The 48,588-nt window shown below is 58.1% G+C and carries 46 protein-coding genes and 3 pseudogenes; 22 read left to right on the plus strand and 27 right to left on the minus strand.

The window, feature by feature from the left end; all coding sequences use genetic code 11:
• Positions 1–256: 256 nt before the first annotated feature.
• Positions 257–1,261, minus strand: coding sequence for an ABC transporter substrate-binding protein (locus FJ145_20810; protein MBM4263849.1), 1,005 nt, complete (start codon positions 1,259–1,261; stop codon positions 257–259).
• A gap of 152 nt (positions 1,262–1,413) precedes the next feature.
• On the opposite strand from FJ145_20810, the gene FJ145_20815 reads away from it, so the two are divergent.
• The 7 genes from FJ145_20815 (at position 1,414) to FJ145_20845 (ending at position 8,664) form a co-directional block, all read left to right on the plus strand.
• Positions 1,414–2,565 (plus strand): 3-hydroxyacyl-CoA dehydrogenase family protein, encoded by a 1,152-nt coding sequence (locus tag FJ145_20815; protein ID MBM4263850.1) that lies wholly within the window; start codon positions 1,414–1,416, stop codon positions 2,563–2,565.
• Positions 2,566–3,405, plus strand: coding sequence for an amidohydrolase (locus FJ145_20820; GenBank protein ID MBM4263851.1), 840 nt, complete (start codon positions 2,566–2,568; stop codon positions 3,403–3,405). It begins immediately after the preceding gene.
• A 238-nt stretch (positions 3,406–3,643) separates the two neighbouring features.
• Positions 3,644–5,326: a thiamine pyrophosphate-binding protein gene (locus tag FJ145_20825; GenBank protein ID MBM4263852.1), complete on the plus strand. Its 1,683-nt coding sequence runs from the start codon at positions 3,644–3,646 to the stop codon at positions 5,324–5,326.
• A 117-nt stretch (positions 5,327–5,443) separates the two neighbouring features.
• Positions 5,444–5,818 carry a carboxymuconolactone decarboxylase family protein gene (locus FJ145_20830; GenBank protein ID MBM4263853.1) on the plus strand — a complete coding sequence of 125 codons (375 nt, stop codon included), beginning with the start codon at positions 5,444–5,446 and terminating at the stop codon, positions 5,816–5,818.
• A 14-nt stretch (positions 5,819–5,832) separates the two neighbouring features.
• Positions 5,833–7,035, plus strand: a complete 1,203-nt coding sequence (locus FJ145_20835) for a CoA transferase (protein MBM4263854.1) — start codon at positions 5,833–5,835, stop codon at positions 7,033–7,035.
• Positions 7,036–7,141: 106 nt separating this feature from the next.
• Positions 7,142–7,600 carry an acyl dehydratase gene (locus tag FJ145_20840; GenBank protein MBM4263855.1) on the plus strand — a complete coding sequence of 153 codons (459 nt, stop codon included), beginning with the start codon at positions 7,142–7,144 and terminating at the stop codon, positions 7,598–7,600.
• A gap of 104 nt (positions 7,601–7,704) precedes the next feature.
• On the plus strand, positions 7,705–8,664 hold the full coding sequence (locus tag FJ145_20845; protein MBM4263856.1) for an LLM class flavin-dependent oxidoreductase: 960 nt from the start codon (positions 7,705–7,707) through the stop codon (positions 8,662–8,664).
• Positions 8,665–8,668: 4 nt separating this feature from the next.
• Here FJ145_20845 and FJ145_20850 read toward each other — a convergent pair whose 3' ends face one another.
• A complete protein-coding gene (locus tag FJ145_20850) occupies positions 8,669–9,706 on the minus strand; it encodes a zinc-binding dehydrogenase (protein MBM4263857.1) in 1,038 nt (345 codons plus the stop codon).
• Between FJ145_20850 and FJ145_20855 the strand changes: the two genes are divergently transcribed.
• The gene (locus FJ145_20855; GenBank protein ID MBM4263858.1) at positions 9,686–10,822 is read left to right on the plus strand and encodes an acyl-CoA desaturase; all 1,137 of its coding nucleotides are present in this window, start codon (positions 9,686–9,688) and stop codon (positions 10,820–10,822) included. The two genes, FJ145_20850 and FJ145_20855, sit on opposite strands and share 21 nt — an antisense overlap.
• Positions 10,823–10,858: 36 nt before the next feature.
• Here FJ145_20855 and FJ145_20860 read toward each other — a convergent pair whose 3' ends face one another.
• From FJ145_20860 to FJ145_20900, 9 genes are all read right to left on the minus strand, one after another.
• Positions 10,859–12,070: a phage tail sheath family protein gene (locus FJ145_20860; protein ID MBM4263859.1), complete on the minus strand. Its 1,212-nt coding sequence runs from the start codon at positions 12,068–12,070 to the stop codon at positions 10,859–10,861.
• Positions 12,071–12,130: 60 nt separating this feature from the next.
• Positions 12,131–12,739, minus strand: a complete 609-nt coding sequence (locus FJ145_20865; protein MBM4263860.1) for a tetratricopeptide repeat protein — start codon at positions 12,737–12,739, stop codon at positions 12,131–12,133.
• A gap of 86 nt (positions 12,740–12,825) precedes the next feature.
• Positions 12,826–13,800, minus strand: a complete 975-nt coding sequence (locus FJ145_20870; GenBank protein MBM4263861.1) for an ABC transporter substrate-binding protein — start codon at positions 13,798–13,800, stop codon at positions 12,826–12,828.
• Between the two features lie 120 nt (positions 13,801–13,920).
• Positions 13,921–14,151: a hypothetical protein gene (locus FJ145_20875; protein ID MBM4263862.1), complete on the minus strand. Its 231-nt coding sequence runs from the start codon at positions 14,149–14,151 to the stop codon at positions 13,921–13,923.
• A gap of 111 nt (positions 14,152–14,262) precedes the next feature.
• A complete protein-coding gene (locus tag FJ145_20880) occupies positions 14,263–15,393 on the minus strand; it encodes a hypothetical protein (protein MBM4263863.1) in 1,131 nt (376 codons plus the stop codon).
• Between the two features lie 5 nt (positions 15,394–15,398).
• Positions 15,399–16,082 carry a hypothetical protein gene (locus FJ145_20885; GenBank protein ID MBM4263864.1) on the minus strand — a complete coding sequence of 228 codons (684 nt, stop codon included), beginning with the start codon at positions 16,080–16,082 and terminating at the stop codon, positions 15,399–15,401.
• 291 nt (positions 16,083–16,373) lie between these two features.
• Complete coding sequence (locus FJ145_20890) at positions 16,374–17,852, minus strand: DegQ family serine endoprotease (GenBank protein MBM4263865.1); 1,479 nt, start codon at positions 17,850–17,852, stop codon at positions 16,374–16,376.
• 366 nt (positions 17,853–18,218) lie between these two features.
• Positions 18,219–20,762: a M1 family metallopeptidase gene (locus FJ145_20895; GenBank protein ID MBM4263866.1), complete on the minus strand. Its 2,544-nt coding sequence runs from the start codon at positions 20,760–20,762 to the stop codon at positions 18,219–18,221.
• A 64-nt stretch (positions 20,763–20,826) separates the two neighbouring features.
• Positions 20,827–22,134 carry an MFS transporter gene (locus tag FJ145_20900; GenBank protein MBM4263867.1) on the minus strand — a complete coding sequence of 436 codons (1,308 nt, stop codon included), beginning with the start codon at positions 22,132–22,134 and terminating at the stop codon, positions 20,827–20,829.
• Between the two features lie 184 nt (positions 22,135–22,318).
• On the opposite strand from FJ145_20900, the gene FJ145_20905 reads away from it, so the two are divergent.
• Both FJ145_20905 and FJ145_20910 read left to right on the plus strand, forming a co-directional pair.
• The gene (locus tag FJ145_20905) at positions 22,319–22,771 is read left to right on the plus strand and encodes a hypothetical protein (protein ID MBM4263868.1); all 453 of its coding nucleotides are present in this window, start codon (positions 22,319–22,321) and stop codon (positions 22,769–22,771) included.
• Positions 22,772–22,903: 132 nt separating this feature from the next.
• Positions 22,904–23,764, plus strand: a complete 861-nt coding sequence (locus tag FJ145_20910; GenBank protein ID MBM4263869.1) for an acyl-CoA dehydrogenase — start codon at positions 22,904–22,906, stop codon at positions 23,762–23,764.
• A gap of 217 nt (positions 23,765–23,981) precedes the next feature.
• On the opposite strand, the gene FJ145_20915 is transcribed toward FJ145_20910, so the two are convergent.
• On the minus strand, positions 23,982–25,427 hold the full coding sequence (locus tag FJ145_20915; GenBank protein ID MBM4263870.1) for a UbiD family decarboxylase: 1,446 nt from the start codon (positions 25,425–25,427) through the stop codon (positions 23,982–23,984).
• A 118-nt stretch (positions 25,428–25,545) separates the two neighbouring features.
• A complete protein-coding gene (locus FJ145_20920; GenBank protein MBM4263871.1) occupies positions 25,546–26,256 on the minus strand; it encodes a hypothetical protein in 711 nt (236 codons plus the stop codon).
• A gap of 163 nt (positions 26,257–26,419) precedes the next feature.
• On the opposite strand from FJ145_20920, the gene FJ145_20925 reads away from it, so the two are divergent.
• The 5 genes from FJ145_20925 (at position 26,420) to FJ145_20945 (ending at position 31,980) form a co-directional block, all read left to right on the plus strand.
• Positions 26,420–27,451, plus strand: coding sequence for a hypothetical protein (locus FJ145_20925; protein ID MBM4263872.1), 1,032 nt, complete (start codon positions 26,420–26,422; stop codon positions 27,449–27,451).
• Positions 27,452–27,497: 46 nt separating this feature from the next.
• Positions 27,498–28,517 (plus strand): hypothetical protein, encoded by a 1,020-nt coding sequence (locus FJ145_20930; GenBank protein ID MBM4263873.1) that lies wholly within the window; start codon positions 27,498–27,500, stop codon positions 28,515–28,517.
• A gap of 22 nt (positions 28,518–28,539) precedes the next feature.
• Positions 28,540–29,583 carry a hypothetical protein gene (locus FJ145_20935; GenBank protein MBM4263874.1) on the plus strand — a complete coding sequence of 348 codons (1,044 nt, stop codon included), beginning with the start codon at positions 28,540–28,542 and terminating at the stop codon, positions 29,581–29,583.
• A gap of 28 nt (positions 29,584–29,611) precedes the next feature.
• Positions 29,612–30,637: a hypothetical protein gene (locus tag FJ145_20940; protein MBM4263875.1), complete on the plus strand. Its 1,026-nt coding sequence runs from the start codon at positions 29,612–29,614 to the stop codon at positions 30,635–30,637.
• Positions 30,638–30,867: 230 nt separating this feature from the next.
• Positions 30,868–31,980: a hypothetical protein gene (locus tag FJ145_20945; GenBank protein MBM4263876.1), complete on the plus strand. Its 1,113-nt coding sequence runs from the start codon at positions 30,868–30,870 to the stop codon at positions 31,978–31,980.
• Between the two features lie 17 nt (positions 31,981–31,997).
• Here the strand turns inward: FJ145_20945 and FJ145_20950 are convergent, their stop codons facing one another.
• On the minus strand, positions 31,998–33,260 hold the full coding sequence (locus tag FJ145_20950) for an MFS transporter (GenBank protein MBM4263877.1): 1,263 nt from the start codon (positions 33,258–33,260) through the stop codon (positions 31,998–32,000).
• A 21-nt stretch (positions 33,261–33,281) separates the two neighbouring features.
• On the opposite strand from FJ145_20950, the gene FJ145_20955 reads away from it, so the two are divergent.
• Together FJ145_20955 and mgtE are read left to right on the plus strand one after the other, a co-directional pair.
• Positions 33,282–33,815, plus strand: a complete 534-nt coding sequence (locus tag FJ145_20955; protein MBM4263878.1) for a DUF488 domain-containing protein — start codon at positions 33,282–33,284, stop codon at positions 33,813–33,815.
• Between the two features lie 179 nt (positions 33,816–33,994).
• A complete protein-coding gene (gene mgtE / locus FJ145_20960) occupies positions 33,995–35,308 on the plus strand; it encodes a magnesium transporter (GenBank protein ID MBM4263879.1) in 1,314 nt (437 codons plus the stop codon).
• Positions 35,309–35,386: 78 nt separating this feature from the next.
• On the opposite strand, the gene FJ145_20965 is transcribed toward mgtE, so the two are convergent.
• The 12 genes and pseudogenes from FJ145_20965 to FJ145_21020 all read right to left on the minus strand — a co-directional run bounded on the left by FJ145_20965 (position 35,387) and on the right by FJ145_21020 (position 43,634).
• Positions 35,387–37,027, minus strand: coding sequence for an AMP-binding protein (locus FJ145_20965; protein MBM4263880.1), 1,641 nt, complete (start codon positions 37,025–37,027; stop codon positions 35,387–35,389).
• Between the two features lie 80 nt (positions 37,028–37,107).
• Complete coding sequence (gene pcaB / locus FJ145_20970; GenBank protein MBM4263881.1) at positions 37,108–38,454, minus strand: 3-carboxy-cis,cis-muconate cycloisomerase; 1,347 nt, start codon at positions 38,452–38,454, stop codon at positions 37,108–37,110.
• A 49-nt stretch (positions 38,455–38,503) separates the two neighbouring features.
• Entirely contained in the window at positions 38,504–39,076 is a 573-nt protein-coding gene (gene pcaG, locus FJ145_20975; protein ID MBM4263882.1) for a protocatechuate 3,4-dioxygenase subunit alpha, read from the minus strand.
• The gene (gene pcaH / locus FJ145_20980) at positions 39,073–39,789 is read right to left on the minus strand and encodes a protocatechuate 3,4-dioxygenase subunit beta (protein MBM4263883.1); all 717 of its coding nucleotides are present in this window, start codon (positions 39,787–39,789) and stop codon (positions 39,073–39,075) included. The genes pcaG and pcaH overlap by 4 nt, the downstream gene beginning before the upstream one ends.
• A 121-nt stretch (positions 39,790–39,910) precedes the next feature.
• Positions 39,911–40,378: a 4-carboxymuconolactone decarboxylase gene (gene pcaC, locus FJ145_20985; protein ID MBM4263884.1), complete on the minus strand. Its 468-nt coding sequence runs from the start codon at positions 40,376–40,378 to the stop codon at positions 39,911–39,913.
• Positions 40,293–41,087: a 3-oxoadipate enol-lactonase gene (gene pcaD / locus FJ145_20990; GenBank protein ID MBM4263885.1), complete on the minus strand. Its 795-nt coding sequence runs from the start codon at positions 41,085–41,087 to the stop codon at positions 40,293–40,295. Before pcaD ends, pcaC begins: the two co-directional genes overlap by 86 nt.
• 105 nt (positions 41,088–41,192) lie before the next feature.
• A pseudogene (locus FJ145_20995) lies at positions 41,193–41,453 on the minus strand (hypothetical protein).
• Complete coding sequence (locus FJ145_21000) at positions 41,449–41,661, minus strand: hypothetical protein (protein MBM4263886.1); 213 nt, start codon at positions 41,659–41,661, stop codon at positions 41,449–41,451. Before FJ145_21000 ends, FJ145_20995 begins: the two are co-directional and overlap by 5 nt.
• Positions 41,662–41,733: 72 nt before the next feature.
• Positions 41,734–42,030, minus strand: a complete 297-nt coding sequence (locus FJ145_21005; GenBank protein ID MBM4263887.1) for a hypothetical protein — start codon at positions 42,028–42,030, stop codon at positions 41,734–41,736.
• The gene (locus FJ145_21010) at positions 42,017–42,301 is read right to left on the minus strand and encodes a BrnT family toxin (protein MBM4263888.1); all 285 of its coding nucleotides are present in this window, start codon (positions 42,299–42,301) and stop codon (positions 42,017–42,019) included. The genes FJ145_21005 and FJ145_21010 overlap by 14 nt, the downstream gene beginning before the upstream one ends.
• Positions 42,302–42,349: 48 nt before the next feature.
• Positions 42,350–42,610, minus strand: a pseudogene (locus tag FJ145_21015) (site-specific DNA-methyltransferase).
• Between the two features lie 331 nt (positions 42,611–42,941).
• Positions 42,942–43,634 (minus strand): annotated as a pseudogene (locus tag FJ145_21020) (DEAD/DEAH box helicase).
• Positions 43,635–43,665: 31 nt separating this feature from the next.
• Between FJ145_21020 and FJ145_21025 the strand changes: the two are divergent.
• Both FJ145_21025 and FJ145_21030 read left to right on the plus strand, forming a co-directional pair.
• Positions 43,666–44,031, plus strand: a complete 366-nt coding sequence (locus FJ145_21025; GenBank protein MBM4263889.1) for a hypothetical protein — start codon at positions 43,666–43,668, stop codon at positions 44,029–44,031.
• A 329-nt stretch (positions 44,032–44,360) separates the two neighbouring features.
• Positions 44,361–44,771, plus strand: coding sequence for a hypothetical protein (locus FJ145_21030; GenBank protein ID MBM4263890.1), 411 nt, complete (start codon positions 44,361–44,363; stop codon positions 44,769–44,771).
• Positions 44,772–44,986: 215 nt separating this feature from the next.
• Here the strand turns inward: FJ145_21030 and FJ145_21035 are convergent, their stop codons facing one another.
• Positions 44,987–45,571 carry a Uma2 family endonuclease gene (locus FJ145_21035; GenBank protein MBM4263891.1) on the minus strand — a complete coding sequence of 195 codons (585 nt, stop codon included), beginning with the start codon at positions 45,569–45,571 and terminating at the stop codon, positions 44,987–44,989.
• Between the two features lie 138 nt (positions 45,572–45,709).
• Here FJ145_21035 and FJ145_21040 point away from each other — a divergent pair, with 138 nt between their 5' ends.
• The 3 genes from FJ145_21040 to FJ145_21050 all read left to right on the plus strand — a co-directional run.
• Entirely contained in the window at positions 45,710–46,837 is a 1,128-nt protein-coding gene (locus FJ145_21040; GenBank protein ID MBM4263892.1) for an amidohydrolase, read from the plus strand.
• Between the two features lie 207 nt (positions 46,838–47,044).
• The gene (locus FJ145_21045) at positions 47,045–48,121 is read left to right on the plus strand and encodes a hypothetical protein (GenBank protein ID MBM4263893.1); all 1,077 of its coding nucleotides are present in this window, start codon (positions 47,045–47,047) and stop codon (positions 48,119–48,121) included.
• 161 nt (positions 48,122–48,282) lie between these two features.
• Positions 48,283–48,588 (plus strand): hypothetical protein (locus FJ145_21050; protein MBM4263894.1); only part of this gene is annotated, 306 nt, incomplete at its 3' end.

Consider the following 48,588-nt stretch of genomic DNA (forward strand, 5'->3'; position numbering starts at 1 on the left):
ATCCGCTTCGACGCCGCCTTGTAGGGGCGACCGGCGGTCGCCCTGCTCTGCGAATCGCAGTGGAAAGGTCGAAGAAATGCCCAGCATCGGCGAATCAAACCGAACGATTTGCGCTGATGCCTTCGCTCCTCCAGAGTTCCACCTCGATCGACACAGTGTCATGGGTTTTCCCCGTCGCATGAATAATTCGGGCTAGCCGAGCCGCGTGGCCAAGCACGACTACGATCGCTATCGCACGCCTTACGGTCTCAACGTCTCACTTCGGGTACAATTCTTTCACGAATCCCTCTTTGATCAATTGCTCCAGCGGCGCCGGATCGTAGAACTTGCGCGCGTCGACTCCCTTGGCTTTGGGGTTGCGCTCCGCGATATCTTCCATCACAGCTTCCATTTCCGGCAGCGTCACTGTTGGAACGTTGCGAATGTAGCCGAGTACATAGCTCTTGAACGCGCTCATTAGCAATTTCGTATCGTTGTTGCGCGTGTACTTGCCGAGCACTTTGACCGTAAAGTCAGGATTGGCCTTGGCGTACTTGATTCCTTCCAGCGTTGCTTTGAGAAAACGATTGAGCGTCTGCGGCCGATTGCGAATGAACGTATCCGTCGTCACCAGCGCCGTGCCGGGGTAGCGAAACTTCACCTCGCTCAGGTTCATGAATTCCTTGTAGCCCAGCTCCTTCGCTCTCTCCAAAGTCGGCGACGAGATCAACCCGCCTTTGATCACGCCCTGCTGCATGAACAGCAAAATTTCCGGCACACCGCCGGTTTGGATCATCTTGATGTCCTTGTTGGGATCGAGACCGAGCTCAGCGACACCTTTGCGCAAGCCCAGGTCGGTGAGAGAACCGAAACGGCTCACGCCAAAAGTCTTGCCCTTCAAGTCCTGCGGCGACGCAATATCAGGCGTCGTCACCAAACTCATCGGGATCACATTGATCGTCGTCGCTATCGTCGTCGCGTCGGAACTGGACAAGCGCGACGAGGCCGCGGCAGCGCCGGAGCCTTGAACGATATGCGCGTCGCCCGAGAGCAAGGTCGTGATCGCCTGCGCGCCGGCGACGTAAATCACGTTTACGTCGAGGCCGTATTTCTTGAAAATACCTGCTTCGTACGGCACCCAGGTGGTCACCGACGTGGCGGCGATGGACGAGTAACAAACATTGAGTTTTTCCAGCTCGCCAACCTGGGCAGCATCGGCTCGTGCTGCCATGCCGAAGACGCCGAGAAGAACCCATATTAGAACGTTTCTGCCCAAAGCCATGCGCAAAATCTCCAGTCGATTCAACACGTCATCAATCCGAAATCACAAAAGCTGAGATCGACGTTAGAGAACCACCTAAGTTGTGTCAAGGCGCATTGTTAACCCCGAATCGCTGTGATATTCCCGTCCAGTCGAGAGTTATTCGTGGCAGCATGAGCGATCGAATCAAATCTTTGGGCGTCGTCGGCCTGGGCGTTATGGGCTTCGATATTGCCTTTCTGTACGCCAGTAGAGGCTACGAAACTCGTGCGTTCGACGCCTCAAAGGCGGCCATGGACACGATCGACGCACGGCGTGAGCAGACCGTCGAGCGCCTGCAAAAACGCCAGCGCCTTAGTGCTGCGGAAGCAGACAATGTCCGCAAGCTGCTCCTACCCGCCACGGAACTCGCTGCTTTAGCGCATACCGATTTGATCACCGAAGCGGTCTCAGAAAAGGCCAGCACAAAGTTGGCCGTCTATAAGAGCCTGCGCGATGCCGGCTTCAACGGTCTGCTGACCACCAACACCTCGTCGGTCACACGCGCGACGCTAACGAAAAATGGCGTGGTCAATCCAGCGAATTTCGCACTCACCCACTTCTTTAACCCGGTGCTCTACACGCAAATGGTCGAAGTCGTGACCGGCGACATGGGTGCTGACAATCGCGCAGCGATCCTGTCATTCCTGAAATCCCTCGATCGCGACCCTGTGGCGACTCAGGACATCTCAGGCTTTGTCTCCAACGGTATTCTGATGGTCTACGCTGTGATGGCGTGCCGCCTACTCGAATGCGGCGCCAAGATCGAACAAGTCGATCAAGCGGCCAAGGAACTAAAACTCTTGCCGCCTTTCGTCAGCTTCGACAGTTGGAAGCCGTCGATCGTCGAAGATGTGACGCGCATCATGCGCGAATTGCGCGGCGATGAATTTTTGCGCTCTTCAAAACTCTTGGCCCGCCTCGCTGAAAGCAATCCGCGCTTTTACTCCGGTCCCAACCCCAATCCCAAAATCTATGAGCTCACCGGAGCCGGGAATCGCTCCGTGACCGACGCGGAGGTAAAGTTAGCCTTGCAAACCTCCATGCTCGTCGCCGCCGCCCGCGTCGCCGAGCTGGGCGAAGCGCAGCCAGTCGTCGATCGAGTCGGCACAGAGGGCATTAAGATGCCCCAACCACCGCTCCGCGACATCGACTCGATGGGCATCGTCACGCTGCTCGACAATTTGGCCGAGGCCAATCGCCTGCTTGGCGTTGCGCCGTTGCCGGCGCCGGTTTCGCTAGTCGAGATGGCCCGAACAAGGGTGAAGTTCTATTCTCAAAGTTGAATGCCTATGCGCGCTTTCGACGTTCACGTTCATCCGAGCACCCGCGGCTTGGATCACCACGCCTGCGGCTATTTCCGCCGCGAGCTGAAAGACATCCCGCAAACCGCCGAAGCCTTTGCCCAGCTGTACGCGCAAAACGACGTGCAAGCGGTCTTGATCGGCTGGCACCCTTCGACGGTCCTCGAAGGCTCGCGCAACTCGAACGAGCATGTGCTCGACCTCGTTGCGCAGTTCCCGCAAACGTTTCGCGGTATTCTCGCCTCCCTCGATACTCACGCTGAGGATCTCACTGCCGTCGCCCGCTACGCCGAAGAGTTAGTGAAAAACCCAAACGTCAAAGGCTTCAAGTTCCATCCCCCTGACCAAGGTTTCTATCCCAGCGACAAACGTTTCTACGAAATCTGGGAAGTGATCGCCGCCGGCGGCAAGCCGGCGTTGTTCCACGTCGGCTTCACCGTCCTCGGCGCAAACACCGACGGTGGCAGCGGCATCGCGCTGGATTACGGCCGGCCGATCCATCTCGACACGCTGGCGCGCGATTTTCCCAAAATGAAAATCATCGCCGCCCACCCCGGCTGGCCGTGGGAGCAAGAGACCATCGGCGTCGTCACCCACAAAAAAAATCTCTACGTCGACACTTCCGGCTATCTGGCGGAACAACTGCCGGAAATTTTTCAGAAAGCCATCGGCGGCCGCTTGCAGGACAAAGCGTTGTTCGGCACTGACTTCCCGTACGTCGATTTGGAAAAAGCGCTGGCCAGCTTCGACAAGATGAACTTTAAGCAGCCGGTGAAAGACAAACTACTGTTTGGTAACGCGCTGGCGCTGTTTAACTTATAGCGCCTTGTCCATGATAATGCGCGCTGAAAAACTCGCAAGAATGCTTCGACAGGCTCAGCATGAACGGGATTCACTCAACAATTCAATTTCCAATCCGTTCACCCTGAGCTCCGTCGAAGGACTCCGTAGAATCTTTCAGGAGCATGCCGGTATACGAACTAAGCTAAGCGACGGGAAGAGGGCGACCAACCGGTCGCCCCTACAACCGGACCGCTCTGGGAAACCGAAGGAGCATTGAATGTCTGAAGCGAAAATCGCCTCGCAAGCCTACCTCGAAGTCGCTGCAGCCCATGGCGTCGAATATGTCTTCGGCCTTCCGGGCACCAGTGGCCAGGAGTTCATCGGCACCATCGCAGATCAGGAGAAAATCCGTTTCATCTTGGCGATGCACGAGACCTGCGTTGTTTCGATGGCCGACGGTCACGCGCGCGTGACCGGGCGCCCACAGCTCGCTCAAGTCAGCACGCTGCCCGGCTCGGCCAATTCCGTCGGTGCGCTCTACGATGCTTACCGCGACCGCTCGCCGGTCATCGTGACTTCGACCAACGTCGACACGCGCATCGACGGCCGCGACTCGCACACCGAAGGCAAGAGCCTGGTCGAGATGACCAAGCAGTTCACCAAGTGGAGCGCAGAAGTACACCGCGCCGATCGCATTCCCGAATATTTGAATCGCGCCTTCAAAGTCGCCTCGGCGGCACCCGCCGGCCCAGTTTATCTGGCGTTACCTAGTAACCTGCTAGGAGAACCAGTTAGCATCGCCAATCCCGACGCTGATCGCTCGCGCGTTTCGCCGCGCATCGGCGGCGATCCTGAAGCACTCAGCCAAGCAGCCCAACTTCTCGCCAATGCAAAGCGTCCGCTCATCGTTGCCGGTGGCAGTATCAGCAAAGCTGGTGCTGTCGACGAACTGATAAAATTCGCCGAGCTGGTCGCCGCGCCGGTTGTCATGGAACCGCGCTATTCCTTCTTGTCATTTCCGACCACGCACCCGCAGAGTTTCCAGATCGCCGAGCGCCAACCCTCCTTCGATCTGCCCGTATGGGGCGAGCCCGACGTGATCATTGCAATTGGCTGCCGTTTGATCCGCGAATATCGCTACATTCCGGAGCCTGTGATCAAGCCATCGACTAAAATCATTCACATCGAAGAAGATCCGTGGGAAATTGGCAAAGTTTTTCCAGTAGACATCGCTGTCATCGCCGACAGCAAGAGCGCGCTGCGCACGCTGCTCGACGCTTACCCGAAAGTCGCACCGCCGGTGGAAGTAAAGGCCGAGCGGCTCGAATGCATCAAGAAAGCCAAAGCCCAGGCGGACGCGGAGATCGAAAAGCGGGTCACCCAGGGTTGGGACGCCCAGCCGATCAACGCCGCGCGCTTGGCGCGCACAATGGACAAACTGTTTGAGAAAGATTTGTTGATCGTCAACGAAAGCCCGACCAGCAAAGATCTCTTGATGTCAAATTTTCAGTTCTCGCCGGGGCGAGATTATTTTTCCAATTCCTCGGGCGGCTATTTGGGCTGGGGCTTGGGCGCCGCCATCGGCGCCAAACTCGCCTCGCCCAAGCGCCGCGTCGTCGCCTGCCTGGGCGACGGCTGCACCATGTTTGGCCTGCAGGGATTGTGGACGCTGGCAAAGTATCGTCTTCCGCTGCTAGTGATCGTTTTTAACAACCGAGCGTATATGGCTGTGAAAAATCAATTCCGTGGTTCTGAAGAACGCATCCGCATCGCCGCCGACATGGGCGCCGAGATCACCGGGCCGGAGATCAATTTCGCGCGCATCGCCGAGACCTTTGGAATACACGGCGAGCGCGTCGAACACCCCGACGCCATCGAACCGGCGTTGAAACGCGCGTTGGAGCAAAACGGGCCTGCGTTGGTAGATGTAGTGATTAGCCAAAACACGCGGAAGGATTAAGATATCTCGCGCAGAGACGCTGAGATCGCAGAGATAAGAAATCTTTTTCCGAACTCTGCGTCCTTTGCGTCCTCTGCGCGAGAATATCTTCTCTCCTCTAGTTCACAAGGAGCAACAATGGCACAAGATGCAAAAGACGCCTTCGAGAAAACTTCCCTCGGCGCGCAGAACAAAGCCTACGATTTGATCGCCCAGCTCGATCCGGAATACTTTGAAAAACTCAAAGGCCTCTACGTCGACGGCACCTTCGGCCGCGAAGGGGCGCTGCCGCGCAAGACCAAGGAGCTGATCATGGTCGGCATCTGCTGTGCCTTGAACCGCCCGCGCGGCGTGAAGCTCCATAGCGAACGGGCACTGACGCTCGGAGCGAGCCCAAAAGAAGTTTTGGAAGCCGTTGAAGTCGCAGCGATACCGGGCGGCATGCCGGGATTGTGGCTGGGTGTGGAGACGTTGAACGAGATCATGAAAAGCAAAGGGCTAGAATTCAAGTAACGAGCTTTGAAGAGATGAGCGAAGCGAATAACGGTGCCTTGGCGGGTGTACGTGTCCTAGATTTGACCCGCGTCCTCGCCGGCCCCTATTGCACGCAGTTCTTGGGGGACCTCGGCGCCGAGGTCGTGAAAGTCGAGCAGCCTGGCGTCGGCGACGACACGCGCGGCTGGGGGCCGCCTTTCGCCGGCGGTGAGAGCGCATATTTTCTTTGCACCAATCGTAATAAGAAAAGCATCACCGTCGATCTCAAAGCTCCCGAGGGCATTGCGCTCATTCGCAAGCTCGCCGAGTACGCCGATGTGTTGATCGAAAATTTTCGCCCCGGCTCGATGGACCGCTTAGGGCTCGGCGAGAAAGACCTCCGTTTAGCAAATCCGAAATTAATCTATGCGTCGCTCTCCGGCTTCGGCGCTGACGGACCGATGGCGGATATTCCCGGCTACGACTTGATCGTGCAAGCCTGGGGCGGCCTGATGAGCATTACCGGCACGGAAGAAAGCGGCCCGCTCAAAGTCGGCGTTGCAATCATCGATCTGGTCGCCGGCTTGATGCTCGGCAAGTCCATCGTCGCGGCGCTGTACGCCCGCGAAAAAACCGGCGTCGGTCAAAAGCTCGACACGTCATTGCTAGAAGCCGAAGTCGCCGCGCTGATCAACGCGGGCAGCAACTATCTCGTCGGGGGCAAGATTCCCGGTCGCTGGGGCAACGCCCATCCGACGATCGTGCCGTATCAGAGTTTTCAAACTGCTAACAGTTTCTTAGTCCTTGGCGCCGCCAGCGAAAGCATCTGGAAGCGGCTCTGCCCCGCCCTCGGCCGGCCGGATCTCACCGACGATCCGCGCTTTGCGAAAAACGCCAATCGGGTGGAGAACCGAAAGGAGCTGATCGCGATCATTTCTGCGATCTTTCTAACCCGCAACACCGAAGACTGGATCACTGCGTTGACGAAGGCCGACGTGCCCTGCGCGCCGGTGCAGACCATCGATCAAGTTTTCGCCGCTCCGCAGGTACGGCATCGAAAAATGTTAGAGGAAGTCGATCATCCCACGGCTGGAAAAATTAAGCTGGCGGGAATTCCAGTAAAGTTCTCCGGCACGCCAGCGTCGGTGCGGCTGGCGCCGCCTCTGCTCGGACAACATAACAATGAGGTGTTATCATCGTGGTTGGGCATGAGCGAGAATGAAATCAACAAACTAAAAACCAAACAAGTCCTATGACGCTATCGCCTTTAGCTTCACGGTTGCACCGCAGAGTCCGGTCGCCTATCCCCCTTTGCGCCTCTGCGCCTTTGCGCGAGATATTCCGAATGCATCCGGAGCACTCATGATTACAGGCAAAACCTTTGAAGAGTTCCACGCCGGCGACAAATACACCACCGGCCGGCGCACGATTACCGAACACGACATCCTCACGTTCGTCAATTTGGTCGGCCTCACCGAGCCGTTGTTTCTCGACATGGAATTCATCCGCAGCGAAACCATCTATGGTGAACGCATTGCGCCTGGCAGCCTCACCTTCGGCATGGCCGAAGGCCTGACAGTGCAAACCGGCCTGATCCACCGCACCGGCATGGCCTTCGCCGGTTTGGACAAGATGCGCCTGTTCGGCCCGGTAAAAGTGAACGACACGATCCAGGTCGAAATCGAAGTACTTGATAGCAAGCCCGTCCCCAAGCGCGGCGGCGGCATCGTCCGCTACCGCCACTGGGTCAAAAACCAGCGCGGCGAAACGGTCATGGAATACGATGTGGCGCGGCTAATTCGGGGCAAAGAAAAACCGTAGAGGGTAAGGGGTGAGGGGTTTCGGATCCGGACCCCTTACCACTTACCCTTCACCCCTTACGATCGAAACAAGATCAGAACCGTAAGAACCGTGAGATTAAGAATATGAATCACGCAACGGCAAATTTCGGCGTCCTCCTCCCAACCCGCGAAGCGATCATGTCGGGTCGGGCCGATCCGTCGGGACTGTATCGGATCGCTGAGCGTGCCGAGGCATTGGGATTTCATTCCGTCTGGGTCGGCGACAGCCTGACGGCGCGGCCGCGCATTGACGCGCTGACGACGCTCGCCGCCGTCGGCGCGCGCACTTCGCGCGTGCGACTGGGCACGGCGATATTTCTCGCCGCGCTGCGTAATCCGATCATGCTGGCCTATCAATTGGCCAGTTTGGATTGGATGACCGGCGGGCGCGTCGATCTCGGCGTTGGCTACGGCCGGCCGAAAGAACCGGCGGCGGAGCATGAATTTCACATTCTCGGCTTGGACCCAAGCGCGCGCATGAAGATGAGCGAAGAGCTGGTGCAGATCATGCGCCAGCTCTGGCGCGAAACCGACGTCGCTTACGATGGCAAGTTCACGCGCTTCGAGCATGTGACCATCGAACCGAAACCCGTGCAGCCCGGCGGCGTGCCCATTTGGCTGGCGTCGAATAATGTCGAACCGGGCTTAAAGCGCGTCGGCCGTCTTGCCGACGCCTGGATCAACAACATCAAGGACCCTCAAACCTTCGGTGAGTGCTGGCAGAAAATTCAAAACTACGCCGCCGCCGCAGGCCGCGACCCAAACAAGATTCACCCAAGCATTTATTTTACCCTGGCCGCCGGCGGCCAAGAGGCAGTCGTGGAGGGCCAGCAATTTCTCGCCGAATACTACAAGCGCCCTTACGAAGCGGTGGCCAACGCCATGCTCTGCGTCACCGGTTCCTGGGACCAAGTCATCGACCGGACCGAGAAGTATATCGAAGAAGGCGCGCGCACCGTGGTGCTCCGCTTCGCCGCGCGCGACCAATTGCGCGCGCTGGAGGCATGCGCCGAAGCACTGAAGCGACGCAAACTCTTGGACTAGGAAATCAATCGGAGATCTTCAGAAGCACTTTCCCGAACTGCTTAGCCTGTTCGAGGTAACTCTGTGCTGCTGCCGCTTCCTTAAGCGGAAACACAGAATCGACGATCGGTTTGATCCGTTTGGCATTCAAGAAACTAATCAGGTGGCGAAACTCTTTTCGGCTTCCCAACGTCGAGCCGTAGATTCGTAGTTGCTTCGAACAAATCGCCTCGATGTCGTCGTTGGGCTGCGCTCCGGTGGTGGCGCCGCAGGTGACCAGGCGTCCGCCGATGGCGAGCGACGCCAAGCTCTTTTGCCACACCTCTCCGGCGACGGAATCGAACACGACGTCGGCACCGCGCCCGCCGGTCAGCTCGCGCACCGCGTCAACGATGTCTTCTTTGAAATGATGCACGCCGTGATCCGCGCCGAGGGCCTTGGCGCGCGCCAATTTTTCGTCGCTGCCAGAGGTCGCGATGACTCGCGCACCGAGCGCCTTCGCCGCTTGCATCGTCGCGCTCGCAACCCCACCGCCGATACCGATGATCAAGATGGTTTCTCCAGGCCGCAACTCCGCATTCGTCACAATCATGCGCCACAGCGTGATCCACACCAGCGGAAACGCCGCCGCTTGCTCAAACGAATAGTCGCGCGGCAGGGCAAAACAGTTCTGCGCCGGCAGCTTGACGTACTCCGCGTAGGTGCCTTCCAAGCGTTCGCCTAAAACCCGTAAACGAATGCATAGATAGTCGCGATCGGTGAGGCAAAATTCACACTGGCCGCAGCCCGTGGGCGGATAAAAACAAACCGCGTCGCCGACTTTGACGTTCGCGACCTTGGCGCCGACTTCGGCGATGATGCCGGCGCCGTCGGCGCCGAGAATATGCGGCATCGGCACGGCGATGCCGGTGGCGCCCATGCGGTTCCAAATATCGATGTGATTGAGTGACGCTGCCTTGAGACGGACGACGACTTCATTGGAGCTTTCTATCTTCGGCTCCGGAGCGTCCTCATAGAACAATTGATCGACGCCGCCGAAACCATGCATGCGAATCGCTTTCACAATCGTGTTCCTCGGTCAGAAATCGCTAACAATCGCCTGCGCGCAAGTCAAATCCGGGCGTTGGGATTCCTGTCCTTGCCGCGAAAAAAGGTTGACTCACAATGGCGCTCTATCTACACTGTTGAGATTGCGCTGGAGCCAGCTGCACGCGCGCTTTGGCCTCCGACGGGATTCAGATACCAAACACACCGAAAGAAAAAAGTCGATCGCATGAATCTAGACACCGAAGTAATGAGACCGGCGCCGGGTGGTAACGGTGATCACCCGCCGCGAAAAACCATTCAGCACCGCTCGCCGTGCTCCCTCGATTTCCCTCGCACCCTGCGCTTCCTGCTCTTCACGGTGGCAACGCTGGCAGTCGTGCCGTGGTACGGCGCCCGCTACGGCTACACAGCGCTTGACTGGATGCTGTTCGCTTTTTTCTACGTCGCCAGCTCGCTGGGCATCACCGTCGGCTATCACCGCTTGATCACGCACCGCAGTTTTCAGTGTCCGGACCCGGTCAAGAAACTTTTACTCATCGCCGGGGGATGGGCCATTCAAAACTCAGCGCTGCGTTGGACCGCCGATCATGCACGCCATCACGCGCGCATCGACACCGATGAAGATCCGTACGACGGCCGGCGTGGCTTCTGGTATAGCCACTGGGGTTGGTTCTTTCGCAAGGACCCGCATTACACGGAGCGTTATGCGCCGTGGCTGCACGGCGATCGAGTGGTTCATTGGCAGCAGCGCTGGTTTGGCGCGATCCAAACTTCAAGTTTCGCGCTGCCGCCCCTGATCGGATATTGCTTCGGGGGCGTCGAGCGCGCCGTCGCCTGTTTTCTGCTTGCCGGCGCGGCGCGAGTCTTTCTCGTGCTCAACATTACTTTTTGCATCAACTCGGTTTGCCATATCTGGGGGAGCCAGCCCTACAGCCAAACCAACACGAGCCGCAATAATTTCTTAGTGGCGCTGTTCACCTTTGGCGAGGGCTACCACAACTATCATCACAGCTATCCCAACGATTACCGCAACGGTTCGCGCTGGATGGACTTCGACCCTTCGAAGTGGCTGATTTTTACTTTGTCCAAGCTTGGCCTCGCGCACCATCTGATCCGTTTGCGCGCGCGCTAGGACAAGAACCGCATCAGCAGTTCTGCCGCGACGGCTTCAATCGTCCGCCGCGGCTTCCACCGCCTTTGCCGATTTGCGGCGATGGGCGTCGCGCGAGGGGACGGCCACGCGCAGCTCAACGAACTCGCTAGGCCGCAGAGGCGCAAAGCCGATTTGACACACCGCCAGGCCTTTCTTGATATCGCTGGTCGTCATGGTCGAGGGATCGCAGCGCACGTAAAAGGCTTCTTCCGGCTTAATGCCCTGCAAAGCGCGCTTGTGGCGCAGCTCACCGAGGAACTCGGCCACCGCCTGGCGCAGGCGGCTCCAGAGCGCCTGGCCGTTCGGCTCGGACATCGCCCACTGGGTGCCGTCGAGAATCGACGCTTCGATATACATGGCCAAGCGCCGCAGCGCGACGTATTTCCAGTGAGCGTCGGCACAGTGGGTGCGCGCTCCCCACAGCACGATTCCCTGCTTGACGCGGCGGAAGTCTTGGATGACGTTGATACCCTGTTGCGCCAATGCGGCACGCTCGGATTCGCTAAGCGTCGCCGTCACGCCGTCGATGCCGCGCACTTCGGCGCGCGTCCCTGCGGGCGCATGCCAGACCGCGCGCTCGCGATCGTTGCGCGCGTAAACGCCGGCGACGTGGCCGCTCGGCGGCACCGCCACAAGGCCGCCGTCCGTCTTCAGCTCGAGCCAAGGTCCGTAGATCGCGGCGTAACTGGTGTCGATGCCGCCAATGATCGGATCATCTTCGCCCAAATCCGCCGCGCCCGAAGGAGGATCGAGAAAAATCATGCGATCGTGCCGCGTCACGCATTGCGCCACCGCGGCCGCCAAAACGGTCTCGCGGGTCTTGAACGAAACCCGTGGGTGGACCAGATCGGGCAGCGCCAACATTGAGATATCCGAAATATCCATCAACGCCGCCAACCCGTGACGCTGCTCGGCTCTGACTTTGCGGTTGCCGATGAATTCCGCGGCTGGCACCGGTGACTTTCCCGTTGCGCCGACGCGCGCAACGTAAGCGAAGCGCCCGCCGTTGGCGAAGAAACCGCGCACCGCATGGGGCAGGAACCCCGTGTCGAGCGCGGTCTGCCGGCCATAGAGTGTTGCGAACTGTTCGACGCTGGTAACAAGTTGGGGCCGATAGGAGCCGCGCTCTGTGAGACCGACAAAAGCGGCGACCTCGCTCGAGGCGCCTTCGATCGGCGGCGGCGCTGAAGATAACTTGCTATGCGAGAGCTCAGACGCTTTGTTCATACTCGTTGCTTCGTGCTCGTTGTTCGTCGATGGTCTCTCAGGTGGGGTTGCGACGGCAAACTACGACCGCGTCTGATCGCGCCGCACTTTTTCGATTTCCTCTTCCATCGCCCAGCCAATCCACTCGACACTTTCGATCAACCTTTGGCGATCGTAGTTTTGGCTGCCGACGGCCGTGAGGTTGCGCTTGATCTCATTGCGAATCTCGCGGCGCGGGTCCCACATGGTGTGTGATGGGTTACGCGCGTTTTCATAATCGATCCACCCTTCGAGACTCTTCAAACCATCTTCGATCTCGGTGACGCCGCGCGTGTCGTTATTGAGCCGCGTCAAAGCCAAGCCGATAAAGATGCGCGCCAGATGCTCATCGCGGCTACCCGCCAGCGCTCTCTCCAGCGCCTGGCGCGCTTCGTCGTATTTGCCGGTGAGATATTGGCTGCGGCCGAGATAGCTCCAGACACTCTGACGAAAATTGTACGCCTCGTAAACGTACCCCGGCTTGTCCTCGGCAACTTTCTGGAAATATGGCAGAGCCTCGTCATATTTCTTGGCGAGAAAAGCCCGCCGGCCGGACGAGAACTGCGTGCCGGCGTCGAACGTCGCAGAGTCGCAGCCTGACCATACCCATGCCATAACCAACCCCAACAAAGGCCTCCACACACGCGCCATTGGTCAAATGATCCTTATTCGATGAGACGTTATCTTAAAAGTTTATATCGCGTGCCGTCGGGTATGTCATCTACCGGACGGGCCCTTCATTTGTCCAAAACTCCCTCGCGGTCCAATTTTTCGATAAAAGAATTATCCACCAGCGCACTCAGATTGACGCCCTTCGCTTTGGGATTCGACTCGGCGACGATTTCCAACGCAAGTTTCATCGCGTTGGCGTCGGCGTAGGGTTTGCGCAGCATGACTTCGCGATAGGTCTCATAGCCTTCCTCGACCACGGCGCGCTGTTTGTCGAGCGGCAGGCGCAGATATTTGGCGAGGATGCGCAGGTTTTCGTCTTTGTTGGCTTTGTTGCGATAGAACCGCATGCCTTCGGCGAAGGCCTCGACAAAGCGGGCGACCGTGCGCGAGTCTTCGCGCAGCGATTTCTCCGAGACCGCGACGACATTGCGCAGATAAGCCACGTCGAGCGGCGCCAAATCCACCAGCAAGCGATAGCCCTCCTTCGCTGCCATCGTCGTGTACGGCGGATCGAGAATCGCCGCCGGCACACGGTTGGCGAGCAGCGCTTCGAAGCGCGCCGTTTTGCCGCCGATGTTGAGCGGCACCACTTGATCTCTCGTCATGCCCAATTCTTTGAGCGTCAGTAGCAGACCTGTATACGGCAACCCAGAAAAGCCAGTGATCGCCACCGGCTTGCCCTTCAAATCCGCCGCCGACTTGATCGACGGATGAACCACCAGCGCGAGATTCAAGCCGCGCGTGACGCCCATCACCATTTTGGCAGGAAAACCGCCGAGCGCGCCGTGAATTATCTTATCCGGGGCGGTCAGATCGAACTGAATATCGCCGGCGATCAGCGCGTTGAGATCGTTGCTGCGGCTAAAGGTCACGATCTTGGTATCGAGCTCGCGCTTTTTGAAGAAGCCTTTTTCTTCGGCGATATAGGCCGGCAAGTACATCGCGCCGCGTACACCTTCGCCGATGATGATCGGCTTGGTCTGGGCGTGAACGTGCGAGAAAGCAACAGCAATCAAAATGATCCAAGCTATCTGAAACATGGCAGTCTCCGAATCTCGTTTGAACCTTCGCTATATCAAACTTTAACCACGTAAACACGACCAGACCCCCTCGATACAGAAATGCGGTCTCACTCGGCGGATCGCATGGGGTCAGCCAAACTAGACCTTGGTGCTTTGCAATTTCGTCCCAGTTCTTCCCGGCAAATACGCCGATTTAGCGCCGGCGCCACCGGCGACCGCCAACCAAATATCCGCCGGCCGATCCACCGCGCCCACATGGCGCGAGCCGTTGGCAAACCACTGCGGGCGCCGCCTCGACAATAATTCTAAATTCTCATCGGCGATCAGCTCCTGCGGCACGCGCGCCATCTCAAAAAGTGCCGCGCGCATCGTCGCCTTTGAATAACCTTCTCGCGCGAAAATCTCCGCATGCCCATTCTTTCCATCACGGCAAAACTGGCTGCATCGGAATCTGAGATTTGAAATTTGCGATCCCCAGCGCTAGCGAAGGGGTTGCCACAAGCTCCGCACCCGGCTCAAAATCTCGGTGGTGATCGCCGGGCTCAGGGGCTGCAGCTTCTCCTCGACGCTACGGCGAATCGTCGCTTCGCACTTCTGCCGCCCTTCGTCGAGCAGCGTTTGAAAGCGCGCTTCCCACAGCGCCGCTTTGATCACCGTGCCCGGCAAATGCAGTGTCTCGATGGTTTCGGCGATCGCCTCCTTGCCGACCCACCAGGCGCCTGCGGCGACGACGGCGCCGATCACTAGGCCAATCAAAAACCCCACCGGCCCGCTAGTGCCAAGCAGGGTCGAGACGATGGCGACGCCCAGGCTTTTGCCGATGCCACCGCTGACGGTGGCGATGGCAAGGGCGATGGAAGTACCGACGGACAGGCTCACGGCGCGCGTGAACTGCTCGGTGATGCCGGCCTCCGCGTGACCGGGGGCTTGAACTTTCAAGCCCGTCAACACCGCTTGGGGTTCACGAAAAACCGCGAACTCGGTGCCGATGATTTTGAGGGTTTCGCCGATGCGCTGCGACAATGCTTCCTGAAATGCCGGGAAGCGTGTGGCCGAAATGTAGCCATCGAGCTGGGGTAAGAAATCTTCCGACAGGCGTTGGATCTCCGCCTTCAGCTCGGCGACCTTGCCGCCCTGTTCGCGGAAACCGCGCAGTCTGGGGACAATCCGCTCGTCGTAGAGTTTCTCGACAACAAAAGTGGCAATATCCGCCGCTAGCGACTGCATACCGGAGCCAACTTCGGTTTCGATCAAAGCGCGCACCGGCGTTTCGATGACCGCGCCGTAGTAGGGGTCTAGGGCCAGACCGATACATCGTTGAAACTGCTGCGCCCGGCGCCACTGCCAGGCCGCCAGACAGGCGCGCGGCACGACGACGATCATCAGCACGGTAATCGCAAACAAGTGTATCCATGCCGCCGCTTTGTCGCCTTGGGGCGACATGAGCCGCGCCAGATCGATGTGTTCGGCCAATCCGAAGCCGAGCAGCTCGGACAACCCGAGGGCGGAGCCGAAAACGATTTTGACAAACAGCGCCACCGCCGATTGAGTGGTAATGAAAGTGCTCGTCCAAATCGCCGCGTAGCCTTGGAACAGGCCTTGAAAATACATGCCTGCTACCGCGCCAGGGCGAGAAACAGCGCCCCCAGGTGGAGTAGCATTTGCCAACGCGCGGAGATCAGCTCCGGCGCCACGGCAAACCAATTGACGCTGAACCGTCTGGCGATCTCGACGAGCTTAGCCTTTTCCTGAACACTGGCTGCGAAGCGGTGCAGGAAACCCCATAACCCAGGCAAAAAAAACGAAGCTAGCCAAGAAAGAGGTGTGCTGCGCGCCTGCGGTACTGGCGCCGCGCTCTTCGCTAGTTCGGGGTAGACAGCCGTTTCAGACTGCATGCCACGCGCGGGTTTTCGACTTCCGCGGAGCACAGCGATAATCGCGAGGGCCACATAGACAAAGAGATTCCATGCCACCAACAACAACACCGGATTGCGCACGACGTGGATTTTTTCCGACGGGCCGAGCAGATTGGTAAGAAAGCCGATAACCAACATGAGCAGGCACACCGGTACGATCCAGGGCGACGGCAGTCGTGAGCTTTGTTGAACGGCGCGATAGGCAGGCGAAAGATAGTCGAACAGGAACTGCGCCCGCGCCTTCACCCAGGCGATTCCCGGCGCTTCATTTTTTCCCGCGGCGAGCGCGTCAAGAACGATCTGATCGGAAAAAATATTCTTGTCGCATTCCTCAACGGAACGGATCAAAACAATTTTCGCCGCGTCCTCTTCGGTCAGCAGCATAGGACCACAACCGCAAACATCCACAATTTCTACACAGGCAACGCGAACATTACCAGCCTGCAACTGCTTACACGCCACCGAACTTGTCGGGGCAGGTCGCGACCTGCCCCGACAATGACCCTATTGCATGTCATCCTGAGCTCCAGCGAAGGATCTGCTTTTGATGCGAGCACGGTGCGGATTCTTCGGCTTCGCCTCATCAGAATGACAGAGACACGCAGCAGCGTAAAAACACGCAGGGGCGACCGGCCGGTCGCCCCCACAGGACGGGTAGAATAAAGCGGAAAACTCTTAGCGCTTGAGCGCGAGAAACAAATTGGTCTCGCCGCGTTTGACCAGGAAGAGCAGCGACCTACTGTTTTCATTTTTCTCGATGGCGGCTTTGTAATCCGCCATGCTGCGCACCGGCCGTTTGGCGATTTCGCTGATCACGTCGCCACGGCGCATACCGGCTTCTTCAGCGGCGCTGCCCGGCTCCACCGAGGTGATCACCACGCCCTCAGCGCGCGCCATGCCGAGTTGCTCGGCAAGCTCAGGCGTCGCCGGCTGCACGGTCAGACCAAGGCTGCTCTTCTCGACGCTGGCGACAACTTCTTTGTCTTTCAGCTCGCCGACAGTCAACGGCAAACTGACATCCTTGCCGCCGCGCGAGATCTTGACTTGCACGTTGCTGCCGGGTGCCACCCGCGCGACCTGCAAGGGCAAATCGCTGGAGTCTTTGATGACGCGCCCGTCAAACTGCAAAATCACATCGCCCGACTTAAGTCCGGCCCGTTCGGCCGGGCTGTCCTTGGCAACCTCCGCCACCAATGCTCCCTGGGCCTGTTTGAGGCCCATCGATTCGGCCAGGTCCGGCGTCATCTTCTGGATTGTCGCGCCGATGTAGCCGCGCACGACTTTACCGCTCGCCTGCAGTTGCGGCAGCAGCTCTTTCACGAGATTGCTGGGTATCGCGAAGCCGATGCCGATGTTGCCGCCCGACTGACTGAAGATCGCGGTGTTGATGCCGATCACTTCGCCGCGCAGGTTAAGCAGCGGGCCGCCGGAGTTGCCTGGGTTAATAGATGCGTCGGTCTGAATATAATCTTCGTAAGGTCCAGAACCGATGTGGCGCCCCTTAGCGCTAACGATGCCGGAGGTCACGGTGTGATCGAGGCCGAAGGGATTGCCGATCGCCATCACCCACTCGCCGACCTCCAAACGATCCGAATCGCCCAACGAAACCGCTGTCAGGTCCTGCGGCGCGTCGATTTTGATGACCGCGAGATCGGTTTTCGGATCTTTGCCGACAACCTTGCCCTCAAAGCTTCGGCCATCGGAAAGCTTCACGGTGATTTTATTGGCGCCGTCGATGACGTGGTTGTTGGTAACGATCGTGCCGTTGCGGTCGACGATGAAGCCAGAGCCCTGGCCTCTGCGCTGCTGCGGCGCCCGCGGCGCCTGACCGCCGAAAAAACGCTCGAAAAATTCGTTGGCCCTATCGTCGTCACCAAAGGGTGATCGTCCGCGACGCTGCGCTGTGTCGCGTACTTGCACCGTGGAAATATTCACCACCGCCGGCCCGGTCTTTTTCGCTAAACTGGCAAAATTGGGCAACGATTGGCTGACGCGACCCTCGTCAGTTGCCGCGCCTGCCTGAGCGAGATTGCCGCGGGAATAGGCATGCTGCGCCAATTCGCTGGCGCCAAAACCGACAACCGCCGCCAGCGCGCTGGCGGCAAAAAGAGTGCCGGCCCGGCGCGGAGCTTTGCTGTCATTTTTCCCTAACATCTGTGGTTGCCTCCCTTAACCAGCCCCATTGATAGCGCCGGTATTGAAAATTATTACGATCCCGCGGGACTAGCGGATTTACCGTCGGCCAAACGGTCGATCAGAACCGCGTGCCTAATTGGACGTAGATGGGGCAACGAAAGTTCCAGGCCACCCAAGCCATCCCAGAAAGGCGCGCCGCACACCCTTGCGATTGTATGTGTAAGCCCTAAACCGACAGAATAATCCGCTTTGTTAGTTAGGTTCCGTGGGCTCTTACCGGAGACAGCTGTTGAGCACAGCGCTCGGTAAAGTTAACATGCCGAGCGAAGCGAAGCATCTGCTCGTTCGCCTGGAATGACAGTCGTGGAGGTCCGCCGGGCCGCCCTACCGCAGCAAATCTTTCCAGCGCTCTTTGCACAAAACCGCCACGCGCAGCCGTTCCATGTTCTGGTCCATTTGCTTGGCGCCCTGTTTCACCGGGTGAGCGGCAAAGAACTCTTTGACCTCTGCTTCCAGTTCCGGCGCGACCAGGCCGATGATTCCCTCGCACATGCGCGGGATCGAGTTGTCGGGGTAGTGCTTCAACATTTCGCCCCAATGGCTCTTCATGAACGACCACGCCCGAGCGCGCGCTTCTTTGTTCAAAAGAATGCCGCGCATCAAATAGGGCGAGTTCTGCGTGCGCACCTCGCCATTGAGGGTCAGCCGCAGGGTGCGCTCAATCAAGTCCGCCGGGCGAAACGCGGCCAATGAAAACAAGTAGCGCGTCTCTTCCTGGGGCGTTTGGGCGTGCTTGAATTTGGCGTAGAATTTTTCATATTCCGCCGCGCCGCCGGTGTGGGCGACAATGCCGACCAAGGCGGGAATGACATTGCGGTCCACTGAGCTCGCATCGTTTTCGTATTGGGCAAACCGCTGGCGCGCCTGGGCCTGGCAACTCGGATCTTCCGCCAGGGTGCCGAGGGCGGTGATCAAGTCGCCGCGGAGCTGGCTTTGCAGCTCGGCCTCACCGGCGACTGGCGCCCAGCCGAGCCGCTCCACCGCCCCTGATAACAGCGGCCGTACGCGCCGGCGCAACGTTTCACACTGCGCATCGTCGAGAATCCGATTCAAGTGATGCAATGAACCGACCACGGTGGTCCAGACATTGAGATCGGTCTCATCACGCAGGAGATCGACTAGCTCAAGATAGCTGGCCAAAGACGTATAACCGGCCAACGTGGTGGCCCAGGTATCGTTAACCAGGCTGAACCGTTCCACGGGCGATAGCTGGCTCTGCAACTTTTCTTTCAGCGCCGTCATCAAGTCGTGATCGTAGCGCACGCGGTAATAACCGTGACCGCCGGCGTTGACGACCACCGACTCGGTGCCCTCGGGCAGCGTCATGCGGGTCTCTCGGTCGGTCAACAGTAACGTGCTATCCACCGGTCCATTGCCGGTGTTGGCACGGACAAAAATCGGCACATGCCATTTGCGCTCTAGCGTCGCGCTGTCGATTAGGTAACCAAAGATCTGCTGCGACAGCACAATGCCGTTGGGAATCTTGTTGACGGTAATCAGCGGATGGCCCGCCTGAAAAATCCAGGTGTCCATCAACGCCCGCACCGGCTGCTTGGTCGAGTCTTCTATGGCATCCCACAAATCGGTGGTCTCGGCGTTGGCATATTTGTGGCGCTGCAAGTAAAGCCGAATGCCGTCACGAAAACGCGCGGCGCCGAGATATTGCTCGAGCATGCGCAGCACCGAGGCCCCTTTTTCATAGGTCAGCACGTCGAACATGCCCGCGGCCTCTTCCGGTTTTTCGACGGGAAACTCGATGGGCCGGGTGCTCTTCAAGCCGTCGACCTGCATGGCCGCTGCGCGCGACACGGTAAAGCTATCCCAGCGGCGCCACTCGGGCTTCCAGGCGTCGACCGCGAGCATCTCCATGAAGGTGGCAAACGCTTCGTTCAGCCACAGGCCATTCCACCATTTCATCGTTACCAGATCGCCGAACCACATGTGCGCGTTCTCGTGCGCGACGACGTCGGCAACCCGCTCCAACTCCGCGCGCGTGGCTTTCTGCTCGTCGACCAGCAGCGCGGTTTCGCGAAACGTAATCGCGCCTAGATTTTCCATGGCGCCGGAGGCGAAATCGGGGATGGCGATCAAGTCCAACTTGTCGCCCGGATACGGAATATCGTAATAGCTGCTGAAGTGATCGAGCGAGGCTTTGCCAATATCGATGGCAAAGCGCGCTAAGCGCCCCTTGCCCGGCACCGCCCAGACGCGCAGCGGCGCGCCGCTCGCCGTCACCGGCTCGGTGGCTTCGAATTCCCCGACGATGAACGCGACCAGATAGGTCGACATTTTCATCGAGTCGGCGAACACAACTGCCTTTTTCGCGGTATCGGAGAGCGGCGTTTCGCGCACGACGCGCGCGTTGGAAATCGCCGTCAGGTGGCGGTCGACCACCAGCGTCACCTGGAACACCGCTTTGAACGCCGGCTCGTCCCAACAGGGAAAAGCGCGCCGCGCGTCGGTGGATTCGAACTGCGTCGATGCCAGCGGTTTGTCTTGCCCCTGGGCATCTTTGTAAGTGCTGCGGTAAAAGCCGTGCAGCTTGTCGTTCAGTATGCCTGAGAAGCGGAGGTGCAATTCCCAAATGCCGGTATCGAGCGTATCGGCGAAATCAAAGCGCGCCTGTTCGTTTTCGTTGTCAAACGATACAGCGGCATCATGATTCACACCCGAGACGTGCCTAATCGAGGCCGAGTGAATTTGCAACTCGGCGGCATTGACGACAATCTCGCGCACCGGATCGAGAACCTGCACCGCGATTTTCTCTTCGCCCTCAAAGGTCCAAGTTGTCAGGTCCGGCGTCAGGCGGATTTCGTAACGTTCCGGAACGACTTTTTGCGGCAAACGGTGCGCTTTGTGTTCGGCCATTCTCACTCCAATTGTGAATTATGAAAAAATCATAAAGAGACCGGCAGGAAAAACAATAGGGCCGCTAAGCCGAACGCTGGCCCGTCGCCGCGCCACCCAGCCCGGCAACTTTCAGGCGCCACGGCTTGATCAACAACGCCGTCAGCAGCACCGATGCCGACAACGTTGCCATCAACACCCACAGCACCGAGCTGTAGCTTTGCATCCGGTCGTAAACATAGCCGGCCAGCGTCGGCCCGAGCGCGCTGCCCCACATGTAGAAAAAAGTCATGTTGCCGCGAATCGTCGCGAAATATTTGCGCCCGAAAAAATCGCCGCTGGTGGCCCAGGTGACAGGGAACGCCGCGTCGAGCGTCGAGTAGAGAATAGCGAAGAGCCAAAGATAAAACTCCGCCTCACTCCATTGTAGGACCAGCAGCCCCGCGATGGGCAGGAGAATCCACAACGAAAGCAGCCGCGGTTTGTTCATCCGGTCGGCGACCCAAGCTAAGAAAAAATGAAAGCCCAAATTGAGCAGCGCAAAGGTGCTGAGCAAAAGTGCCGCGCGCTCCTGGCTCATGCCCTTCCAGACCATGAGTGGAATGAAGTGCACCATCATCGTGCTCTGAGTCGCCACCCGCGCCGTCATGGAAAACGCCAGCGCCCAAAACGCCAAGGTCTTCATCGCCTGTTTGGCCGTCACATCGGTGGCCGCCGGTTCGCTCGCGGTGGCTTTCTTTTGATTGTCCTCCGCTGGAGCCGGCAGGTCGCCATCGGGCCGCAGGCCGACACTTTCCGGCGAGCGCTGGATGCGCAGGCTCAGCGGCACACAGATAATCAAGAACAAACAACCCGCCGCAAAGGCGCCCCAACGCCAACCCCAACTGGTAACCAACATCGACAACAGCGGCGTGATCGCCGTGCCGCCGATCGTCACCGCCGACCCGACCACCGTCATCGCCCGCGCCCGCTGGCGGATGAACCAGTTGTTAGCCACGACCATCGGCGTTTGGATAAATCCCGCCGAGTAAGCCAGCGAAATCAGTCCCAAATAGGTAACGAGAAATCCGCCGTAGCTATCGATCCAAGACAAAACGATGTAGCCGATGCCGGCCAACAATGCCGCCGCCACCATCAATGGCTTGGGGCCGAAGCGGTCGACGAAATAACCGATCACCGGCGCCTCGATGGCGCCCTCGGCGCGCGCCAGAGAAAACGCCAGCGAAGTCTGGGCGCGGTTCAAACCCAGATCTTGGCTCACCGGCAGGAAAAACACCGTGAAGCCATAGCCGTGCAAGCCGCCGCCGAGAATACGCATGGCTGACACGATGCCGACCATGCGCCAACCGTAATATAAGTTGGAAAAGAAGCTGGAAATTTTTTTCAGGGGCATGAAATAGTGCGAGATCGGTGCCCGCAATGGGCCGTGGGTCAGGTAAGATGACTATAGGGAGGCACGATTCGCGCTGTCAAGCTAGAGCGCAAACTAACGCGCACTTGTTGACCAGCAACGAAGCGCCCTTCATAATCGCCGAGATGTTATTTCTCGTTCGAGCGCGCAAGAAAGGAATGCCTGCGTGAAGCACTTCCCGATTATTGTGATCCTAGCCACGTTAACGACCGTTGGTTGCGGGCAAATTTTTCGTTCCTCACAATACCCTGCGCCCGCCTGCGGCAAGCAGCATCCGCTGCAACTGGTGGCCGTGAGATTTTTTCCCGACCCACTGCCGGAGGCGCGGCGCGTTGACCAATGGCGCGCCACGATCCGCTCCGACGCCACCGAGACCTGCCGCACTCAGCTCATGGTCACGGAAAGGGACAAAAGCGAAAACATCAGCATCGAGTACACGGTTTATATCAACCCGGGCAGCAATGAGGTTTTTATGAACGGCATGGACAAGTATCGCGTGAGCGGCACCGATTTGTGCTTTCAAGTCCTGGCCCTTCGTGACGGTGCCAAAGCGCCTCTCGAAACCAAAGAGAATCACTGCGCGAAAACCATCGACAAAGCCCTCTGGTCGATGCGCTAGCAACGAATTCCCCGGCCTATCTTTCTTTCCCATCATACTTGTAGGGCGACCGGTTGGTCGCCCTTATTTGCCCCATTGACAGCAGCGCCAGCGACGGATTACCGTCCGGCATCTCAACTTAGGAGGTCTGTCATGGCCGAATCGCTGCAAAGCTTCAAAAGCTACGTCGGTAAAAGTGAAACTGCCACCGACGTCGTCACCGCGTCGGCGATGGTGAAATTCGCCGCGACATTGGGACTCGATAATCCGCCGCTGGAAAAAGGCGCACCGATACCGCCCGGTTGGTACGGCGGCTTTTCCCCCGCCTCGCATCGACCCGACAAGATGCGCACCGACGGCCAGGCCTCGGGCGGTGGTATCGCGCCGCCGATTCCGTTGCCGCGCCGGCGCATTGGCGGCACCCGGGTCAGCTTTAAAGAACCGCTGTGCATCGGCGACGAGATCACCCGCAAGACCGAGATCGCCGACGTGCAAATCGACGAAGGTCCCGGCGGCGCTGCCGTCACTGTGATCGAAAGAAATAGTCTGTCGACTTCCCGCGGCCTGTGCGTCGTCGAAGAACGCGACATGGTCATGCTTAGCGAAGAGCGCGCTGACGCCGCGCCGAAAACCACACCGGCGATCCCGAGCAGCGCCAAATGGCAGCAGACGGTCGAACCGAATTCGCCGCTCTTGTTCCGCTTCTCGGCGATCCGCTTCAACAGCCATCGGATTCACTACGATCGCGACTACGTGACCAAAGTAGAAAAACTGCCGGGCCTGGTAGTGCAAAGCTCGCTGATCTCGCAGCTACTGATCGAAATGTGCCGCCGCGAGCTGCCGGGCAAGCGCATGACCAATTTTGATTTTCAAAATCTGCGCTCGGTCTACGACAGCGACGGCAAGTTCACACTCGCCGGCGCGCCGTCCGCCGACGGCCGCGAAGCAACGCTCTGGGCGCTGGATGCGAAAGGCAATCTGGCCATGTTAGCGACGGCAAAATTCGCGGGGTAACAAGATTCATTCCACCACGAAGCACACGAAGGACACGGAGTTCGGAAATTTTGATTTTCTTCTCTTACCTTGGTGATCTTCGTGTCCTCCTTCGTGGTGAAAATTTCCTCTCCGAGTTTTGCGTCTTTTGCGCCCTTCGACTTCGCTCAGGACATGCTTTTTGGGTGTTTCGTGGTTGTTTCCTCAGTGTCCTCCGTACCTCTGCGGTGAATCTTATCTAAGCCCAATACGTCGTCCGGTCGGTCGGGATATGCTGCAGCACCTCGCCGGGCACGAAATCTTCCAATTTGACCCGCGCCATCGCTTCGTCGGGACACTTCGACACCGGCGAGAATGGCCGGTCCAGCGGCCGGGTTGCGTCGACGATCATGCAGGAGGTTTTGATTTCGTCCTGCAGCGACGGGTCGAGCATGTTGCCGCGAAACAGCGGCTGCATGATCGACACCTGCAAGTGGGGCTGGACCCTGGTCGCGAGCGCCCACAGGACGTCGGTGGGGTTGAAAACGTCGATATCATCGTCGAAGACAAAGACGTTCTTGGCGTGATCGAAGGTCAGCGCCGCTGCGGCGGCACGGCCGGGGTCGCCCTCGGACATTTTTTTCATCGCGATAAAAATATTGTAGTTGGCGGCGCGGCCGAGTTTACACACCGCCGTGACGCCCGGCACCGCCTCGCGGCAGCGCCTCAAGTAGGCGCCTTCGCGCGGCAGGTCCATCCAGGGCTTGTCGCCTTCCGGCGTGATCACCGATTGATACATCGCCCCGTGGCGGTAGTTGATCGCGCGGACTTCGTATTCGACGCAGCGGATAAAGCGCTGCGGCCCCAAGTAGCCGGGCGCTTCGCCGAAAGGACCTTCGACCACGCGCTTGCCCGCAATCAGCGCGCCTTCGATGACGATCTCGGCATCGGCGGGGATCAAAAGATCATCGCCCCAGGTCTCCGACGCCACCAGCCGCAACGGTTCCTGCATGTAGCCGCCGATGATGTCGAACTCGCTCACTTCGAACGGCCCGGTGTAGCAGGCGCCGATGTGATAGGCCGGATGGTGCCCCATCACCGTCGCCACCGGACATTCCAGGTTTTGCTTTTCGTAGTCGAGATACATGCGCCAGAGATGGCGCGGCGAGGCGTAGAGGGCGGTGCGATTTTTCGCTTTGATCTCCATGCGGTGGTACGAACAGTTATAGATGCCGCTCTTGCGGTCCTTGGTGATCGTCGACAGCGTGCTGTACGGTCCGCCGTCCATCTCGTAGTGGCGCATGAACGGCAGCTGAAACAGATCGACGTCGTTACCACGTTTTATGTTCTGTTTCACCGGCGCATCCTTGCGGTCAACGATGATCGGCGGAATCGGCTGCGCCTCGCGCGCTAAGCAAGCCTCGGCCATCTCCGCGCGGTTCATTTCGCGCGGGAAATTGAGCGCGATCTGGGTCTTGCGCTGTGAGATCTCGCAATTGAGCACCAGCTTAAACTCGCTCGGCCGGCCATGCAGATTGAGCGGCCTGTCGAAAATAGCAATCGGAAACTTTTTCTGCGCGCCGAGATGTTTGATGATCGCCGTGGCATCGTAATGCGCCGGGTCGATCGGTTTCGTAATGTGAACCACCTCGTTGGGGATTTCTTTGCGGCAATCTTCGAGAAACGTGCTCAAACTCTTCGCCATCGTGCACCTCTAAACTCACCGCGAAGGCACGAAGAACACGAAGTTCGGAAAAAAAAGACAGTAATAATTTTCTTTTCCTCCCTTCGCGCTCTTCGTGTCTTCGTGGTGAAAGATTTTTTTAACGCGCTTCGCTCAACAGCCGCCCGTAACCGGGAATCGGCTCTTTCACGCCCATCAAGCGCAGCGCTTCCCAGGTCCACGCCTGCGTGTTGGTCACCACTGGTTTGCCGCTGTCTTTCTCGATGCGCTCAATGACCGAAACCGTGCGCCATTTGTTGCACGGCATGTAGACGCCGTCGACGTCGGGATGTTTCTTCAACAACTCCATCGACAGCTCGTAGCCGGTCTCCGGCGCCAGCTGCCAAATAATGTTGGTGTTGGGGCAGCCCAGGCCGCGAAACGCCACCACTTCGATGCCGTCGTGCTTGAGAAATTTCACTAGGCGCTCGCCCTGATCCTCCGGAAACGGCGAGGCCATGACGACGCGTCTGAGCCCGACTTTCTGACAGGCACGCGTCACCGCGGTGAGCACCGTCGACGACGGCACTTGGGTGATGCCGCTGACTAGCTTGAGAATATCTTTGTCCGACCCAGGGCCTTTGTACGATAGAAACAGCTCGCCCGTGATCATCAAAAAATCCAGCGGCAGCTTGGCCAGCTCGCGCACGTGGTCGAGAAACTTCATCTCCGCGCGCGCGAACTCATCGTCGGTGAATTTGGTAACGGTTAGCTGCCGGCCTTCGATGCGAATATCTTTCGGCAATATTTTGTAAACATCGGTCAGCGTTTCGTCGTTGGTGTTGGGTGAAATTAAACCGATCAGTTTCATGAAAACCTCCCCCTCCGTTCGTCCACCATAGAGCAACGCGCTGGCGTGAATCAAGGAAACCCCAAAACTCGAAGCGCCGAACGCGAAATAGATTCCGATCTATCTTGACTCGCAGGAAGGTTTTCCATAAATTCGCCGAGCTTTCCCCCAAGAGGAGCAGACTATGACCAAGCGCGGCATGATAATGATGATCGCAGTGTTCGGCTTGATGGCGCTGGTCGCCCGCCGGGCCGCCGCACAGGAGAATGTTTATCGCGGCAAAACTCTGCGCATCATCGTCGGCACCTCGGCCGGCGGCGGCTTCGACACCTACACGCGCACGCTGGCGCGCCATTTCGGCAGGCATGTGCCTGGGCAGCCGGCGATTGTCGTCGAGAACATGCCCGGCGCCGGCCATCTGATCGGCGCCAACCACATGTACAAAGTGGCCAAACCCGACGGGCTTACCATCGGCCATTTTCACGGCGGCTGGTTCCTCTATCAACTATTCAAGCGGCCCGGCATCGAGTTCGATGCGACCCAATACGAATTCATCGGCTCGCCGATCCGAGAAAGCCGCGCCTGCGCTTTTACCAAAGCCAGCGGCATTACCAGCGTCGAAAGGTGGCTAGCATCGAAGACGCCGGTGAAAATCGGCGGCATCGGCGGCGGCGCACCCGATGACATAGCGCGCATGTTGGCCGCGACAACCGCGCTGCCAATTCAACTGGTCGCCGGCTACAAAGGCACGGCGGAAATTCGCTTGGCAGCGGAAGCAGGAGAGCTAGCCGGCGGCTGCTGGACCTGGGACTCGATCCGCTCGACCTGGAGCAAAGCGATTCAATCGGGCGAAGCGATCGTTGTCCTGCAAGCCGTTGCGAAACCCCACCCCGAGCTGCCCAACGTGCCGTTGGCGACCAGCCTCGCGAAAAATGACGAAGCGCGCCAACTGATTCAGGCCGGCATTCAGGAGCCGGCGGAATATTATCGGCCCTTCGTCGCGCCGCCGCGCACGCCCAAGCATGTGGTCGAGACTCTGCGCCGCGCCTTTGATAACACGATGAAAGATCCCGAGTTTTTGGCCGACGCGCAGAAAGCCAAGCTTGACATCGAGCCACTTACCGGCAAGGAGATGGAAGCCATGGTCGCCCGACTGTTCAAGTTGAGCCCGGCCATGGCGAGTAAGCTCAACGATGTTTTGAACCCAAAATTATAGTAACGTGATTGAGCAACGTCTAAGGAGCTGAGGAGGAACCTAACCTGTGAGAAACAAAGTGTGCGCATTGCTTTTGTCGGCGTTTTGCTTCGCTGCGACGCAAGCGGCCTACGCCCAAGCCAATTTCTACGAAGGCAAAACCATCCGTTTTGTCGTCGGCTTCACCGCCGGCGGCGGCTATGACCTTTACACCCGCACCCTCGGCCGCCATATCGGCAAGCATATCCCCGGCAACCCGACGATTATCGTCGAAAACATGCCGGGCGCCGGCAGCATGATCTCAGCCAACTACACGTTCAAAGCCGCCAAGCCTGACGGCTTGACCGTCGGCCATTTTATTGGCGGCCTGTTCCTGCAGCAGATCCTTGGCAAGCCTGGCATCGAGTTCGACGCCAGCCGTTTCGAGTACATGGGCGTGCCCGGGCAAGACAACTTCATCATCGGCGTGCACAAATCCATCGGCATCACCGACGCAGAGAAATGGCTGGCGTCCAAACAGGTAGTCAAGTTTGGCGGCGTCGCCAGCGGCTCGGGCAGCGACGACGTGCCGAACATTCTCAAAGCCACCATCGGTTTGCCGCTCCAGCTCGTCTCCGGCTACAAAGGCACCGCCGACGTGCGCCTGGCTTTTAACAGCGGCGAGGTCGCCGGCCTGAGCAACTCCTGGGAATCGACCAAGTCGACCTGGCGCAAGGAACTGGATAGCGGCGAGCTGGTGCCGCTGCTGCAAGCGACCATCAAGCCACACCCGGAATTGACCAAGCTGCCCATGGCGCTTAGTTTCGCCAAAACCGACGAAGCCAAAAAACTGATCACCACAGTTGCCCGCGTGCACGGCCCGAGCGTACGGCCCTACGCCCTGCCGCCGCGCACACCGAAAGATCGCGTCGCGATCCTACGCAAGGCGTTCATGGACACGATGAAAGATCCGGATTTCTTGGCTGAGGCGAAGAAAGCCAATCTCGATATCAATCCCGAAGATGGCGCGACGTTGGAAAACAACGTGAAAGAAATCCTCAAGCTTGAGCCGTCACTGGTGGCCAAGCTAAAAGAAGTATTAAAGTGATGGTCTTCCCGCGGACCTGCCAATGGCCGCGGCTTTGGAGGGCACTTTGATGAACGCTCGGCTGCTAGTCTTGGTTGCGATCCTGCTCGGCGTCGCGCCCGCCGCGGTCCATGCCCAGGCGCCGTTCTACGCCGGAAAAAACATCCGCATCATCGTCGGGCTCTCCGCCGGTGGCGGCTACGATCTCTACACGCGCACCATCGCCCGCCACATGGGCAAACATATTCCCGGCAACCCGAGCCTGACGGTCGAGAATATGACCGGCGCCGGCAGTCTGATCGCAACGAACCACCTCTACAAAGTTGCCCGCCCTGACGGGCTCACGATGGGCAACTTCCTGGGAGGTTTGTTTCTCCAACAGTTGCTGCGCAGATCCGGCATCGAGTTCGATTCGCAGCAGTTCGAGCATATCGGCGTGCCGGGGCAAGACAACTTCATGGTTGGCGTGGCCAAGTCCACCGGTATCACCGATGTCGAGAAATGGGTCGCTTCCAAGCAGGTGCTGAAATTCGGCGGCACCGCCGTCGGTGCCGGCTCCGATGACTTAGCGCTGATGTTGAGACATGCGCTCGGCCTGCCGCTGCAGCTCGTGAACGGCTACAAAGGCACGGCGGACATCCGCTTGGCATTCAACAGCGGCGAACTCACGGGTCTGGTCAACTCCTGGGAATCGACCAAATCTACCTGGCGCAGGGAATTTGACAGCGGTGAGAAGAGACTTATCCTCCAGGTCACGTTGACGCCCCATCCCGAGCTTGGCAAAACGCCAATGGCGTTGAACATGGTGAAATCTGACGAAGACAAAAAACTCTTGTCGGTGGTGATTCGCGCCCATGGCGCTACGGTGCGGCCCTACGTACTGCCTCCTAAAACGCCCAAGGACCGCGTGCAGATTCTGCGCAAGGCGTTCACGGACACCATGAGAGACGCCGACTTTCTTGCCGATGCGAAAAGGGCCAACTTAGACGTCAATCCGACGGACGGCGCAGAGCTGGAGCAAAACGTCAGAGAGATTTCCAAGCTTGAGCCCGCGTTGGTGGCGAAGCTGAAGGACATTCTTAAATAGTCATGAAGCAGAAGACAGAGGCGCAAGTATGGGGTTGATCCATCCAATCGGCTTGCTCGTTTTGGCGCTGGGGTTGTTTGTCAAGTTCGTTCAGGCCGCTGAGCCGGCAAACTTTTACCAGGGGAAAACTGTCCGCATCGTCGTCGGCCTCGCCGCCGGCGGCGGCTACGATCTCTATGCGCGCACCCTGGCGCGCCATCTCGGCAAACATATTCCCGGCAACCCTGCCGTAGTCGTCGAGAACATGACCGGTGCCGGCTCGATCATCGCCGCGAACCATCTCTACAAGATCGCCAAGCCGGACGGCCTCACCATCGGCCATTACCTGGGCGGCATCGCCCTACAGCAGTTGCTCGGTAAATCGGGCATCGAATTCGACGCGCTGAAATTTCGCTACATCGGCGTGCCAGCGCAAGATAGTTTTATCATCGGCGTGCATAAATCCACCGGCATCACCGACGTGAATAACTGGATTGCCTCCAAGCAAATGGTCAAGTTCGGCGGCATCGGCCCCGGCGCCGGCAGCGACGACATCCCCAAGATACTCGCCGCCACGATCAATCTGCCGGCGCAAGTCGTCGCCGGCTACAAAGGCACCGCGGAAACCCGCTTGGCCTTTAACAACGGCGAGGTTCAGGCCACCAGCAACGCATGGGAGTCGACCAAATCGACCTGGCGCAACGAACTGGAATCGGGATTGATCAAGATCGTGCTCCAAGCGACGCTCAAGTCTCATCCCGAGTTGAAACAAATTCCAGTCGCCTACGACCTGGCAAAAACCGAAGAGGCTAAACAACTTCTAGCCACGGTGTTGCGCGCCAATAGTCCCACGGTACGACCATTCATGGCGCCGCCAGGAACGCCCGACGCTCGCGTGCAAATCCTACGCAAAGCTTTCATGGATACTTGGAAAGACCCGGAGCTCGTCGCCGAAGCAAAGAAGGCAAACTTGGACATCAACCCCGACGATGGTGCCGGCCTAGAAAACAACATCAAAGAAATGTTCAAGCTTGACAAAACGCAGATCGCCAAGCTGAAAGAGATCCTCAAGTAAGTTTTCGGTCACGAAAAAGCCCATCTCGACACGAAGCTGACGAACGACATGAACTACGGAGAGCCTCTTCTCCGCTCTAACCTTCGTGGCCTTCGTGGTGATCAGCTCCCGTCTGAACTTTTTGTTCTTTGCGCTTTGCGCGAGGTAATCCGAAGTCTGAACTGCTTCCTCTGCACGATCTGCTTGGCTTGGCAGCGATTTTTTAATAAGCAATACTCTGGAGGAAAATCATGGCCGACTATTTTGTCATCGACGCCGACTCACACGTCGAAGAACCCGAAGAAGCTTGGGATTATCTACAACCAAAATACAAAGAGCGCCGTCCGTTCCCGATCCAGGTGCCCAACCGGCCGGTCCTGGCCAACTTGAACGCCTTCTGGTGGATCGATGGAGTCGTCCATCCGAAGATCTCCGGCAACAACCACACGGTCTTTGGCACGCCGCCGGTTTCCTATCACGCCACCCACAAGAAATTTTCCATCGGCAGCCAGACCCTGCTCGACGCCAGCGCCAGGCTAAAAGACATGGACGCCGCCGGCGTCGACATTCAAGTGAATTTTCCCACGGTGTTTCTCGAAGAGCTGAGCGAAGACATCGAATTCGAAGCCGACCTGATGCGCAGCTATAACAGCTGGATTCATAACGCCTGCAAGACCGATCCGAAGCGGTTGAAATGGGGCGCGATCATGCCGCTGCGCAACGTGCCGGCCGCCGTGGAAGAACTGCGGCGTTGCCGCGACCTGGGTGCGGTGACTGCGACCATCTACGGCACAGTGGGCGAGAAAATGCTCGACCTGCCGGAGTTCAATCCATTTTTCGCCGAAGCAGAAAAGCTAAATTTCCCCGTCAGCGCCCACACCGGCTGGAGCCATCCCGGCCTGCGCGCCAGCGGCACGACGATCATGGCGGCGCACACGGTGACCTTCACTCTGCCGCTCTTGCTCGGCTTCTACGGGGTGGTCGCCGGCGGCGTGCTCGACCGTTTTCCGAAGTTGAGGATCTCGTTCCTGGAAGCCGGCGCCGACTGGCTGCCCTACCTGCTGCAGCGCATGGATCACTATTATCATTCCGAGAAAGCGATCAACCGCCCCGGCCTGCCCAACCGCGCCCCGACGGAGTATTTGAAGGATTGCGAAATCTATTTTACCTGCGAAGGCGACGAAAAGCTCCTGCCGGAAGATTTGAAGTGGTGTGGCGACGACAAGATGATGATCTCCGGCGACATGCCCCACGCCGAAGCGCGCGACAACTCGATCACCGAGATCAAAGAGCGCAACGACCTCAGCGAGGCGCAGAAGCGAAAGATTCTCGGCGAGAATGCCAAGAAGTTCTTCGGACTGTAATAGGAACGGGCTTCTCGCTACGTCAGCGTCTCACTCGTCACCGCCATCTCTTGTCTAACCGAATCTTGCCGGCGCACTGCCGGCAAGATCCAGAAACTTGCCAGCCCTAAAGCCAGGCAACCGACACCGCAAATAAGATACAGCAAATCGGTGCCGCCATGGTCGACGAGCCAACCTGAGGTCGCGTTGGAAGCGATGCCGGCGATGCCGGCGCTGACCATCGAGAGCACGCCTTGCGCGGTCGACCGCAGCTTTTCCGGCGCGACGACGTCGAGATAGAGCGGGCTGCCGAGGTTGAGCCCGACGACGGTAATGCCGTGCAGCGCCTGGACGGCGAATAACAGCACTGGGTCGTGAACCAGCGCGCATAACAGCCAACGCGCCCCGCCCACTAAAACACCGACAGTGAGCATGCCGCGCGCACCGAGCCGCTTGATGCCGCTGCCGGTGAGCAAAACCAACGGGATCTCGATTGTCAGCATCAAGATCCACATGCTGCGAATAGTCTCGACGTCGCCGCCGCGCGATCGGACAAAGAGTGGAAACAGCCACATCGGCCCATGCATGAGAAAATTAGCCACCAGAGAAAAGAACAAGAAGCGCAGGAACGCGCGGTTGTGCAACAGCTCGCGCCAATCGCCGCGCGCCGCGCGCATGGCCACCGCGCCCTTGCTTGGCAGGAACCAGGCGATTACGGCGGAAACAAATACCAACGCTGCGGTGACAGGGAACATGAGCTCTAGCCCGGGCTGAGCAAGCTGCGTCGGCGCGGCCGAACCCGGCGCGCCATAGTGTTTGAGTATCCACGGAAAGATCAGCACCAATGCGAAGAAACCGATGGTGCCCCAGACCCGCACATGACCGAAGGCGTGCCGTCCCGCACTGCGTAGAATCGCCAAGCTAACCGAAGTCATCAGAGGAAAAACTGCCGTGCCGACCAACGCCAGCGCGACCATCGCGATCACAATGGATGAAAAGCCGCGCGCTACGCCGAGCCAGAGATAGCCAAACGCTGTGCCCAGTGTGAGAAGCGCGAGTGTCCGCCCGCGCGCGCCGGTGCGGTCGGCAATTTGCCCCCAGAGGGGCTGAGCGATCATGCCGATTAGCGGCGAGATCGCCAGCACGATGCCCACCTGCGAGCCGGTCAGACCGGCGTTCTCACGCAGGTACAAACTGAACAATGGATAGAAAATCCCCAGCGAGCCAAAATAAGTAAACCAGAAAAGAGTCAGCGGTATCGAACGCCACATTGCGAAGATGATAACATCCAATTGCGCCATCTACGACGGCGAATTGGAAAGATGAGCTGCGATTTAGCAAAAACGATCCATACGATCGGACATTCAACGCGAACGATCGATGATTTTCTCGCCTTGCTCGATGCCCACAGGGTTGAGTTGTTAATCGACGTGCGCCGCTGGCCGATGTCGCGGCGTCATCCCCACTTTAATCGCGAAGCTTTGGCCGCAGCACTCAACGCCCAGCGCATCGACTACCTCTGGCGCCAAGACCTCGGCGGCTTTCGCAAGCCGGCACCGAATTCACCCAACACGGCGTGGCGCGTGGCGACGTTTCGGGCCTACGCCGATTTTATGTTGACGGAGGATTTTGCCCGGATTGCCGAAGAGATTGAAACTTTGGCCGGCAAACAACGGATCGCTCTCATGTGCGCTGAAGCCGTGCCCTGGCAATGTCACCGCCAACTGCTCGCAGACGCGTTTCTCGTGCGCCCATGGAACGTTCGCCATATCATGGACAACGGCTGTCACCCGCACAAACTGCCGCCCTACGCACAACCGGAAGAGAAACGAATCTACTACCGGGGCTTGTTGTGACCGGCGTGTAGGGACAGATCGCGACCGGTCCCTACTTCTCTTCGGCGAGCCGCAAACGATAACCAATATCGCTCTCGGTCTTTAGCGGCTTTCGTTGCTTCTTTGTCAACTCGACTACGACCTCTTTGATTGCGAGATGGTCGCGATATGCTAGCAATGAGATCAATTCGCAGTGTTTTATGGCACAGACTAATTTCACCGCCGCCGAACTCTACGAAGCCTGGCCCGTGCTCTCCCGCTCTGAGCGGGTCGAGGGTTTCGAGTTCTTGCAACGCCACGATGCTGAGTCCTTTTTCCAGCAATTGAGCGCCCGAGATCGCGCCAAATTAGTGTTGGACGTCCCTTCCAGTGAACAACGTCTGTGGATGCGATTCCTTGCCCCGGACGATGCGGTCGACGTTATTCAAGAAGCACCGGCGCAAGATCGCGCTAATCTGCTAACTCTGCTCGATGACGCGACACAGCGAGAAGTCAAAGGACTCCTGGACTACGCCGAGGACGATGCCGGCGGCTTGATGAACACCCGCTACTCTCGGCTCCGTCCCGACATGACCGTCGGTGAAGCGATCAGCTACCTGCGCCGTGACGCACAGAAGCGCGCGCGCACAACCTACTACGCCTATGTCGTCGATAACCAAGAACGCCTGCTCGGCGTCATTACATTTCGCGACTTGATCGTCGCGCCGGCCGACAAACTCATCGGCGAAGTCATGCGCACTGAGGTTATCTCAGCCCGCGAAGACATGGACCAGGAAGCGTTGAGCAAGTTGTTCATGCGCCACCACTTGCTGATGATTCCCGTCGTCGACAACGCTGGCCGCATCAAAGGCATTGTCAGCGTCGACGACATCATCGACGTCGTTCAAGAAGAAGCCACGGAAGACATTCATAAGATTGGCGGCGCCGAGTCACTGGAAGAACCCTACTTGCAGGTTTCGTTGGGCAAAATGATCCACAAACGGGCCGGCTGGCTGGCGGCGCTCTTCCTGGGTGAGATGCTCACGGCCACTGCGATGGGATACTTTGAGGCGGAAATCGCGCGCGCGGTGATTCTCGCCCTCTTTGTGCCATTGATCATCAGCAGCGGCGGCAACTCGGGATCGCAAGCAACGACGTTGGTCATCCGCGCCATGGCTTTGAGCGAAGTACGGCTGCGCGATTGGTGGCGTGTGATCCGGCGGGAGTTTGCCGCGGGTCTCTCCCTCGGGCTGATTCTGGCAGCTATCGGATTAGTGCGAATCCTACTGTGGCAGCTGCTGTTCAACGCATACGGCGAGCACTATTTTTTGGTCGCACTCACGGTCAGCTTGAGCCTGGTCGGGGTCGTGCTGTGGGGCTCCTTAATCGGCTCGATTTTGCCGTTTATCTTGCGCTCGTTGGGCTTCGACCCGGCAAGCGCGTCGGCGCCATTTGTCGCCACGCTGGTGGACGTCACCGGTCTGGTGATTTACTTTACCGTGGCTGCGGCGATCCTGCGGGGCACGCTGTTGTAGCGAGGCATTGTAGTGAACTCGGAGCCCTTCGACTGGCTCAGGGCGAACGGAACCATTTGCGCCGAGCCGGAGCGCAAGTCAGCGCCCGGCGCCCGCCAGCCGGTCAAATACTTGGCCACCGCCTTGCTTGCTCTCGTCGCGCAAAAGATTTTTCTGCACCTTGGAGCTGGGGGTCTTGGGCAACTCGGCGCGGTACTCGATGTAGCGCGGCACTTTAAAGGCCGCCAGATGGGGTTTGCAGAAGTTCCAAATATCATCCGCCGGCACCTGCTCCGGTGTCGCCTCTGACTTGAGCACGATGTAAGCCTTCACCTCTTCGCCGCGGATTTGGTCCGGCACGGCGATCACCGCCGATTCGGCCACCTGCGGATGCGAATTGAGCACGCGCTCGACTTCTTCGGAAGAGATATTCTCATCGCCGCGCCGCACCATGTCTTTGACGCGATCGACGAAATAGAGATAACCATCGCTGTCGACGTAACCCAGATCGCCGGTGTAAAGCCAGCCGTCTTTGAGCGCCTTCGCTGTCGCCTCGGGATTCTTGAAATAGCCTTTCATGATGACCGGGCTTTGTTTGACGATCTCGCCCGGCTTTCCCGCTGGCATATCGTTGCCAGCTTCATCGACGATGCGAATCCGGTGCAGCTCCGGCGCCAGCGGCACACCGCAGCTGCCGATTTTTTCTTTGGCCATGTTCTTCGGGCCGATGACGCTGAGCAGATCTTCGGTCAAGCTGTAGGACGGCACGGCGGTCAAATCGAAGCGCTGCTCGAAGCGCTCGTGCATCTCCGGCGAGAGCAGCGCCACAACCAAGCGCAGGGTATTTTCGTGGTCGCTGGGCTTCTCCGCCAGCGCCAGAAGAATTTGCGGGATCGTCCGCATCAAGCTCGAGGTCGTGATGCCAAATTCTTTGACCTCATCCCAAAAGCGCGACGCGCTAAACTTTTCCGTCAGCACGATAGTGCCCCCCACCGACAACATGCCGATGCACATGTGGCAGAGCGCGTTGACGTGAAACAGGGGCAGCAGGCAAAGCACACGATCGTTTTCGTTCCACCCGAGCCCTTCGGCGCGCATGCGCGGCGAAAACGCATAAGCATATTGCGACAACATCACACCTTTGGGACGATCCGTCGTTCCAGACGTGTAAGTGATGGAAGCCAGCTCTTCTGCATCGATTGCCACCTGCGGCGCGGCATCGCTCATTCCAGATAAAAGCGAAGTCCATGATTGCGCGCCGTTATGTTGATCCACGCCAGTGACGAGCACTTGCTTAACCGCGCCGAGGCGCTGGCGAATTGACGTGATCAGCGGAAACAGCTCCGGCGAAGTCAGCACCACGGATGCTTCCGAATGATTCAAGACATATTCCGCCTCTTCGGCGGTGTACTGCGGATTGAGCGGCACGAAAACCGCGCCGATCTTTGTCAGGGCAAAAACGGTGAAGAGAAACTCGGCACAGTTGGGCAACACCAGCGCGACGCGGTCGGACTTTTTCACGCCGAGGCGCAGAAAGCCGTTGGCGACACGATTGACCTCACGCTCGAATGCACCGTAGCTCCAGCGTCGGTGAGCGAAGATCAACGCCAATTTGTCCGGATGTTTGGCGGCGCGCCCGCGCAGCAGTTCGGCCAGCGTGGCCGGTGTCGAGTGTTTCATAGTCACATGAGCGAATTGATAAACCGCTAAAAGTATTTCGGAGTCCTTCGACAGGCTCATGCCGAACCGATCGAGAGCCAATTACCTAAACAAAACCGGTCATGCTCAGCTCGTCAAAGCATGTTCTCTGTTTTGGCTCCCTAGTGCTTGGGCGCCTGGCGCAGCACGGCATCGATGATCTTGGCGGTCTCGCCAAGGTAATGCTCCGGTTTGGAGAGATGCTCCCAGTCCACCGCTCCATCGATCGGCGTGCCTTTGGTCCTTTCCTTCAATACTTCGATCAGTGAGCGCTCTTCTGAAACCGCCGTGGCGCACGCCTCTTTTACCAATTCTTCGGCTTTGTCGCGTTCGATCTTCTTCGCCAACGCGAAGACCGCGGCCTCAGCCAACACGACGTCGAAAGCGCGATGAATATTATCGCGCATCATCGCTTTGTCGACCTGAAGGTTCTGCGCCAAATAAGCGGCGTGCCTCATGGCGCCGCCGGTCAGCATCATCATCTGCGGCAGCGTCAGCCATTCCACTTGCCAGCCATGCGTCGCCCGTTCATGTTCGTGAATCTGTCCTTGATGCATGGCCGATAGCAACGCCGCGTTGGTGCGCGCCGCTGCGATAATCAGCTCACTCGCGATCGGGTTACTCTTCTGCGGCATCGTGCTGCTGCCGCCGCGACCGGCTTCGCCCGATTCCATGACCTCGGCGACTTCGGTCTGGCTCATCAAAATAACATCCTGCGCCATTTTGCCCAGGCTGCCGGTCACTAGACTGAGCCAACCGGCAAACTCGACGAAGTTATCCCGTTGCGCGTGCCAGGGCACGACCGATGGGCCCAGCTTTAGCTCGTCGGCAAGCGCGTGCATGACCATCAATCCCTTTTCTTCCAGCGCCGCGAGCGTCCCGGCCGCCCCGCCGAACTGCACGACAAACAACCGCGCGATCAACTGTTGCAAGCGTTGGCGGTGGCGAATGATCGGCTCCAGCCAATTGGCAACTTTTAAGCCAAGTGTGATCGGCAAAGCCTGCTGGCTGTGGGTGCGCCCGGCCATGACGGTCAAGCGATGCTTATCGCTGGCTTCGCTCAAGAGCCCTTCGAGAGCGTCGAAGCGCCCGCGCAAGACGTTGACCACCGCGCGCATTTGCAGCACGCACGCCGTGTCCATGATATCCTGCGTTGTTGCTCCCCAATGAACGTAAGGCGCTGCTTTGGTGCCAGCCTGTTTTTTTATCTCCTGCACCAGCGCGATGATCGGAAACCCAGATCGCAGCGCGCCTCGACTGAGCGCGGCGATATCGATTGCGTCGGCACTCGCCTTGGCGACCTGCTGAGCGATTTCATGCGGGATCACCGTTGCCTTGGCTTGCGCCCGCGCCAGAGCGATCTCCACGTCAACCAGCGCGCGCACGTACGCCTGGTCGGTCAAGCATTTGTTGATCTCTTCGTCGGCAAACAGCGGGCCGAAAATCGTGGAATCAAGCGCGGTGGTCATGAGCGATTGGCGTCTCGAGTCTAGCGTCTAGGTTTATTAAGTCGCCGGACTACATATCGAAAAATGCCGTTTCGTTTTCTCCTTGCAGCCGGATGTCGAAGCGATAGACCGCTTTGCCATCGCGCTCGCTCCGAGTCGCCATCAGCGTCGCGCGGCGCGCTTTGTTCTTGATCGAGTTCAGCACCGGATCGCTTTGATTTGCAGGCTCGTCGCTAAAATAAATCCGCGTGAAAGCGTGCACCAGCATGCCACGAGCGAAAACGCACGCGTTGACATGCGGCGCCTGCACCGCGCCATCATGGCCCGGCACCGGACCCGGCTTGATCGTCTCGAAGCTGTAAAATCGATTCGCATCGGTGCCGGAGCGACCCCAACCGGTGAACGTCGGATCGAGCGGCTTTTCTTGCTTATCGTCGGGATGATTGTAACGACCAAAGGAGTTGGCCTGCCAAATTTCTACCATGACGTCTGGTATGACGACACCATCACCGTCAAACACCTGCCCTTCGATGCGAATGCGCTGCCCCTGAGCCGCATCGGTCACCATGTTGTTCATTGGTGTGCGCGTCAGCCCGATGGCATAGAACGGCCCGACGGTTTGTGAAGGTGTTTCTTTGCTCATCGGGCCGGTCCTTCGAAGGGTGTGGATTTGCGCCCGCGCAGCACGATGTCGAAGCGATACCCAAGGGCGAATTCCGGCTCGGTGACATCGTGCGCATAGCTCGCCATCAGCCGCTCGCGCCCAGCCTTGGTTGGTACGGAATTGAAAATCGGATCGAGCGAAATCAATGGATCACCCGGAAAGAAAAACTGCGTCACCAAGCGGGTCACGAATGCGGGACCGAACAGCGACAAGTGAATATGTGCCGGACGCCAAGCGTTGGCATGATTGAGCCACGGGTAGGCGCCCGGCCTGATCGTCAGATAGCGGTACTCCCCTTTCCCATTGGTCACACAGCGCCCCGCGCCATTGAAGTTAGGATCGAGCGGCGCATTGTGCTGGTCGACGGGATGGTGATAGCGGCCGGCCGCGTTGGCCTGCCAGATTTCGATCAGCGTATTGGGCACCGGTTTGTCGTTTTCGTCCAACACGCGGCCAACCACGATGATCCGTTCCCCCATCGCCTCCTTGCCGGTATCGACATTGCGGGTGAGATCGTTTTCGCCAGGTTGCAGCTTGATGTCGCCAAACAAAGGCCCGGTGATTTCAGAGAGTGTCTGCCTGAGCGGCACCAATTTCTTCAACGGCCCGCGTTTCACCGACGAGCCGTATGCAGCAAAACTATAGGGCGGATGCGACCGCCAATCGCGCAGGTTGTAGGTCGGAATGTCCATGCGGTATGAATCCTTGCTCACCGCGAAGACACGAAGAGCACGAAGACAAGAAAATAAAAATTTCTGAATACCTACTTCTCCGAACTTCGTGTCCTTCGTGCCTTCGTGGTGAAAGTTTTTCCTATTTCTTGTTCTCGCTTTCCATCTCTTTGTAAGTCCGTTTCGCCACCGCAAACGCCGAGTTCGCCGCCGGCGCGCCGGCATAGACCGCGACTTGCAGCAGCACTTCTTTCACTTCTTCCTTGGTCACGCCGGTGTTGCGCGTGGCGCGAATGTGCGCGCCCAGCTCTTCGAGTTTGCCCAGCGACGCGAGCATGGCGATAGTAATCATCGAGCGGATATTCTTTCCCAACCCGGGCCGCGTCCAGACCGCGCCCCAGGCGTGCTCGGCGACGTGGCGCTGCCAATCGGCATCGAATTCAGTCTTATTCGCCTCGGCACGTGCGACGTATTCTTCGCCCAGCACCGCTTTGCGCACCGCCATGCCTTTATCGAATAGTTCGTCAGCCAATGTGCACCTCGCGGAGAAATGTCTTGATCTGCTCAGCCATGAATTCCGGCTGCTCCACCGAGCTGATATGCGCGGCATTGGGAATGAGCGACAACTTCGCGTGCGGAATAATCCCCGCTAACGAGCGCGCCATATCCGGCGGCGTGGCGATATCTTTATCGCCGCACAGCACCAAGGTGGGCTGGCGAATTGTCGCCGAAGATTGAATCAAATCACCATCGCGCAGGGCGCAGCAGACACCGATGTAGCCTTCGGGATTGGTCCGCGCCACCATATTAGCGTAGCCGCACACCTGATCGGCGTGGCGTTGGCGATAGTCCTGCGTAAACCAGCGCGTCATCGACACATCGACCAGCGCGCCCAAGCCCTGCTGCTTTACCAGATCGATACGCTCTTGCCAGCTCGCCACCGTGCCGATGCGCGCGCCGGTATCACAAAGAATCAGCGCCCGCGCTCGCTCCGGATAATTTACCGCAAACTGCTGCGCGATGACGCCGCCGACGGACAACCCACAGATCACCGCCGACTGAATCTGCAGCGCATCGAGCAAACCAGCCACATCCCGAGCTAAGTCCGCCGCGCTGTACGGTGGCGCCGGAGCTTCGGTCAAACCATGGCCGCGCGTGTCATAGCGAATCAAGTAGAAATCATCGGCGAGCAACGGCACCAGCGGATCCCACATGCGCAGATCGCTGCCCAATGAATTGGAAAAGACGATGGCCGGCTTGCGCTTATCGCCTTCGATCGAATAGTGATGAACGCAGACGCCGATTCGAATAAAAGCCATGACCAGAAAACTATCTGAGGGCTTAGAGCGATGTCAACTTAGGCGGACGTCGATGCTTCAAATCACCTCCCTTTGAACGGTCGTCGCCCGAATTGCGCGGCTCGCTTATTCATGCCCGAACCGCGCCACCAAAACGGCCAAGGTCATGTTATCCGCGATCGTATCATGCGGAATCAGCACGTATTTCCACGGCTTGCCCCCGCAGGTCCCCGAATGTGCGCTTGCGTGCTCGCACCATTTTACGGCGGCGTCTTTCTTGGCGATGACCTCCGGGTCTTCGAGGTCGCTTCGTCTCTTGGGCTCCAGCATATAGATCGCGTTCTTCGTTTCAGCAACGAAGTCTGGTTGGTACTCTTGGGGATCAGCATGCGAGTGCGAAACAGAGCGACGGAAACTCGCGCTCGAAGTCGGTCACTGTCGCAAACTCGCTGCGAATCGTTGCCAGCGCCGCCGCCACATCCGCGCCTTTTTTCCGCGGCACGATTTCGGTCACCCGGTCGAGAATTCCCAGCGAGCGGCGCTGCGGCGGCCGCAAGCTCAGCCGGCCAGCAATGGCGTTGACGTGATGGTTCATCGACGCGTGCCGCGAATCAGGGAGATTTCGAACGCGATGCGTTCGAATTTGACCATGCCCAGACCGTTTGGGCTAGACATTCTTCGCACTGAGCCTCGTTGACGATTTAGAGCGCCTCTCTTTGATCTTCTGCTCTAGCCACGTCCTAACGAGTCTATCGGAACGAACTCCGTGTTTGCGCGCCTCCAGCTCGATCTGGTCCGAGAGAGTCTTCGATACCGGATAATAAGTAGCTTCGGGCTCGGCGACGACCTCAAATTCGACTTTCCTTGTCTTCGCCCAAACGTCGCTTAAGTCGTGCTTGTCCCAGTACTCACCGATCTCCGCATACGATCGTCCCTTTGAGATAGAGCTCTTACTTTTTTTCATATCTTCTCCTTTCGCTCGCCGTCATGTCACGAGCCGACACGATAAGCGCCTGCCCAGTTTTCTTGCGAACGAAAAACACAATCAAATAACGCCCTGCGTCCGTTTGTCCCAACGCCGAATAAACGTTCTCACCTTGCCGCTGCCCCCTTTCAACAAATCTAAAGTGCGCTGAATTGCGCAACACTTCTCTTACCTCGTCCTGCGCAACTCGGTGCTTAACGATGAGCTTTTCGACGATTGCCGGAAGCCATATGATACCGGAAATCTTCAAGCACCAGCTCCAATCGTCACGCTACTAAATTCCATCGCAGAACGCTGTTTAGTCTTGCTCGCCCGAGAGCAAATCCATCTGCCCCTTCGGCGGCGGGGCCTTCGGCAGGTTCTCCACCTTCAGGCTATAGTCGTCCTTGCCCCACTCGCAGCGCGACAGCACCGCCTTGGGAATCTTCTATACCGTAAGATTGCCGTAGCCGTCCTTGCGACCGCGGAACGCGCTGCACACCACCGGCAGCGAGCGCCCGCTGCCGACTTCGTCGCTCGGCTGCTGGAGGTGATCCTGAGTTAGATTGGCGTTAGTGACGCAGTTAATTCCTCTTAACTTTTACCGTCCCGGTTACGTTCGCCGCTGTCTGGATCAAACCCTTATAATCAGGTCCTACTAAATCGAACTATGACGAATCAAGGTACGTTATCCGGCCATTTTTGTCGCAAATTCAGAAACCAAATAGACACGACATCCGAACGCCGAAGGGTTTCGTACTGTGGAAATTATTCAAACCAAATTTGCGTTACTCTACTGGAATCAGGCGCGATCTGGCAAGGGGATTTGGAGCGACACATACGGACTTTGCGGTGGATCGTCAGAAGCTGTTCGGCGCGGTCGACCGAACAAAGAGAGAGGACTAAAGAGTCAAGTTGGCGTACTGCTCGCGAAAACTCTTGAGATCGCCGAAGGCATGCTCATCGATAATACTCGCCAACCCGAACAATTCGAGCAGCGAATTTTGCAGGGGCGTGGCGGTGAGCAAGAGCTTATGGCGTTCCTGGAGGGCCTTCTTGAGTATATTGGCGATAACGCTGTTGGGCTTGTAAACGTTGCGCAGCCGGTGCGCTTCGTCGATGACCACCAAGTCCCACGGCGTGTTGGCGACATCGGCCGCCTTGCTTCTGGCGAAATGATAAGAACAAATGACAATGGAATCGGCCACTTCGAAGGGACGAAAATTGCCTTGCTTAATGGCCAGATTGTACGACTTGGCTTCTAGGATGACGCAGGGCAAGAAAAACTTCTCAGTTAGCTCCTGGTGCCACTGCTTGCGCAAATTGGACGGCACAATAACCAAAATCCGCCGCTTACGCTCAGCCCACCGCTGCGCCAATACCAGACCCGCCTCGATGGTCTTGCCCAAGCCAACCTCATCAGCGAGCAGTGCGCCTTTTGACAGCGGCGAGTTAAAAGCAAACAGCGCAGCGTCAACCTGATGCGGATTCAAATCCACCTGCGCGCTGGCAACCGCACCCGCGAGCTTCTCCATGCTGTCCGAAGGGCACCGCCTGGTCAGCTCATAGGCAAAATATTTGGCGTGATAGGGGGTTAGGTCCAATAACGTACCGGAACGAAGCTGGATATCTATTGTGAGAGGAATTTCCTACTCAAAGGCGAATCCCAACGCGGCATCTGAAAATTCCGGTCAATACCCGCATAATTGTAATAACAATCCAAAGCAGAATTCAACAAAAACTTGGGTGAGCGAAAGCCCACTACAAGCGGTCTCCGCTAAGACGCGGCATCACCTCCGCGGCCCATTTGCGCATCACATCGTAGTAGTTCTTCGGCGGCAAGGTCAGCAAGAAATTGCCAATGCCACGCCGGACCAATTCGCCGATGCGGCCGGCACACTCTTCTGGCGTCCCAGCGATGGAAAAGCGCTGCCGGCCAATGAAAAACGAATTGTCATGCCTTCCGAAACGTATCTGACCGTTTGGAGAAAAGTCAACTAAAGAAGGCTAGCGTAAGGAGTTAGGAGACTTCGATGCTTCTTACTGTTTACTCCTCACTGGATTTTCCTTTGACTTCCGCCAAGCACCAGCCGTAGAATCCAGCAGAATTCGTCACGGAGGTTAAAATGGCTGAGCCACTAGTCTTGGAAGTTTTCTCCGACTTTGTCTGACCCTGGTGCTACCTCGTCACCGGGCGTGTCGAGAAACTAAAAAAAGAATACGGTTTAGGAATTAAGCTTACTAACTTCCCGCTTCATCCGGAGACACCGGAAGAAGGCAGCCAGCGCGGGCCGGAAATCGTCGCGCGCAACAGCCGCATGAAGGTGAACATGGACGGCGAAGGCTTGCCGTATAACGCCGAGCGCAACATGTCCTACAACAGCCGCCTGGCACAGGAGCTGGCGACCTGGGCCGGCACCAAAGGTAAAGCAGAAGAAGTCGCCAACGCGCTGTTTCGCGCCTACTTCGTCGACGTGAAAAACATCGGCAAAGTCGAAGTGCTGACCGACATCGCCGAGCGCAACGACCTGCCCAAAGACGAAGCGACCGACGTTTTGCTCAGCCGCAAGTACCGGGAAACCGTCGACGACGACTGGCGCCGCTGCGCCGCCATCGGCGTCAACGCCGTGCCAACGTTTCTCGCCGGCAAGTATCTGATGGTCGGCGCGCAGCCCTATGAAGAGTTGAAACGGCTGATCGAGCATGTGCTGAAAGAACCCGCGCAACAGGCTCGATCATAGGATTCTCCCGAAAAACCTGAAGAATGCTTCGCCAAGCTCAGCATGAACGGATTGTGCTTCAGCAATTTCAACGTTGTTTCCGTTCGTCCCTTCGGCAAGCTCGGGGCGGGCTCTGAGCTCGTCGAAGGACTCCGAACAGGTCACTGGCCTAGCACCAATTTCGAAGGGCGGGCGCTACCGGGCGTTGACTGCCGCGTGAGGGGACGGTTGCCGAGCTAAGCAGCGCCGGGAACAAACTCAGTTCTAAGATAAATTTCAGCGATCGGAATGCTCACATCCACAGACGTGAGGTGAACGGTTTCGTGAAGTGAATTGCTTTCCCAGAAGCGCCAGGCATTGTCTGTCTGCTTGGAGAATACTTCGACGTGCACTCTTGCCTGGTCACTGATGAGGTACTCACGAAAACTTGAAATGCCGCGATACTGTTCAAATTTTTCGCCGCGATCGTAACTGCTCGTGGAATCCGAGAGCACCTCGACAATAACATCGGGATTGAGCAGGGTGTCAAATTGATTGTCAAGAAATTGCGGCTCGCCACAAACAACCACCATATCTGGATAGGTATAACGGTATTCTCGCTCCACACAGAGTCGAAGATCGCCGGTGAAAACATCACACGGGCGCCCCCTTAACTGGTTGCCAATCGCCAAGACCAGATTAGTCACTATCCTATTATGGGTAACCGAAGCGCCTGTCATCGCAAATATTTCACCAAAGGCGTACTCATGCTTCTCGCTCGATGCGCGCTCCATCGCGAGGTATTCGGCTGCGCTGTAAAGGGTGGTGGGCTGCTTTGCCATTCTTGTCTCGACGCCCACCAGGATAACATGTTTCCTGGCGGCAATGACAGGCTCCGTTGAGCGCTTGACATACGCCCACGCTTGGCGTGAGAATCCGCCCAATTGAGCATTCGCCACAGCGAAAGGACCCAACCCAGCATGTATAACATGATCTCTGCTGACGACCATATCGACTTGGGCTATTTACCGCGCGATTTGTGGACTGAGCGCATGCCGGCCGCACTGCGCGAGCGCGCGCCGCATGTCGAAGATCGCGGCGAAAAGGGTGAATATTGGGTGTGCGACGGCGACAGCTGGGGCGAACATCGCGGTGAGCGCTGGTTTGCCCGTTCCAATCGCACTTGGTTAGCCCTCGACCGCGGCGGCGTCGGCGAACCTTATCGTTCGACCAATACCGGAAAACGGCTCACCGACATGGACCGCGACGGCGTCGATGCTTCGCTGCTCTTCCCACCGATCATCGCCATGCAAGTGGGCGACGCGGAGTTGCGCAACGCCACCGTGCGGGCGTACAACGACTGGGCTTACGACTTCGGCAAAAGCGCTCCCACACGCTTCTTTCCGGTGGCGATGCTGTCCACGGTGGACGCGCAATCGGCCGCCGATGAAGTCACCCGGGTTGCGAAGATGGGTTTCAAAGAAGCCAACTTTCTCGTCAACGATGTTACCTTGGAAATGAGCCTCAAAGCTTGGGACGTCTTCTGGGACGCGGCCGAAGCCGCCGGCATCGTGGTCTCCTATCACGCCGGCGGCAGCGTGCAGACCGGCACCGTGCGCCGCATCATCGACTCGACCAAGCCGGGCGAGCATGAAGGCGTGTTCGACATGGGCCTGACCAACGGCGCGACATCGTTCTTCAATCCGTTCGTTAACATGATCAACTTCGGCACGCTCGAGCGCCATCCGAAATTGAAATTCTGCCTCGCCGAATCGGCCATCGGCTGGATTCCGTTTGTCGTGCAGGAAATGGACTACCGCTACAAACGCCAGTTCGAGCGCCGCAAGACCACTGAGCTGCCGCTGAAACATATGCCGAGCGAAATCTTCAAGCGCCAAGTCTGGGCGACGTTCCAGACGGATTTTGTCGGCCTGCACCTGACGCATTTCTTCGGCGACGGCCATATCATGTGGGGCTCGGACTATCCGCACCCCGACAGCACCTGGCCATATTCGCACGACATCGTGACCAAGGACTCGAACCATCTGCCGGCCGATGTGAAGAAGAAAATTTATTACGACAACGCCAAAGCGTTGTACGGACTGTAAGAAATTGGGATTCACCACGAAGGCGCAGAGTACACAGAGGCCGGAGAAGACTAACCACGAAACACACCAAATGCACGAAAATAGGATTCGGATCTCTTTTGTCTCGCGACTTTCGTGTGTTTCGTGGTTTACTCCGATCCCAACTTTGTGCCCTCGGTGCCTCTGTGGTGAGTCTTCTTAACCCGAAACCAGACGGAGGTTAATACCATGAGCGTTGAACCCAAAGGCGCAGTGCATTGGATCGATCATTACGTCGTCGGCACTAACGATTTGCCGGGTTGGAGCTACTGGGCGCTGCATGCGACCGGCCTGCCGATCCGGCCGATCAACGGGCTCACCACCAACATGCGCAAGAAAAGCACGCCGATTTTTTGCTTCATGTGGTGGGATGACGAGTCCTGTCGCATCGGCGCGTTCTTGCAGCCGGAGAACTATCCCAAAGCGAAAGAGCTCGGCAAAGACATGCCGCGCTGCGGTTTTTACGTGCGGCCGCAGGACATCGACTTTCATTTGAAGCGGCTCGATCAGCACAGCATTCCGCACACCGATCCGCTCAAGACCGCCGCGGAGGGCGAAGAGGGCACGGTGGTGTGTTTTGCCGATCCCGATGGCAACCAATATGAATTTTGGGCGCCCGAGAAAATGCCCGAAGGCGCCATGGAAACCATCTCACCCGAAAGAGTCGGCCGCATTAGCCACTGTGTCTACGGCTCGCGCGACCTGGCGCGCACCGCCGGGTTCTTCGAAAAATATTGCGGCATGGAAACCGAACGCAGCGCCAAAACCGCCGAAGGCACGCTGGTGCTGCGCATGCGCGCTGGCGCGCGGCTCGTCTACAAGTTAGTCAAAGAACTCGACGAACGTGTGGCCGGCCACAGCCCGTGGTGGGACATGCACACCGCGTTCACGGTGCGCGACGAAGAATTTTTTCCCAACTACCGGCGCATGTGGGAAGGACTGCCGGAGGAAGCGGGCGCGAAAGAACACTTAAACGACTCGCGCGATAAAGAAGACAACTTCCCGGCGCGCACCGGCCTGCACCGCAGCCCCGTTGGCTACCGCTGGAAAGAAATCTATCAGCGCGGCGACGAGTTTTACGATTGGGACGGCCACGCCTTCCATTTCATCGGCGGTATGCCGAAAAAAGCCGACGGCTCACTCGCGCTCTACACGCCGAAAGAACAAGACGAGTACCTGCGTGAACTAGCCGAGTCCCTGAAAAAGAACAGCGGCGTCAGCAACGACGACTGGCGTGGCAGTAAGACAGAACATCAACCAAAATAACCGACCGGGCTCGATCGACCTGCCTCAAGAAGCGACTGGCATCGCGCGCCGCTTCTTAAGCGCACTCCAGTTTGTTGGTCTCCGTCTCTTTCCGCAGAGCTGCGGCCGGACATTGACACCGGCGCGCTCCGCATAGTACAGCTGGAGCTGCGAGGTGATTTATGGCGAAAAACGGATTCAAGATCATCGACAGCGACATGCATGTGATGGAGCCGCCCGACCTCTGGCCCAAGTACATCGATAAAAAATTCAAACACCGCGCGCCCACGGGGATCACGAGCAAAAATGTCCGAGACCTGCGCCTGGCCCACCCCGACGGCACCGAGTGGTCGCGCAAGTTGACGCCGCAAAACGACACGGCCCGCGGCAAAAATTTCGAAGACAAGCAAATCGTATTTGGCGACGATGCCAAGCGCGGCTGGACCAACGAAGTCCAACTCGAAGCGATGGATATCGAAGGCATCGAC

Source organism: Deltaproteobacteria bacterium, from assembly GCA_016874755.1.
Classification (GTDB): domain Bacteria; phylum Desulfobacterota; class Binatia; order UBA9968; family UBA9968; genus DP-20.

What these genes read in the sequence shown, in the direction of transcription:
- FJ145_20855 (MBM4263858.1), top strand. Translation starts at nt 9,686, where the DNA reads ATGCATGCGAATCGCTTTCACAATCGTGTTCCTCGGTCAGAAATCGCT.
- FJ145_20955 (MBM4263878.1), top strand. Translation starts at nt 33,282, where the DNA reads ATGAGCTGCGATTTAGCAAAAACGATCCATACGATCGGACATTCAACG.
- FJ145_20815 (MBM4263850.1), top strand. Translation starts at nt 1,414, where the DNA reads ATGAGCGATCGAATCAAATCTTTGGGCGTCGTCGGCCTGGGCGTTATG.
- FJ145_20835 (MBM4263854.1), top strand. Translation starts at nt 5,833, where the DNA reads ATGAGCGAAGCGAATAACGGTGCCTTGGCGGGTGTACGTGTCCTAGAT.
- FJ145_20950 (MBM4263877.1), bottom strand. Translation starts at nt 33,260, where the DNA reads ATGGCGCAATTGGATGTTATCATCTTCGCAATGTGGCGTTCGATACCG.
- FJ145_20945 (MBM4263876.1), top strand. Translation starts at nt 30,868, where the DNA reads ATGGCCGACTATTTTGTCATCGACGCCGACTCACACGTCGAAGAACCC.
- FJ145_20885 (MBM4263864.1), bottom strand. Translation starts at nt 16,082, where the DNA reads ATGCTGCTGACCGAAGAGGACGCGGCGAAAATTGTTTTGATCCGTTCC.
- FJ145_20965 (MBM4263880.1), bottom strand. Translation starts at nt 37,027, where the DNA reads ATGAGCCTGTCGAAGGACTCCGAAATACTTTTAGCGGTTTATCAATTC.
- FJ145_20925 (MBM4263872.1), top strand. Translation starts at nt 26,420, where the DNA reads ATGACCAAGCGCGGCATGATAATGATGATCGCAGTGTTCGGCTTGATG.
- FJ145_20860 (MBM4263859.1), bottom strand. Translation starts at nt 12,070, where the DNA reads ATGAACAAAGCGTCTGAGCTCTCGCATAGCAAGTTATCTTCAGCGCCG.
- FJ145_20940 (MBM4263875.1), top strand. Translation starts at nt 29,612, where the DNA reads ATGGGGTTGATCCATCCAATCGGCTTGCTCGTTTTGGCGCTGGGGTTG.
- FJ145_20935 (MBM4263874.1), top strand. Translation starts at nt 28,540, where the DNA reads ATGGCCGCGGCTTTGGAGGGCACTTTGATGAACGCTCGGCTGCTAGTC.
- FJ145_20900 (MBM4263867.1), bottom strand. Translation starts at nt 22,134, where the DNA reads ATGCCCCTGAAAAAAATTTCCAGCTTCTTTTCCAACTTATATTACGGT.
- FJ145_20920 (MBM4263871.1), bottom strand. Translation starts at nt 26,256, where the DNA reads ATGAAACTGATCGGTTTAATTTCACCCAACACCAACGACGAAACGCTG.
- FJ145_21040 (MBM4263892.1), top strand. Translation starts at nt 45,710, where the DNA reads ATGTATAACATGATCTCTGCTGACGACCATATCGACTTGGGCTATTTA.
- FJ145_20810 (MBM4263849.1), bottom strand. Translation starts at nt 1,261, where the DNA reads ATGGCTTTGGGCAGAAACGTTCTAATATGGGTTCTTCTCGGCGTCTTC.
- FJ145_20870 (MBM4263861.1), bottom strand. Translation starts at nt 13,800, where the DNA reads ATGTTTCAGATAGCTTGGATCATTTTGATTGCTGTTGCTTTCTCGCAC.
- pcaB (MBM4263881.1), bottom strand. Translation starts at nt 38,454, where the DNA reads ATGACCACCGCGCTTGATTCCACGATTTTCGGCCCGCTGTTTGCCGAC.
- FJ145_21005 (MBM4263887.1), bottom strand. Translation starts at nt 42,030, where the DNA reads ATGAAAAAAAGTAAGAGCTCTATCTCAAAGGGACGATCGTATGCGGAG.
- FJ145_20915 (MBM4263870.1), bottom strand. Translation starts at nt 25,427, where the DNA reads ATGGCGAAGAGTTTGAGCACGTTTCTCGAAGATTGCCGCAAAGAAATC.
- FJ145_20910 (MBM4263869.1), top strand. Translation starts at nt 22,904, where the DNA reads ATGGCCGAATCGCTGCAAAGCTTCAAAAGCTACGTCGGTAAAAGTGAA.
- FJ145_20890 (MBM4263865.1), bottom strand. Translation starts at nt 17,852, where the DNA reads ATGTTAGGGAAAAATGACAGCAAAGCTCCGCGCCGGGCCGGCACTCTT.
- pcaH (MBM4263883.1), bottom strand. Translation starts at nt 39,789, where the DNA reads ATGGACATTCCGACCTACAACCTGCGCGATTGGCGGTCGCATCCGCCC.
- pcaC (MBM4263884.1), bottom strand. Translation starts at nt 40,378, where the DNA reads ATGCCGCGCATATCAGCTCGGTGGAGCAGCCGGAATTCATGGCTGAGC.
- FJ145_20845 (MBM4263856.1), top strand. Translation starts at nt 7,705, where the DNA reads ATGAATCACGCAACGGCAAATTTCGGCGTCCTCCTCCCAACCCGCGAA.
- FJ145_20830 (MBM4263853.1), top strand. Translation starts at nt 5,444, where the DNA reads ATGGCACAAGATGCAAAAGACGCCTTCGAGAAAACTTCCCTCGGCGCG.
- pcaG (MBM4263882.1), bottom strand. Translation starts at nt 39,076, where the DNA reads ATGAGCAAAGAAACACCTTCACAAACCGTCGGGCCGTTCTATGCCATC.
- pcaD (MBM4263885.1), bottom strand. Translation starts at nt 41,087, where the DNA reads ATGGCTTTTATTCGAATCGGCGTCTGCGTTCATCACTATTCGATCGAA.
- FJ145_20840 (MBM4263855.1), top strand. Translation starts at nt 7,142, where the DNA reads ATGATTACAGGCAAAACCTTTGAAGAGTTCCACGCCGGCGACAAATAC.
- mgtE (MBM4263879.1), top strand. Translation starts at nt 33,995, where the DNA reads ATGGCACAGACTAATTTCACCGCCGCCGAACTCTACGAAGCCTGGCCC.
- FJ145_21035 (MBM4263891.1), bottom strand. Translation starts at nt 45,571, where the DNA reads ATGGCAAAGCAGCCCACCACCCTTTACAGCGCAGCCGAATACCTCGCG.
- FJ145_20865 (MBM4263860.1), bottom strand. Translation starts at nt 12,739, where the DNA reads ATGGCGCGTGTGTGGAGGCCTTTGTTGGGGTTGGTTATGGCATGGGTA.
- FJ145_20880 (MBM4263863.1), bottom strand. Translation starts at nt 15,393, where the DNA reads ATGTATTTTCAAGGCCTGTTCCAAGGCTACGCGGCGATTTGGACGAGC.
- FJ145_20895 (MBM4263866.1), bottom strand. Translation starts at nt 20,762, where the DNA reads ATGGCCGAACACAAAGCGCACCGTTTGCCGCAAAAAGTCGTTCCGGAA.
- FJ145_20825 (MBM4263852.1), top strand. Translation starts at nt 3,644, where the DNA reads ATGTCTGAAGCGAAAATCGCCTCGCAAGCCTACCTCGAAGTCGCTGCA.
- FJ145_20820 (MBM4263851.1), top strand. Translation starts at nt 2,566, where the DNA reads ATGCCTATGCGCGCTTTCGACGTTCACGTTCATCCGAGCACCCGCGGC.
- FJ145_20875 (MBM4263862.1), bottom strand. Translation starts at nt 14,151, where the DNA reads ATGCGCGCGGCACTTTTTGAGATGGCGCGCGTGCCGCAGGAGCTGATC.
- FJ145_21030 (MBM4263890.1), top strand. Translation starts at nt 44,361, where the DNA reads ATGGACGGCGAAGGCTTGCCGTATAACGCCGAGCGCAACATGTCCTAC.
- FJ145_21045 (MBM4263893.1), top strand. Translation starts at nt 47,045, where the DNA reads ATGAGCGTTGAACCCAAAGGCGCAGTGCATTGGATCGATCATTACGTC.
- FJ145_21000 (MBM4263886.1), bottom strand. Translation starts at nt 41,661, where the DNA reads ATGAACCATCACGTCAACGCCATTGCTGGCCGGCTGAGCTTGCGGCCG.